At 71.3% G+C, this 54,894-nt stretch carries 57 protein-coding genes and 3 tRNA genes (2 of these 60 only partly in view); 26 read left to right on the top strand and 34 right to left on the bottom strand.

What is annotated here, in order from left to right:
* From ACGFU6_RS20275 to ACGFU6_RS20255, 5 genes are all read right to left on the bottom strand, one after another.
* A protein-coding gene (locus ACGFU6_RS20275) for a MaoC family dehydratase (RefSeq protein ID WP_393612534.1) crosses the window boundary here: on the bottom strand, nt 1–309 show its 5' portion. The gene continues 120 nt to the left of window position 1, outside the view; the window shows 309 of its 429 coding nt (coding positions 1–309); the start codon lies at nt 307–309; the stop codon falls past the left edge of the window.
* Nucleotides 309–761: a MaoC family dehydratase N-terminal domain-containing protein gene (locus ACGFU6_RS20270; protein WP_123524207.1), complete on the bottom strand. Its 453-nt coding sequence runs from the start codon at nt 759–761 to the stop codon at nt 309–311. The genes ACGFU6_RS20275 and ACGFU6_RS20270 overlap by 1 nt, the downstream gene beginning before the upstream one ends.
* Nucleotides 762–871: 110 nt before the next feature.
* Nucleotides 872–1,036, bottom strand: a complete 165-nt coding sequence (gene rpmG, locus ACGFU6_RS20265) for a 50S ribosomal protein L33 (protein ID WP_003956487.1) — start codon at nt 1,034–1,036, stop codon at nt 872–874.
* 89 nt (nt 1,037–1,125) lie between these two features.
* Nucleotides 1,126–1,198 (bottom strand) — tRNA-Met (locus ACGFU6_RS20260).
* Between the two features lie 45 nt (nt 1,199–1,243).
* Nucleotides 1,244–1,316, bottom strand: a tRNA-Thr gene (locus ACGFU6_RS20255).
* Between the two features lie 403 nt (nt 1,317–1,719).
* Between ACGFU6_RS20255 and ACGFU6_RS20250 the strand changes: the two genes are divergently transcribed.
* Both ACGFU6_RS20250 and ACGFU6_RS20245 read left to right on the top strand, forming a co-directional pair.
* Nucleotides 1,720–2,997 carry an amidohydrolase family protein gene (locus ACGFU6_RS20250; RefSeq protein ID WP_393612532.1) on the top strand — a complete coding sequence of 426 codons (1,278 nt, stop codon included), beginning with the start codon at nt 1,720–1,722 and terminating at the stop codon, nt 2,995–2,997.
* Nucleotides 2,998–3,033: 36 nt separating this feature from the next.
* Entirely contained in the window at nt 3,034–3,690 is a 657-nt protein-coding gene (locus ACGFU6_RS20245) for an SDR family oxidoreductase (RefSeq protein ID WP_393612530.1), read from the top strand.
* Between the two features lie 56 nt (nt 3,691–3,746).
* On the opposite strand, the gene ACGFU6_RS20240 is transcribed toward ACGFU6_RS20245, so the two are convergent.
* The 4 genes from ACGFU6_RS20240 to ACGFU6_RS20225 form a co-directional block, all read right to left on the bottom strand.
* The gene (locus ACGFU6_RS20240; RefSeq protein WP_393612528.1) at nt 3,747–4,196 is read right to left on the bottom strand and encodes a DUF523 domain-containing protein; all 450 of its coding nucleotides are present in this window, start codon (nt 4,194–4,196) and stop codon (nt 3,747–3,749) included.
* 123 nt (nt 4,197–4,319) lie between these two features.
* Nucleotides 4,320–4,994 (bottom strand): hypothetical protein, encoded by a 675-nt coding sequence (locus ACGFU6_RS20235; RefSeq protein ID WP_393612526.1) that lies wholly within the window; start codon nt 4,992–4,994, stop codon nt 4,320–4,322.
* A 172-nt stretch (nt 4,995–5,166) separates the two neighbouring features.
* Nucleotides 5,167–5,313, bottom strand: a complete 147-nt coding sequence (locus tag ACGFU6_RS20230; RefSeq protein WP_393612524.1) for a hypothetical protein — start codon at nt 5,311–5,313, stop codon at nt 5,167–5,169.
* A 143-nt stretch (nt 5,314–5,456) separates the two neighbouring features.
* Nucleotides 5,457–5,538 (bottom strand) — tRNA-Tyr (locus ACGFU6_RS20225).
* Nucleotides 5,539–5,753: 215 nt separating this feature from the next.
* Here ACGFU6_RS20225 and ACGFU6_RS20220 point away from each other — a divergent pair.
* The 3 genes from ACGFU6_RS20220 (at nt 5,754) to ACGFU6_RS20210 (ending at nt 7,564) form a co-directional block, all read left to right on the top strand.
* On the top strand, nt 5,754–6,242 hold the full coding sequence (locus ACGFU6_RS20220) for a YajQ family cyclic di-GMP-binding protein (RefSeq protein ID WP_123524210.1): 489 nt from the start codon (nt 5,754–5,756) through the stop codon (nt 6,240–6,242).
* A 150-nt stretch (nt 6,243–6,392) separates the two neighbouring features.
* The gene (locus ACGFU6_RS20215) at nt 6,393–6,905 is read left to right on the top strand and encodes a methylated-DNA--[protein]-cysteine S-methyltransferase (RefSeq protein WP_393612522.1); all 513 of its coding nucleotides are present in this window, start codon (nt 6,393–6,395) and stop codon (nt 6,903–6,905) included.
* Nucleotides 6,905–7,564 (top strand): alpha-ketoglutarate-dependent dioxygenase AlkB family protein, encoded by a 660-nt coding sequence (locus ACGFU6_RS20210; RefSeq protein ID WP_393612520.1) that lies wholly within the window; start codon nt 6,905–6,907, stop codon nt 7,562–7,564. Before ACGFU6_RS20215 ends, ACGFU6_RS20210 begins: the two co-directional genes overlap by 1 nt.
* 12 nt (nt 7,565–7,576) lie before the next feature.
* On the opposite strand, the gene ACGFU6_RS20205 is transcribed toward ACGFU6_RS20210, so the two are convergent.
* The 14 genes from ACGFU6_RS20205 to ACGFU6_RS20140 form a co-directional block, all read right to left on the bottom strand.
* Complete coding sequence (locus ACGFU6_RS20205) at nt 7,577–7,852, bottom strand: GlsB/YeaQ/YmgE family stress response membrane protein (RefSeq protein WP_393612518.1); 276 nt, start codon at nt 7,850–7,852, stop codon at nt 7,577–7,579.
* A 151-nt stretch (nt 7,853–8,003) separates the two neighbouring features.
* Nucleotides 8,004–8,396 (bottom strand): YccF domain-containing protein, encoded by a 393-nt coding sequence (locus tag ACGFU6_RS20200; RefSeq protein ID WP_073732710.1) that lies wholly within the window; start codon nt 8,394–8,396, stop codon nt 8,004–8,006.
* Nucleotides 8,393–9,256 carry a zinc metalloprotease HtpX gene (htpX, locus tag ACGFU6_RS20195; RefSeq protein WP_393612516.1) on the bottom strand — a complete coding sequence of 288 codons (864 nt, stop codon included), beginning with the start codon at nt 9,254–9,256 and terminating at the stop codon, nt 8,393–8,395. The genes ACGFU6_RS20200 and htpX overlap by 4 nt, the downstream gene beginning before the upstream one ends.
* Nucleotides 9,257–9,451: 195 nt before the next feature.
* On the bottom strand, nt 9,452–9,916 hold the full coding sequence (gene mscL, locus ACGFU6_RS20190; protein ID WP_393612514.1) for a large conductance mechanosensitive channel protein MscL: 465 nt from the start codon (nt 9,914–9,916) through the stop codon (nt 9,452–9,454).
* A gap of 101 nt (nt 9,917–10,017) precedes the next feature.
* Complete coding sequence (locus ACGFU6_RS20185; RefSeq protein ID WP_393612512.1) at nt 10,018–11,595, bottom strand: NADH-quinone oxidoreductase subunit N; 1,578 nt, start codon at nt 11,593–11,595, stop codon at nt 10,018–10,020.
* Nucleotides 11,592–13,142, bottom strand: a complete 1,551-nt coding sequence (locus ACGFU6_RS20180; RefSeq protein ID WP_393612654.1) for a NuoM family protein — start codon at nt 13,140–13,142, stop codon at nt 11,592–11,594. The genes ACGFU6_RS20185 and ACGFU6_RS20180 overlap by 4 nt, the downstream gene beginning before the upstream one ends.
* Before the next feature lie 27 nt (nt 13,143–13,169).
* Nucleotides 13,170–15,170 carry an NADH-quinone oxidoreductase subunit L gene (locus tag ACGFU6_RS20175; protein ID WP_393612510.1) on the bottom strand — a complete coding sequence of 667 codons (2,001 nt, stop codon included), beginning with the start codon at nt 15,168–15,170 and terminating at the stop codon, nt 13,170–13,172.
* Complete coding sequence (gene nuoK / locus ACGFU6_RS20170) at nt 15,167–15,592, bottom strand: NADH-quinone oxidoreductase subunit NuoK (protein ID WP_393612508.1); 426 nt, start codon at nt 15,590–15,592, stop codon at nt 15,167–15,169. The genes ACGFU6_RS20175 and nuoK overlap by 4 nt, the downstream gene beginning before the upstream one ends.
* Nucleotides 15,592–16,191, bottom strand: coding sequence for an NADH-quinone oxidoreductase subunit J (locus ACGFU6_RS20165; RefSeq protein ID WP_393612653.1), 600 nt, complete (start codon nt 16,189–16,191; stop codon nt 15,592–15,594). The genes nuoK and ACGFU6_RS20165 overlap by 1 nt, the downstream gene beginning before the upstream one ends.
* Nucleotides 16,191–16,823, bottom strand: a complete 633-nt coding sequence (locus ACGFU6_RS20160) for a NuoI/complex I 23 kDa subunit family protein (RefSeq protein ID WP_393612506.1) — start codon at nt 16,821–16,823, stop codon at nt 16,191–16,193. The genes ACGFU6_RS20165 and ACGFU6_RS20160 overlap by 1 nt, the downstream gene beginning before the upstream one ends.
* Entirely contained in the window at nt 16,823–17,791 is a 969-nt protein-coding gene (locus ACGFU6_RS20155; RefSeq protein WP_393612504.1) for an NADH-quinone oxidoreductase subunit H, read from the bottom strand. Before ACGFU6_RS20155 ends, ACGFU6_RS20160 begins: the two co-directional genes overlap by 1 nt.
* Complete coding sequence (locus ACGFU6_RS20150) at nt 17,788–19,056, bottom strand: NADH-quinone oxidoreductase subunit C (protein WP_393612502.1); 1,269 nt, start codon at nt 19,054–19,056, stop codon at nt 17,788–17,790. Before ACGFU6_RS20150 ends, ACGFU6_RS20155 begins: the two co-directional genes overlap by 4 nt.
* Nucleotides 19,053–19,757, bottom strand: a complete 705-nt coding sequence (locus ACGFU6_RS20145) for an NADH-quinone oxidoreductase subunit B (RefSeq protein WP_393612500.1) — start codon at nt 19,755–19,757, stop codon at nt 19,053–19,055. Before ACGFU6_RS20145 ends, ACGFU6_RS20150 begins: the two co-directional genes overlap by 4 nt.
* Nucleotides 19,748–20,158 carry an NADH-quinone oxidoreductase subunit A gene (locus ACGFU6_RS20140; RefSeq protein ID WP_393612499.1) on the bottom strand — a complete coding sequence of 137 codons (411 nt, stop codon included), beginning with the start codon at nt 20,156–20,158 and terminating at the stop codon, nt 19,748–19,750. The genes ACGFU6_RS20145 and ACGFU6_RS20140 overlap by 10 nt, the downstream gene beginning before the upstream one ends.
* A 169-nt stretch (nt 20,159–20,327) precedes the next feature.
* Here ACGFU6_RS20140 and ACGFU6_RS20135 point away from each other — a divergent pair, with 169 nt between their 5' ends.
* From ACGFU6_RS20135 to ACGFU6_RS20110, 6 genes are all read left to right on the top strand, one after another.
* On the top strand, nt 20,328–21,539 hold the full coding sequence (locus tag ACGFU6_RS20135; protein ID WP_393612497.1) for a sensor histidine kinase: 1,212 nt from the start codon (nt 20,328–20,330) through the stop codon (nt 21,537–21,539).
* Nucleotides 21,540–21,786: 247 nt separating this feature from the next.
* The gene (locus tag ACGFU6_RS20130; RefSeq protein WP_393612495.1) at nt 21,787–23,175 is read left to right on the top strand and encodes a sensor histidine kinase; all 1,389 of its coding nucleotides are present in this window, start codon (nt 21,787–21,789) and stop codon (nt 23,173–23,175) included.
* Between the two features lie 176 nt (nt 23,176–23,351).
* On the top strand, nt 23,352–24,011 hold the full coding sequence (locus tag ACGFU6_RS20125; RefSeq protein WP_123527611.1) for a response regulator transcription factor: 660 nt from the start codon (nt 23,352–23,354) through the stop codon (nt 24,009–24,011).
* A 243-nt stretch (nt 24,012–24,254) separates the two neighbouring features.
* Nucleotides 24,255–26,207 carry a 2-oxoacid:acceptor oxidoreductase subunit alpha gene (locus tag ACGFU6_RS20120; RefSeq protein WP_393612493.1) on the top strand — a complete coding sequence of 651 codons (1,953 nt, stop codon included), beginning with the start codon at nt 24,255–24,257 and terminating at the stop codon, nt 26,205–26,207.
* Between the two features lie 109 nt (nt 26,208–26,316).
* Complete coding sequence (locus tag ACGFU6_RS20115; RefSeq protein ID WP_393612651.1) at nt 26,317–27,318, top strand: 2-oxoacid:ferredoxin oxidoreductase subunit beta; 1,002 nt, start codon at nt 26,317–26,319, stop codon at nt 27,316–27,318.
* A gap of 156 nt (nt 27,319–27,474) precedes the next feature.
* A complete protein-coding gene (locus ACGFU6_RS20110; protein WP_393612491.1) occupies nt 27,475–29,430 on the top strand; it encodes an APC family permease in 1,956 nt (651 codons plus the stop codon).
* A gap of 16 nt (nt 29,431–29,446) precedes the next feature.
* Here the strand turns inward: ACGFU6_RS20110 and ACGFU6_RS20105 are convergent, their stop codons facing one another.
* Nucleotides 29,447–29,872 (bottom strand): winged helix-turn-helix transcriptional regulator, encoded by a 426-nt coding sequence (locus ACGFU6_RS20105; protein ID WP_393612489.1) that lies wholly within the window; start codon nt 29,870–29,872, stop codon nt 29,447–29,449.
* 108 nt (nt 29,873–29,980) lie between these two features.
* On the opposite strand from ACGFU6_RS20105, the gene ACGFU6_RS20100 reads away from it, so the two are divergent.
* The 6 genes from ACGFU6_RS20100 to ACGFU6_RS20075 all read left to right on the top strand — a co-directional run bounded on the left by ACGFU6_RS20100 (nt 29,981) and on the right by ACGFU6_RS20075 (nt 36,299).
* The gene (locus ACGFU6_RS20100; protein WP_393612487.1) at nt 29,981–30,841 is read left to right on the top strand and encodes an SDR family oxidoreductase; all 861 of its coding nucleotides are present in this window, start codon (nt 29,981–29,983) and stop codon (nt 30,839–30,841) included.
* A 136-nt stretch (nt 30,842–30,977) separates the two neighbouring features.
* Nucleotides 30,978–31,964, top strand: coding sequence for an EamA family transporter RarD (gene rarD / locus ACGFU6_RS20095; protein ID WP_393612485.1), 987 nt, complete (start codon nt 30,978–30,980; stop codon nt 31,962–31,964).
* A 106-nt stretch (nt 31,965–32,070) separates the two neighbouring features.
* Nucleotides 32,071–33,621: an FAD-dependent monooxygenase gene (locus ACGFU6_RS20090; RefSeq protein WP_393612483.1), complete on the top strand. Its 1,551-nt coding sequence runs from the start codon at nt 32,071–32,073 to the stop codon at nt 33,619–33,621.
* Between the two features lie 58 nt (nt 33,622–33,679).
* A complete protein-coding gene (locus ACGFU6_RS20085; protein WP_393612481.1) occupies nt 33,680–35,128 on the top strand; it encodes a hypothetical protein in 1,449 nt (482 codons plus the stop codon).
* Nucleotides 35,125–35,784 (top strand): class F sortase, encoded by a 660-nt coding sequence (locus tag ACGFU6_RS20080; RefSeq protein ID WP_393612479.1) that lies wholly within the window; start codon nt 35,125–35,127, stop codon nt 35,782–35,784. Before ACGFU6_RS20085 ends, ACGFU6_RS20080 begins: the two co-directional genes overlap by 4 nt.
* A gap of 65 nt (nt 35,785–35,849) precedes the next feature.
* On the top strand, nt 35,850–36,299 hold the full coding sequence (locus ACGFU6_RS20075; RefSeq protein WP_393612478.1) for a VOC family protein: 450 nt from the start codon (nt 35,850–35,852) through the stop codon (nt 36,297–36,299).
* Nucleotides 36,300–36,317: 18 nt separating this feature from the next.
* Here ACGFU6_RS20075 and ACGFU6_RS20070 read toward each other — a convergent pair whose 3' ends face one another.
* Both ACGFU6_RS20070 and ACGFU6_RS20065 read right to left on the bottom strand, forming a co-directional pair.
* Complete coding sequence (locus tag ACGFU6_RS20070) at nt 36,318–36,854, bottom strand: GNAT family N-acetyltransferase (RefSeq protein WP_393612476.1); 537 nt, start codon at nt 36,852–36,854, stop codon at nt 36,318–36,320.
* An 84-nt stretch (nt 36,855–36,938) separates the two neighbouring features.
* The gene (locus tag ACGFU6_RS20065; RefSeq protein WP_393612474.1) at nt 36,939–37,544 is read right to left on the bottom strand and encodes a TetR/AcrR family transcriptional regulator; all 606 of its coding nucleotides are present in this window, start codon (nt 37,542–37,544) and stop codon (nt 36,939–36,941) included.
* Between the two features lie 144 nt (nt 37,545–37,688).
* Between ACGFU6_RS20065 and ACGFU6_RS20060 the strand changes: the two genes are divergently transcribed.
* Together ACGFU6_RS20060 and ACGFU6_RS20055 are read left to right on the top strand one after the other, a co-directional pair.
* Nucleotides 37,689–38,114, top strand: a complete 426-nt coding sequence (locus tag ACGFU6_RS20060; protein ID WP_393612472.1) for a RidA family protein — start codon at nt 37,689–37,691, stop codon at nt 38,112–38,114.
* Between the two features lie 172 nt (nt 38,115–38,286).
* Nucleotides 38,287–39,486 (top strand): serine hydrolase domain-containing protein, encoded by a 1,200-nt coding sequence (locus tag ACGFU6_RS20055; protein ID WP_393612470.1) that lies wholly within the window; start codon nt 38,287–38,289, stop codon nt 39,484–39,486.
* 167 nt (nt 39,487–39,653) lie between these two features.
* Here the strand turns inward: ACGFU6_RS20055 and ACGFU6_RS20050 are convergent, their stop codons facing one another.
* Entirely contained in the window at nt 39,654–39,989 is a 336-nt protein-coding gene (locus ACGFU6_RS20050) for a hypothetical protein (RefSeq protein ID WP_393612469.1), read from the bottom strand.
* Here ACGFU6_RS20050 and ACGFU6_RS20045 point away from each other — a divergent pair.
* A complete protein-coding gene (locus tag ACGFU6_RS20045; RefSeq protein WP_393612467.1) occupies nt 39,971–40,777 on the top strand; it encodes an HAD family hydrolase in 807 nt (268 codons plus the stop codon). The two genes, ACGFU6_RS20050 and ACGFU6_RS20045, sit on opposite strands and share 19 nt — an antisense overlap.
* Before the next feature lie 30 nt (nt 40,778–40,807).
* Here the strand turns inward: ACGFU6_RS20045 and ACGFU6_RS20040 are convergent, their stop codons facing one another.
* Complete coding sequence (locus ACGFU6_RS20040) at nt 40,808–41,953, bottom strand: FAD-dependent oxidoreductase (RefSeq protein ID WP_393612465.1); 1,146 nt, start codon at nt 41,951–41,953, stop codon at nt 40,808–40,810.
* A gap of 175 nt (nt 41,954–42,128) precedes the next feature.
* On the opposite strand from ACGFU6_RS20040, the gene ACGFU6_RS20035 reads away from it, so the two are divergent.
* Together ACGFU6_RS20035 and ACGFU6_RS20030 are read left to right on the top strand one after the other, a co-directional pair.
* Nucleotides 42,129–42,731 carry a TetR/AcrR family transcriptional regulator gene (locus tag ACGFU6_RS20035; RefSeq protein WP_393612463.1) on the top strand — a complete coding sequence of 201 codons (603 nt, stop codon included), beginning with the start codon at nt 42,129–42,131 and terminating at the stop codon, nt 42,729–42,731.
* Nucleotides 42,731–43,192 (top strand): flavodoxin family protein, encoded by a 462-nt coding sequence (locus ACGFU6_RS20030; RefSeq protein WP_393612462.1) that lies wholly within the window; start codon nt 42,731–42,733, stop codon nt 43,190–43,192. Before ACGFU6_RS20035 ends, ACGFU6_RS20030 begins: the two co-directional genes overlap by 1 nt.
* 41 nt (nt 43,193–43,233) lie before the next feature.
* Here the strand turns inward: ACGFU6_RS20030 and ACGFU6_RS20025 are convergent, their stop codons facing one another.
* The 5 genes from ACGFU6_RS20025 to ACGFU6_RS20005 all read right to left on the bottom strand — a co-directional run bounded on the left by ACGFU6_RS20025 (nt 43,234) and on the right by ACGFU6_RS20005 (nt 48,553).
* Nucleotides 43,234–43,824, bottom strand: coding sequence for a TetR/AcrR family transcriptional regulator (locus ACGFU6_RS20025; RefSeq protein WP_393612460.1), 591 nt, complete (start codon nt 43,822–43,824; stop codon nt 43,234–43,236).
* Between the two features lie 197 nt (nt 43,825–44,021).
* The gene (locus tag ACGFU6_RS20020; RefSeq protein WP_393612458.1) at nt 44,022–44,912 is read right to left on the bottom strand and encodes an ABC transporter permease; all 891 of its coding nucleotides are present in this window, start codon (nt 44,910–44,912) and stop codon (nt 44,022–44,024) included.
* Entirely contained in the window at nt 44,899–45,876 is a 978-nt protein-coding gene (locus tag ACGFU6_RS20015) for an ATP-binding cassette domain-containing protein (RefSeq protein ID WP_393612456.1), read from the bottom strand. The genes ACGFU6_RS20020 and ACGFU6_RS20015 overlap by 14 nt, the downstream gene beginning before the upstream one ends.
* A gap of 161 nt (nt 45,877–46,037) precedes the next feature.
* Nucleotides 46,038–47,291, bottom strand: coding sequence for an outer membrane lipoprotein carrier protein LolA (locus ACGFU6_RS20010; protein ID WP_393612454.1), 1,254 nt, complete (start codon nt 47,289–47,291; stop codon nt 46,038–46,040).
* Between the two features lie 251 nt (nt 47,292–47,542).
* Complete coding sequence (locus tag ACGFU6_RS20005; RefSeq protein WP_393612452.1) at nt 47,543–48,553, bottom strand: polyprenyl synthetase family protein; 1,011 nt, start codon at nt 48,551–48,553, stop codon at nt 47,543–47,545.
* Between the two features lie 156 nt (nt 48,554–48,709).
* Here ACGFU6_RS20005 and ACGFU6_RS20000 point away from each other — a divergent pair, with 156 nt between their 5' ends.
* The 4 genes from ACGFU6_RS20000 to ACGFU6_RS19985 all read left to right on the top strand — a co-directional run bounded on the left by ACGFU6_RS20000 (nt 48,710) and on the right by ACGFU6_RS19985 (nt 54,245).
* Complete coding sequence (locus ACGFU6_RS20000) at nt 48,710–50,209, top strand: peptide MFS transporter (RefSeq protein WP_393612451.1); 1,500 nt, start codon at nt 48,710–48,712, stop codon at nt 50,207–50,209.
* A 9-nt stretch (nt 50,210–50,218) separates the two neighbouring features.
* Nucleotides 50,219–52,213: a CocE/NonD family hydrolase gene (locus tag ACGFU6_RS19995; protein ID WP_393612449.1), complete on the top strand. Its 1,995-nt coding sequence runs from the start codon at nt 50,219–50,221 to the stop codon at nt 52,211–52,213.
* Nucleotides 52,214–52,374: 161 nt separating this feature from the next.
* Nucleotides 52,375–53,604: a fumarylacetoacetase gene (gene fahA, locus ACGFU6_RS19990; RefSeq protein ID WP_393612448.1), complete on the top strand. Its 1,230-nt coding sequence runs from the start codon at nt 52,375–52,377 to the stop codon at nt 53,602–53,604.
* The gene (locus ACGFU6_RS19985) at nt 53,601–54,245 is read left to right on the top strand and encodes a GPP34 family phosphoprotein (protein WP_393612446.1); all 645 of its coding nucleotides are present in this window, start codon (nt 53,601–53,603) and stop codon (nt 54,243–54,245) included. Before fahA ends, ACGFU6_RS19985 begins: the two co-directional genes overlap by 4 nt.
* 112 nt (nt 54,246–54,357) lie before the next feature.
* On the opposite strand, the gene recQ is transcribed toward ACGFU6_RS19985, so the two are convergent.
* Nucleotides 54,358–54,894: the end of a DNA helicase RecQ gene (recQ, locus tag ACGFU6_RS19980; RefSeq protein ID WP_393612444.1), read on the bottom strand. It continues 1,554 nt past the right edge of the window; 537 of the gene's 2,091 nt are visible here — the last part of the coding sequence; its start codon lies off the right edge, out of view; it ends in the stop codon at nt 54,358–54,360.

Genomic DNA, 54,894 nt, shown 5'->3' with positions numbered 1-54,894 from the left:
GATCAGCGCGCCCTTGTCGTCGTTGGGCACGGGGACCGGCTTGGTGAACCGGACTCCGTACTCGACGACCGCACCGGGGTCGCCGGTCCAGTCCGTGACCACCCGGATCGCCTCGGCCATGGTGAACATGCCGTGGGCGATCACGTCCGGCAGTCCGACCTCGCGGGCGAACTTCTCGTTCCAGTGGATCGGATTGAAGTCCCCGGAGGCTCCCGCGTACTGCACCAGCGTCGCCCGGGTGACCGGGAAAGACTGCGCCGGCAGCTCCGTGCCGACCTCGACCGAGCCGTAGCTCACCTTCGCAGCCATCACGCCTCCTCGGCGGCGCGCGCCACCAGCTTCGTCCACGCGGTAACGACAAGCTCCCCGGACTCGTCGTGGACCTCGCCACGGACGTCCAGGATGTCGTTGCCCGCCATGGACTTGACCGTCTCGATGGTCGACGTGACCGTCAGCCGGTCCCCGGCCCGCACCGGGCGGACGTACACGAACCGCTGGTCGCCATGGACGACCCGGCTGTAGTCCAGGCCCAGCTGCGGGTCCTGCACGACCTGCCCCGCGGCCTTGAAGGTGATCGAGAACACGAACGTGGGCGGCGCGATCACATCAATGTGACCGAGCGTCCTGGCCGCATCGGGATCCAGGTAGGCGGGATTCGAGTCGCCCACCGCCTCGGCGAACTCCCGGATCTTCTCCCGGCCGACCTCGTAAGGCGTGGTGGGCGGATAGGTCCGCCCCACGAAGGACTGATCGAGCGCCATGGGCTCGCAACCTCCTGATGAAAGACGAATGGGCCGAAGTCTCGAAGTACATCCTCGTACAACGACACGAGGCCGCCCCCAACGGGGACGGCCTCGTGTACGAGCCTGATTCAGCGCGTTTCGCGGTGCGCAGTGTGCGAGTTGCAGCGCGGGCAATGCTTCTTCATCTCAAGACGGTCCGGGTTGTTACGCCGGTTCTTCTTGGTGATGTAGTTCCGCTCCTTGCACTCCACGCAGGCCAGCGTGATCTTCGGGCGGACGTCGGTGGCAGCCACGTGAGTGCTCCTTGGACGGACGGTGGACGGATGAACGCAAAAAAAGAGTAGCCGATCGGAGGACCGACCCCACAATCGGCTACTGTTAGTAGCGGTGACCGGACTTGAACCGGTGACACAGCGATTATGAGCCGCTTGCTCTACCGACTGAGCTACACCGCTTTGATGATGAGTCTCCCCGCCGAAGCGGGGTTTCCCGATCACCAGAGCCCCAATGCGGAATCGAACCGCAGACCTTCTCCTTACCATGGAGACGCTCTACCGACTGAGCTATTGGGGCGAGCGATGAAGACATTACACGCTCGGTCGCCGATCGCCCAAATCCGTTTCGAAGCCCCGTCCCGAGCCCTTGACCGGCGCCGCCCGGAACCCTTGATCAGCCGCTCATCCGGCGCTTGATCAGCGGTTCGTCCGCAACTTGACCGGCTGGTCGTCCGGCCCTTCGTCAGCGGTTGCTCCGGCACTCGAGCTGCGGTCCGTCCGGCACTTCATCAGCAGTTCGTCCGGCACGTGCGGGGCGACTCGGCGGCCACCGGTCCCTTCCCGCCCCACACGTGCACACCCGTCCCACGCGCCCCTGCAGACCACACCGGTACGACTATTCAGCTCCTCCTCGAACCCGGTACGGCACACCTCTAGGCTCGACTCACTCTGCGTGACCATGCCCCCTTCCCTGGAGCGCGATGCCCGACAGCCGGCCGCGGCCGCCAGACGACCACGCCGCCGACGCGGCCAACGGCCGGGAGAGCGCCGCTCTGACACTCTGCGGCGCCCGTCTCACCGACGGCCGCATCGTGGACGTACGGCTCGGCGGGAGCCGGATCGAGGCCGTCGGGACCGCCGGCAGCCTCACCGCGCCCGGCGCGCGCATCGATCTGCGCGGCCATCTCCTGCTGCCCGCGCCCGCCGAGCCGCACGCCCACAGCGACACCGCGCTCACCGCCGACGGCGCCGGGACCGGCACCCCCGGACCGGCCTCGCAGCTCCCCGAGGACGTCCAGCGGCGCGCCACCGAGGCCGCGTTGCTGCAACTCGGACACGGCGCGACCGCGCTGCGCTCACACGTAAGGATCGGCGATGTGCAGGGCCTCGCCGCCCTCGAAGCCGTCCTCCAGGCACGCCGCTCGCTGCGCGGACTGGCCGATCTGACCGCGGTCGCGGTCCCCCGGCTGCTCACCGGCGTCGCGGGCGCCGACGGACTGGCCATGCTCCGCGACGCGGTGAAGATGGGGGCCGGCGCGGTCGGCGGCCGACCCGACCTGGATCCGGACCCGACGGGGTACGCGGAAGCCGTCCTGGAGATCGCCGCCGAGCACGGCTGCCCCGTCGATCTGCACACGGACAGTGACAACCCGGCCCGGCTGGCCCGGCTCGCGACCATGGCCGGCGGACTGCGCCAGGGAGTGGCCATCGGCCCCTGCGCGGGCCTCTCCCGGCTCACCGGGGAGGCGGCGGGCCGCGCCGCCGACCAGCTCGCCGCGTCCGGTGTGACGGTGATCTGCCTGCCCCAGGGCGGCTGCTGCGGGGCGGAGCGCCGGGGCACCGCCCCCGTTCAGCTGCTGCGCGCGGCCGGGGTGCGGGTCGCGGCGGGCAGCGGGGCGCTGCGGGACCTCGCCAACCCGGTGGGACGCGGCGACCCGCTGGAGGCCGCCTACCTGCTGGCCTCGCAGAGCGGACTGCGGGCGGAGCACGCCTACGAGACGGTGTCCGCCGAGGCCAGGCGTGCGATGGGGCTGCCCGACGTCCGGATCGAGGCGGGCTTCCCGGCCGAGCTGCTCGCCGTGCGCGGCGAACACCTCACCGGAGTGCTCTCACTGGCGTACAGCCGGATCGTGGTGCACCGGGGCCGCGTGGTGGCCCGCACCAGCGCGGTACGCGAGTACTGCGACTCCGAGACGGGCGGCGGTGCCGGACTCCCCCGCCAGGGACGGCCGGATTCCGGTCCCGGCGGCGGGGCTTGACCGCCCTGCGGCGCGCTCCGGCGTACGGTCGTGACCATGCGCATTGTCATCGCAGGTGGACATGGTCAGATCGCGCTGCGGCTTGAGCGGCTGCTCGCTGCACGCGGGGACGAGGCAGTGGGGATCATCCGTGATCCCGCACAGCGTGACGATCTCCGGGAGGCCGGTGCCGAACCGGTGGTCCTGGATCTCGAATCGGCCACCGTGGAGGAGACCGCGGAGGTGCTGCGCGGGGCCGACGCGGTGGTCTTCGCGGCCGGTGCGGGCCCCAACAGCGGCACGGACCGCAAGGACACCGTGGACCGCGGGGCGGCGGTGCTCTTCGCGGACGCGGCGGAACGGGCGGGGGTACGGCGCTACGTCGTCGTCTCGTCCATGGGCGCCGACGCGGACCACCCCGGCGACGAGGTGTTCGACGCGTACCTGCGGGCCAAGGGCGCGGCGGACGCCTACGTGCGCTCCAGGACGGCGCTCGACTGGACCATCCTGCGCCCCGGCATGCTGACCAACGACGCGGGCACCGGCCTGGTGCTGCTCGCCGCTTCGACGGGCCGCGGCCCGGTCCCGCGCGACGACGTGGCGGCCGCGCTCATGGAGCTGCTGGACACCCCGGCGGCGGCGGGCCTGACGCTGGAGCTCATCTCGGGCAACGTGCCGGTGATGGTCGCGGTGAAGGACATCGCGGGCAACTGACGCGGCGGCAACGGTCCGGGGGCGGCGGGACCGCCGCCCCCGGTCAGCGATCCGTCTCAACCACCCGGTGCCGGGCGCACGGTGATGCCGTGCCGCTCCAGCAGGGCCGCCGTGACCCCGTCGCCCTCGCGCAGCCCGCCGGTGAACGTACCGTCATAAACCCTGCCCCGCCCGCACGAAGGGCTGCGGGCCATCAGCAGCGCCTCGGTGCACCCGGCCCCGCGCGCCGCCTCCAGGGCCCGCCACACGCCGTCCACGAACGCCTCGGTCACATCCCGCCCGGTGTCGTCCACGACGCGCGCACGGCCCTCCAGCACGTCGTGCCCGTCGCCGCCGACGATCTCGGCGGGACGCCGGGGCGTGGGCAGCCCGGCGACGACCTCAGGGCAGCAGGACACGGCCCGGCGGTCACCGATGGCGGCGGCAAGCCCGGAGGAGGCCTTGCCCCGGCCGTCGAAGCGGCAGCGCACACCCAGGAGGCAGGCACTGACCAGTACGGATTCCATGGTTACGCCCTTCGCGACGAGATGACGGGACGACGAGAGCACCCTTCCCAGGATGAGGGGCCTGTTGTGTGGCGGCACCGTGGTCGGGCCTGGGCAGCCTGAGCCGGAGTGTGACCATGCACCTCAGCCGACGGCCGGCTCACGCAGCGCAGCAGGGAACACCACTCGACCGACCCCGGTGTCGATGACTGCCGAGTGCTTCGGTTCCCCCTTCTCCGAAAGGTCTTCCCAAGCTGCGCGGACCAGTCGGCTCAGACCCGGCAGGGACTGCGAATGAACCGCACCGCGCGAACGGCTGCGCGCGAGGTCCCGTGGCCGCCAGTCGCCCGCAGTACGCCGACGGCTGTTGAGCGGCGGGGCCGTCCTGACCTGCAGCATGTGTTCCAAGGCGAGTCCACAGACACCGGTCCCCAGTTCAGCGGCTACAGCCTGTTCGTCCTCAGGAGCCTCGGAGAGCAGCAGAGGCCAGCGGATCACCACCACCCTCTCCCAGAGCTCGGGCGGCACGGTGTTGGCCAGATGATGGCTCTCACCCACTGGCAGATCCCTGAGGCGGCGTTCAGCAGCCTGCGTCTGCCCCACGTAGCAGAGCCCCGCACCGGAGGCGAAGACTCCATAGAGCACCGGCCCATTCACGGTGGGCCCATCACCGTTCGTCCCTGTCAGAAGGGCTCCGACCTGGTGCGCGAACCTGTACCGCCGCTCCTGCCAACGGGCAAGTAGCGAGGCGTCGGCGAGCAGAGTTGTCAGCGACGTTGTCCAACTGCGGTATGCGTCTTCGTACGACTGGTCGTTCACGGACACCAGTCTGAGGTACTCGCTACCGGCCGCCCCACCCGGTCGGCAACCCGTGCAACGCTGGACCGTCACGCTGCCCAGACCTCACCGCTGGCCAGGGCCCCTGGTGCTTCGCGCAACCAGAGGTGCCAACCACGGCAGGGTTTTGGCACTAGGCAAGGGAACGTGCCGTTCAGGCGCTCTGTTGCACGGAGTCGCGGTACGCGGACCAGGTGTCGGCGAGGCCGACAGGAGTGGTGCGACTCAACACAAGTGTCTGCAGAGCAGCCTCCGTCTCCGTGAGCGCCGTCAGGAACTTCACGTAGGCAGTGCGCCGCATCTCCTCAAGCCGAGAGGCTCGGTCCCGCCTGGCTCGCACAGCTTCGACCACCAGCGTTGAGCCGACGCCGAGCGCCGCGCCGCTCACGAGAAAACCCCTCCCGACCAGCTGAAACAGCAGGTCGGAAGGGGTTTCACTTCCAGTGGCGGCGCCAGGGTTCGAACCTGGGTAGGCTGAGCCGGCAGATTTACAGTCTGCTCCCTTTGGCCACTCGGGCACACCGCCAAGGGATGTTGCCGTGGGGCCCGCCTCTCGGCGGCGCTCTGTGGCAACGACGTAAACGATACCTGATGCCCAGGGGTGCTACGCCACTGGATTGATCAGCAGCCCGCGCGGGCCCGGGTAGCTAGGCTTTGGTGGGCGGCGTGGTGCCAGTGGGCCCCGCGGCCGCCCCGTAGACATTCCGTTTCCAGCACCCCAGATACAAGGAGCCACACGTCATGGCCGACTCCAGTTTCGACATCGTCTCGAAGGTCGAGCGGCAGGAGGTCGACAACGCCCTCAACCAGGCCGCCAAGGAGATCTCGCAGCGTTACGACTTCAAGGGCACCGGCGCCTCGATCTCCTGGTCGGGCGAGAAGATCCTTATGGAGGCGAGCGGCGAGGAGCGGGTCAAGGCGATCCTCGACATCTTCCAGTCCAAGCTGATCAAGCGCGGCATCTCGCTGAAGTCGCTGGACGTGGGCGAGCCGCAGCTGTCCGGCAAGGAGTACAAGCTCTTCGCCACCATCGAGGAGGGCATCTCCCAGGAGAACGCCAAGAAGGTCGCGAAGGTCATTCGCGACGAGGGCCCCAAGGGCGTCAAGGCGCAGGTCCAGGGGGACGAGCTGCGGGTCAGCTCGAAGAGCCGGGACGACCTGCAGGCCGTCCAGGCGCTGATCAAGGGCCAGGACTTCGACTTCGACGTGCAGTTCGCCAACTACCGCTAGTACGAGACGGTCCGGGCGCGGGGCGGAGTGTGTGGTTCCGCGCCCGGACGTCATGTCCGAATACCGCCGGTGGCGGCGGTTCGGGCGACGCAGACTGGTCCGTGGCAGCCGATGATCCCGCTGCCCGCCGGACGAGACGAGGGACGAGTCATGACCATGTACGCGACGGTCGACAGCCCACTGGGCGAACTGCTGCTGGTCGGCGAGAAGGCCGCGGGGCCGGCCGGCGACGAGGTCACGCTCGTCTCGCTCTCCCTTCCGGGCCAGAAGGGCGCGGCGGTCGTCCAGGACGGCTGGATCCGTGAGCCCGGGGCGTTCGAGGCGATCGCCGGGCAGCTGCGGGAGTACTTCGAGGGGCGGCGGACCCGCTTCGACATCGCTCTCGCCGGCGGCCGGGGCACCGAGTTCCAGCGCCGGGTGTGGGCCGCACTCGACGGGGTCCCCTACGGGGAGACCATGTCGTACGGGCAGATCGCCGAGCGGGTCGGCGCGTCCGGGGCGGGGGTGCGTGCTGTGGGCACGGCGATCGGGCGCAATCCCCTGCTGGTCGTACGGCCGTGTCACCGGGTGATCGGTGCCGACGGGGCGCTGCGCGGCTACGCGGGCGGCCTGGAGCGCAAGGAGCGGCTTCTGGGGCTTGAGGGCGCCCTGGCGGTGCGCTGATGGCCGGGCTCTTCCCCCGGCCGCCGACGGAGGTCGCGCCGGGCGCGGTGCACGTACCCGACTGGCTGTCCGAGGAACGTCAGCGGGAGCTGGTGACGGCCTGCCGGGAGTGGGCGCGCGGGCCGGTGCCGCTGCGGCACACGGCGCTGCCGGGCGGCGGGGTGATGTCCGTACGGACCGTGTGCCTGGGGTGGCACTGGCAGCCGTACCGGTACACGCGTACGGCGGACGACGTGAACGGCGCTCCCGTCGCCCCGTTTCCCGACTGGCTCGGGGAGTTGGGGCGGGCCGCGCTGGTGGCGGCGTACGGCTCGCAGAGCCCGGTACGGACGTACGCGCCGGACACCGCGCTGATCAACTTCTATGACGACGCGGCACGGATGGGCATGCACCAGGACAAGGAGGAGCGCTCCGGTGCGCCTGTGGTGTCGCTGAGCATCGGTGACAGCTGCGTCTTCCGCTTCGGGAACACCGAGAGCCGGGGAAGGCCCTACACCGATGTGGAGTTGGCCTCGGGCGATCTGTTCGTCTTCGGCGGGCCCTCGCGGTTCGCGTTCCACGGAGTGCCGAGGATCCGTCCGGGGACAGCCGGTCCCGCGACAGGGATGAGCGGTGGGCGGCTCAATCTGACCCTTCGCGAGACCGGGTTGGGCGTCTGAGGCCGGACGGGTTCAGCGGCGTTCGCGGGAGTTCCCGAACAGCAGCCGGTAGGCGATCAGCAGGACCAGTGAACCGCCGATGGCCGAGATCCAGGTCGCAGCGTCGAAGAAGTCGTCCTTGGAGATCGGCCGGTCCAGGAAGCGCGCGGATATCCAGCCGCCCACGAAGGCGCCGACGATCCCTATGAGCGTGGTGCCCACGAGGCCGCCGGGGTCGCGTCCCGGCAGCAGGATCTTGGCGATGACGCCTGCGACAAGCCCAAGAATGATCCAGCCAATAATCGTCATGCGTGCGAACCTACCCCTCACTCGGTCTTGGAATCCAAGACGCCCGTGAGGGGCGGGTGGTTGCGGGATACGCGCTGTGAGCTGGCTGTACGTCTCGCAGCACCGCTCGCCGGCGGTGGTTCGTCAGCGGTGGTTCGTCAGCGGTGGTTCGTCACCAGCCGGCGAACTGCTCGTCGGTGCTGACGATCTCCTTGCCGAAGGGCATCAGCGACACCGGGATCAGCTTGAAGTTGGCGATGCCCAGGGGGATGCCGATGATCGTGATGCACAGGGCGATACCGGTGGTGATGTGCCCGAGCGCCAGCCACCACCCGGCGAGGACCAGCCACAGCACGTTGCCGACGCAGGAGGGCGCGCCCGCGTCCCGGCGGTCGACGACGCGGTGGCCGAAGGGCCACAGGGCGTAGACGCCGATGCGGAAGGCCGCGAGGCCGAACGGGATACCGATGATCGTGATGCACAGCAGGAGTCCCGCGAGCAGGTAGCCCAGGAACATCCAGAAGCCGCACAGGACCAGCCAAATGACGTTCAGAATTGTCTTCACGGGCGATGACCTGCCATCTGCTCGAGTCGGGCGATGCGCTCCGCCATCGGCGGGTGGGTCGAGAACATCCTGGACATGCCCCGGCCGGGACGGAACGGGTTGGCGATCATCATGTGGCTCGCTGTCTCGATCCGCGGTTCGGGGGGCAGCGGAAGCTGCTTGGTTCCGGCATCCAGCTTACGCAGGGCGTCGGCGAGGGCCAACGGATCACCGGTCAGCTGGGCGCCCGAGGCGTCCGCCTCGTACTCACGGGAGCGGCTGACGGCCAGTTGGATGACGGAGGCGGCGAGCGGGCCCAGGATCATGATCAGCAGCATGCCGAGGATGCCGGGGCCCTCGTCGTCGTTGGAGCGGCCGACCGGGATGAGCCAGGCGAAGTTGACCAGGAACATGACGACGGAGGCGAGGGCCCCGGCGACGGACGAGATCAGGATGTCTCGGTTGTAGACATGGCTGAGCTCATGGCCGAGGACGCCGCGCAGCTCCCGCTCGTCCAGGATCTGGAGGATGCCCTCGGTGCAGCAGACCGCGGCGTTGCGCGGGTTGCGGCCGGTCGCGAAGGCGTTGGGGGCCTGTGTCGGGGAGATGTAGAGCCGCGGCATGGGCTGCCGGGCGGCCGTGGAGAGCTCGCGGACCATGCGGTACAGCTGGGGCGCCTCGAACTCGCTCACCGGGCGGGCGCGCATGGCGCGCAGCGCCAGCTTGTCGCTGTTCCAGTACGCGTAGGCGTTGGTGCCGACGGCTACCAGGAGCGCGACGATCAGGCCCGTACGTCCGAAGAAGCTGCCGATGAGAATGATGAGTGCGGACAGGCCCCCGAGGAGTACGGCGGTTCTCAGCCCGTTGTGCCGGCGGTGCACGGTACGCCCTCCAAATGGTGCAGCAGGGGAACCCTTGCTTGGTGGTGCTCCACTCCCCAGTGGAGCCTCCCGTACTGGTCAACGCCAGGCGAGGAGAGCTAGTTCCCTTGTGCTCACTGCCGCGGGGCCCGGCTCGCTCCGGGTGTTCGCTCCGGGGCGGGCCGTAGGCCGTACGGGTGGAGAGGTGCCGCGGGGTCAGCGCTGGACGGGGAGTTTGGCGAGCGCCAGGGCCTCGGGGTCGGGCTCGACCTCGCTGGTGCAGTGGGCGCAGCGGGAGGCGACGGCGGGGATCGCCGTGTAGCAGCGCGGGCAGTCGCGCAGGGCGGCCTTGATGTCGACCTCCTCCTGGTCCTTCTTGGCGGTGAAGCGGTCCTGGACCTTGGCCATGGGCATGACGACGCAGAAGTAGAGGACCGCGGCGGTGATGAGGAAGGCGATCGCGGCGGCGACGAAGAGGCCGTAGGGAAAGGTCACACCGTCGAACTTGAACTCGGCCTTGCTGAAGTCACCGGTGCCTCGGGTGATGAGGCCGATCAGCGGCACGATGAACGCGTTGCTGAACCCGGTGACGACCGCGGTGAACGCGGCTCCGACGGCGAGACCGATCGCCATGGAGATGACGTTTCCGCGCAGGATGAATTCCTTGAACCCGTTCAGCACTGCCTGTGGCTCCTCGGTTGTGATGTGCAGTTCGTATGCGCCGTGCGCGGGCATGACCCTGCCCTGCGCGGACCGCTCCGGGCAAACCGATCTTGCCGGCGTCAGAACAGGTTGACGTCGGCGAACCTGAGGACCGCCTGGGGTGCGCCGGAGAGGGCGATGCCGGCGACGGCGGTGATGACGATCGCGGCGGTGAGCGGTGCCGGGGCGCGGTGCCGGATGACGGGCCGCTGCTCCGTACCGTCCTGCGCGCCCTCCCGGGCTTCGTCCTCGGCGGGGCCGCGGAACAGGGCGGCGGTCCACTGGAGGTAGTAGTACAGCGCGATCACGACGTTGACGGCCATGACGACGGCGAGCCAGCCGAGTCCGGCGTCGACGGCCGAGGAGAAGACGGTGACCTTGGCGAAGAGGCCGATGATGCCCGGCGGCAGTCCGGCCAGGCAGAGCAGGAAGAAGCCCAGGGCGAGGGCCGCCAGGGGGCGGGTGGCGTAGAGGTTGCGGTAGTCGGCCAGACGGTTGCCGGGGCTGGTGCGGGCGACCAGGGCGGCGACGGCGAAGGCGCCGAGGTTCACGACGGCGTACATCAGGGCGTACGCGACGGTGGAGCCGATCTGCCGGTCGCCGGCGTACGCGGCCGCGGCGATCGGCACCAGGAGGTAGCCGGCCTGGGCGACGGACGACCAGGCCAGGAGGCGTACGGCGCTGCGGGCGCGGGTTGCGCTCTGGCGCAGGGCCGCGACGTTGCCGACGGTCATGGTGAGCGCGGCGAGGACGGCGAGGGCGGGGCCCCAGACGTCCGCGTAGGAGGGGAACGCGACCACGGTGACGAGGATCAGGCCGGAGAAGCCGACGGCCTTGCCGACGACCGAGAGGTAGGCGGCGATCGGCAGCGGGGCGCCGACATAGGTGTCGGGGACCCAGAAGTGGAAGGGTGCGGCGGCTGTCTTGAAGGCGAAGCCGACGAGGGTGAGGGCGACGCCCGCCTCGGCGAGGGTGGAGAGCTGCCCGGGTACGTCGTCGAGGCGGGCGGCGATCTCCGTGAGGTGGAGGGTGCCGGTCGCCGCGTAGACGAAGCTGACGCCGAGGAGCATCACGGCGGTCGCGACGACGGAGGACAGGAAGAACTTCAGCGCGGCTTCGGAGGAGCGCCGGTCGCCGCGCTTGATGCCCACGAGGGCGAATGCGGGCAGCGAGGCGACTTCGAGGGCGACGACGAGGGTGGCGAGGTCGCGGGCGGCGGGCAGCAGCGCGGCACCGGCGGCGGAGGACAGCAGCAGGAACCAGAACTCGCCGGCCGGCAGCTTGCGGGTGTCCCCGATCGACAGCAGCGCGGTCAGCAGGGCGCCGCCGAGCACCAGGAGCTGGATGACCAGGGTGAAGTGGTCGGCGGTGTAGCTGCAGGCGTGGGTGCCGGTGCTGAGGCAGAAGGTGGAACGGTCGCCGTCGCGCAGCGGGAGGAGGAGCAGGAGGGCGGCCACGAGCCCGGCGACGGCCCCGTAGCCGAGGAGCGGCTTGCGCTCCTTGGGTACGAAGAGGTCGGCGACCAGGACGACGAGGGCGACGGCGGCGACGGTGACCGGGGGCGCGATGGCGAGCCAGTCGACGGACTGGACGAGGCTGGTGGTGCCCTCGGCCGCGGTGTGGACCAGGCCGGTGGTGCTCTCGGCCGCTGTGGTCACGACTTGCCTCCTGCGAGGAGCTTCTGCACGGCCGGGTCGGTGAGGCCGAGGAGGACGGCGGGCCACAGCCCGGCCAGGACGGTGAGGGCAGCGAGGGGGGTCCAGGCGGCGAACTCGTGGTGCTGGATGTCGGGGATCCGGTGCGGTTCCTCGCGCTTGGCGCCCATGCAGACGCGGCGTACCAGGATGAGCATGTACGCGGCGGTGAGCAGGGTGCCGAACGCGGCGACCGACATGAAGGTCAGGAAGGCGGGGCGGCTCAGGCCGTCGGCCGGGTCGAAGGCGCCGAACAGCGTGAGCATCTCGCCCCAGAACCCGGCGAGGCCGGGCAGGCCCAGGGAGGCGATCGCGGTGAACGCGAGGAGGCCGCCGAGGCGGGGCGCGCTGCCGTAGAGCGCGGCGCCGGTGGCGCCGGAGAGGGTGTCTAGGTCGGCGGTGCCGTAGCGGTCCTTGACCGCGCCGGCCAGGAAGAACAGCAGGCCGGTGATGAGCCCGTGGGCGATGTTGGCGAAGAGCGCGCCGTTGACGCCGGTGGGGGTCATGCTCGCGATGCCGAGGAGTACGAAGCCCATGTGGCCGACGGAGGAGTACGCGATCAGGCGCTTCAGGTCGCCCTTGGCGCCGGGCCGGGCCAGGGCCAGGCAGGCGAGCGAGCCGTAGATGATGCCGGCGACCGCGAAGGCGGCGAGGTAGGGCGCGAAGGTGTGCATGCCGTCGGGGGCGATCGGGAGCAGGATCCGGACGAATCCGTACGTGCCCATCTTCAGCAGGACGCCCGCCAGGAGGACCGAGCCGACGGTCGGGGCGGCGGTGTGGGCATCCGGGAGCCAGCTGTGCAGCGGCCACATCGGGGTCTTGACGGCGAGTCCGATGCCGATCGCGAGAACGGCGATGACCTGCACGGACGAGGTGAGGCCTCGGCCGTTGTCAGTGGCGAGTGCCACCATGTCGAAGGTGCCGCTCTTCAGTCCGATGAGGAGCAGCCCCAGCAGCATGACGACCGAGCCGAGCAGTGTGTAGAGGATGAACTTCCAGGCGGCCGCCTGCCTCTGCGCGCCGCCCCAGCGGGCGATGAGGAAGTACATCGGGATGAGCACCATCTCGAATGCCAGGAAGAACAGCAGCAGATCGAGGACGGCGAAGGTCGCGAGGGTGCCGGACTCCAGGACCAGGATCAGGGCGACGAAGGCCTTCGGGGAGGGGCCTGCGGGCAGCTTGAAGTAGCTGTGGAGCGCGCAGAGGAAGGTCAGCAGCGCGGTCAGTACGAGAAGGGGGAGCGAGATGCCGTCGATGCCGAGATGGATGCGGACGTCGAGCGCCGGGATCCAGCTGATGTCGGTGGTGGCCTGCATCTTCGACGGGTGGTCGTGGTCGAAGCCCAGGGCGAGCACGATCGCGGCGATGAGGATCACGCCGGTCACGGTCACGCCGTGGCGGAGTACCGCCTGGTCGGGGTTGCGGCCCTTGAGTCCGGGCGGGGCCGGGAGCAGGGCCGCGACGGCTCCGAGGAGCGGGGCGACGACGATGAACGCCAGAAGGAACTGCATCACGGATGCGCTGATATCGATCACGGCTCACGACCCGGCGTTGACGTTGGCGAAGACGACGGCGGCGACCGCCAGGACCAGGGAACCGGCGAGCAGCGCGCTGAGGTAGGTCTGCACGTTGCCGGTCTGGGCACGGCGGACGGCGGTGCCGAGCCAGCGTGCGCCGGTGGCGGAGCCGCGTACGTAGGTGTCGACGACCTCGCGGTCCAGGAAGCGGACGAGGCTCGCCGCCGCCTGGACGGGGCGGACGAACAGTGCCGCGTAGACGGCGTCCAGGTGGAAGCCGGCGGCCGCGTGGCGGTGGAGCGGGCCGAGCAGCAGCCGGCCGGGGTCGGCCGGGTCGGGGGCGTCACCGGTGTCCCCGTAGGCGGCGGTGCGGCTCTCCATGGCCTCGACCTCGATGAGGGCGGGTTCGGCGTCGGGGTGGGCCACGACGGAGCCCATGGGGGTGCGGGCGGCGAGCGCCGTGGTGTGGCGCCAGGCCCCGTAGGTGACGAGGCCGCCGACGAGGCCGACGCCGGTGGACAGGACGGCGGTGGTCAGCGACGGGGTGAGGCTGTGGCCGTCGAACCAGTCGGTGATCACGCCGACGGTCAGGCCGAACGCCATGGTGGGGACGGCCAGGACCCACAGGACCGAGGTCATGGCGACGGGCTGCCTGCCGTGGTCGGGGGCCTCGGCGCCCCGGCCGCGGAAGGCAAGGAGCCAGAGGCGGGTGGCGTACGCCGCGGTGAGCACGGCGGCCAGGAGTCCGGCGACGAGGACGGTCCAGCCGGCGGCGGCCGGGGCGACGTGGCGGTCGCCGAGGGCGGTGTGCTCGGCGGCGACGAGGACGGCTTCCTTGGAGAAGAAGCCGGCGAACGGCGGGACGGCGGCCAGCGCGAGGAGTGCGACGGTCATCGTCCAGTACGCGTCGGGGATGCGCTTGGCCAGGCCGCCCATGCGGGACATGGCGGCCAGTGAGTTGGTGCCCGCGGCGTGGATGACGACGCCCGCGGCGAGGAAGAGGACGGCCTTGAACGCGCCGTGCGAGAGGAGGTGGAAGACGGCGGCACCCCGGTCGCCGACGGCCAGGGCGCCGGACATGTAGCCGAGCTGCCCGATCGTGGAGTAGGCGAGGACGCGTTTGATGTCGTCCTGGGCGAGTGCGGCGAGTCCGGAGCCGATCATCGTGACGGCGGCCATCACGGCGAGGACGACGAGCGCCGCGCCCGAGGCGGCGAAGACGGGGAGCAGCCGGGCCACGAAGTAGATACCGGCGGCGACCATCGTCGCGGCGTGGATCAGCGCGGAAACAGGGGTGGGACCGGCCATCGCGTCGGGCAGCCAGGTGTGCAGCGGGAACTGCGCGGACTTGCCCGCGACACCGGCCAGCAGCAGCAGGGCGATCACGGTGGGGTGGTCGAGGCCGCCGTGGGCGACGGAACCCAGGATGCCGGTGATGCGGAAGGTGCCCGTGTCGGCGGCGAGGGCGAACAGGCCGATGAGGAAGGGGACGTCACCGAGCTTGGTGACCAGGAACGCCTTGAGGGAGGCCGCGCGGGCCTCGGGAGTCTCCCAGTAGTGGCCGACCAGGAAGTACGAGCAGATGCCCATGACCTCCCAGCCGACCAGGAGCACCATCAGGTCGCCGGAGTAGACGACGAGCAGCATCGCGGCGGTGAAGAGGGAGACGAGGGCCGTGTACGAGGGGTAGCGGGGGTCGTCGCGCAGGTACGCCGTCGAGTAGATCTGCACGCAGCTCGCGACCAGGGCGACCAGCACGGCGACGAGGACCGCGAAGCCGTCGAGGTGCAGCGCCAGGTCGATCGGGACCGAGCCGGTGGGGGTGAGCTGGGTCGCGGCGTCGATGGCCCGGCCGCCGCCCTGGCGGGCCGCGACGACGGCGGCGATGACGAGGGTGGCGAGGGAGGGCAGTACGGCGAGGGGGCGGACGAAGCCGGGGGCCGTGCGCCCGAGGAGGAGGCCGGCCGCGGCTCCCAGGAACGGGAGGAGGGGGACGAGGACGGCGAGGGTCGTGGTGGTCACGGGGTGGCCTCTGCCTTCTTTGCCTTCCCTGCCGGAGCAGTGGCCTGGTCTTCGGGGACTTCGGTGTCCCTGTCGTCGGTGTCCCTGTCGTCGTCCGGGAGTTCCTCGGCCTCGTCGGTCTCGGCGGTGTCGCGGAGGCGGTCGACGTCGGAGCTGCCTCGGTTGCGGTACACGGCGAGGACGATGGCCAGGCCGATGCCGATCTCCGCCGCCGCGATGGCGATGGTGAACAGGGTGAGGGCCTGGCCGGAGTGCAGGGCGTCGCGCAGCCATACGTCGAACGCGACCAGGTTGAGGTTGACCGCGTTGAGCATCAGCTCGACGGACATCAGGACCAGGATCGCGTTGCGGCGCGCGAGAACCCCGTAGAGGCCGGTACAGAAGAGGAGGACGGCGAGCACGGCGGGATAGGCGAGGTGCATCAGCTGTTGTCCTCTCGGCTCTTGGCTTCCTGGGCCTTGCGGGACAGGACGACCGCGCCGACGAGCGCTGCGAGCAGGAGGACGGAGAGCGCTTCGAAGGGCAGTACCCAGTGCCGGAACAGAAAGGCGCCGGTCGCCTCGGTGGACCCCTGGGCCGGTCCGTCCAGCTCGATCCAGGTGGTGCGGAAGGCGTCGACGACGACCCATACGAGGGTGCCGGCGGCGGCGACCGCCACCGCGAGGGCGGCCCAGCGGTTCTCCGAATCGGCGTCCGGGGAGCGGCCGATGGGGGCCCTGGTGAGCATCAGGCCGAACAGCAGGAGGACGACGACGGAACCGACGTAGATCAGTACCTGCACCCAGGCGATGAACTCGGCCGTGAGCAGCAGGTATTCGACGGCGAGCCCGCCGAGCGCCACGATCAGCCAGAGGGCGGCGTGTACCAGTTGTCTGGTCGTGACGGTGACGAGGGCCGCGCCGAGGGTGGCGATCCCGACCAGGACGAAGGCGATCTCGATGCCTGCCGGGGAGAGGAAGCCGGGATGGCTCCCGGCGGCGAGGACGTGGGCGGGGCCGTCGGCGAGGACGTTGGCGGTGATCACGCCTGGCCCTCCTGGTCCGTCGGGGTGGGGTCCGTCGGGGTGGGATCCGTCGGGGTGGGATCCGTCGGGGTGGGCGGGGCGGCCTCGGCGGCGGCCTCCTGCTCACGCTTGGTCCGGAGCTTGTCCGCCGTCTTGCGGGCGGCGGCGATCTCCTTCGGCTCCTCGGCCGCCGGATCGAGCGCCGGCGGCTCCGGCACGGTCCACATCCACTCGCGGAGCTTGTCGCGCTCGTGGGTGAGTTCGAGGATGTCCGTCTCCGCGTACTCGAACTCCGGCGACCAGAACAGCGCGTCGAACGGGCACACCTCGATGCAGATACCGCAGTACATGCAGAGCGAGAAGTCGATGGCGAAGCGGTCCAGCACGTTGCGGCTGCGCTCGCGCCCACCCGGGGCGGCGGCGGGCACCGTCTCCTTGTGGGAGTCGATGTAGATGCACCAGTCCGGACACTCACGGGCGCAGAGCATGCAGACCGTGCAGTTCTCCTCGAACAGCGCGATGACGCCTCGGGAGCGGGGCGGCAGTTCGGGCTGCGTGTCCGGGTACTGGGCGGTGACGGTCTTCTTGGTCATCGTCCGCAGGGTGACGGCGAGACCCTTGGCCAGGCCTGCGCCGGGGATCGGGGGCACTAGTTGATCGCCACCTTCACGATGCCGGTGAGCGCGATCTGCGCGAGAGCGAGCGGGATGAGCGTGGTCCAGGCGAGCTTCTGCAGCTGGTCCTCGCGGAGGCGGGGATAGCTCACGCGCAACCAGATGACGACGAAGGCGAGGACGGCGACCTTCAGGAGGGTCCAGACCCAGCCCAGTCCGTCGGCGCCCAGTGGGCCGTGCCAGCCGCCCAGGAAGAGGACGGTGGTCAGCGCGCACAGCACGACGATGCCCGCGTACTCGGCGAGCAGGAACAGGGCGAACCGGAGGCCGGTGTACTCGGTGTACGCGCCGAAGATGATCTCCGAGTCCGCGATCGGCATGTCGAAGGGCGGGCGCTGGAGTTCGGCGAGCCCTGCCACGAAGAAGACCAGGGCCCCGATGATCTGCCACGGCAGCCACCACCACTCGAAGGCGTCGAGGATGCCGGGGAGCGAGACCGTGCCGGCCGCCATCGCCACCGAGGCGGCGGCGAGCAGCATCGGCAGCTCGTACGCGAGCAGCTGGGCGGCGGTGCGGATCCCGCCGAGCAGCGAGAACTTGTTGGCCGATGCCCAGCCCGCCATGAGCGAGCCGAGCACGCCGATGCCCATCACCGCGAGCACGAAGAAGATGCCCGCGTCGACCACCTGGCCGACCGCGCCCTCGCCGGGGCCGATCGGGATGGCCACGAGCACGAGGAGGTACGGGAGCAGCGCGACGGCGGGGGCCAGCTGGAAGACGCGGCGGTCGGCCTCGGCCGGGACGATGTCTTCCTTCTGTACGAACTTCACGCCGTCCGCGACGAGCTGGGCCCAGCCGTGGAAGCCGCCGGCGTACATGGGGCCCAGGCGGCCCTGCATGTGGGCCATCACCTTGTGTTCGGCCTGGCCGACGACGAGGGGGACGACCATGAACACCGCGAACACGATGACGAGGCGGAGGGCGACGTCCAGTACGTCGTTCACTCGGTTTCGCCTCCGGCTGGAGTGTCGGGGGTATCAGGAGTATCGGGGGTATCAGCTGTATCGGATGTCTTGGCTGTGTCCGCCGCGTCCGCTGTGTTTGGTGCGTCCGCTGCGTTTGGTGCCTCTGCTGCGTCTGCTGCGTCTGCTGCCTTGGGGGGTTGTTCGGTGGGGGTGCCGCTGCGCGGGGGCTCTCCCCTGCCCGTCCCTTCCCGAACCGGGGGCTCTGCCCCCGGGGCCCCGCTCCTCAAACGCCGGAGGGGCTGGGACTGTGCCGAATCAGCGGCATCGGCAGCGGCCCCGGCATCAGCCGCAGCCCCGGCATCAGCCGGAGCCCCGGCATCCCGGTCCGATGCGTCGTCGAAGGCCGGGCGGGCGTTGTGCCACGGTGCGTCCGTCGCCGGAGCAGGGGCAGGCGCCGGTGCGTCCGTGTTCGGAGCAGGCGCGGGCGCCGGAGCAGACGCATCTGGACCCGGGGCGGGCGCAGGCTCCGTACCCGTACCCGTACCCGGAGCCGGTGTGGTCCGGGGCGCCGGGGCCGGGCTCGCCCCGGTGTCGGGGGCTCCCGGCCGCTGGCCCACCGAGCCGTCGCTCGCGCCGCGGGTGCGGCGGGCCGGGCGGTCGCCCGCCGGCCTCGCCGCGCGGGCGGGGCGGGCGGGGGCAGGCGGGAGCTGGCCCTTCAGCGGGCCCCATTCGTTCGGGTCGGGGACGCCGGGCGGCAGCATCGTGCGGCGCTTCGGGCCGCCGTGCTCCGACTCGCCCGGCTCCTTCGCTCCCGGCCAGGCCTTCGCCACGCGGGCCGCCAGGACGAAGTCCTTGCGCAGCGGGTGGCCCTCGAAGCCCTCGGGCAGCAGCAGGGGGACCAGGTGCGGGTGGCCGTCGAAGCCGATGCCGAACATCTCGTGGGTCTCGCGCTCGTGCCAGGCGGCGCCCGCGTAGACGCCGATCGCGCTGGGCAGCACGGCGGCCTCGTGCGGAACGGTCGTGCGGACCAGCAGCCGGCGGACCGCGGGGCCGGGGCCGGCACGGTCGGGCAGCGCGACGAGGTGGGCGCAGACCAGGAAGCCCGTGCCCGGTTCGTCGACGGCGCTCAGCCAGTCGAAGTAGGTGCAGCCGAGGCGGTCGCGCGCCGTTTCGAGCGCGGCGATCCAGGATGCGGGCGGCACGTCGACGGTCAGCAGTTCGTACGACTGCTCCGCCGTGGCGTCCTCGCCGAAGATCTCGGCGACGGCGTCCGGCAGCCGGTCGTAGCTCTCGGCGGCGGTCACTTCCCCTCCTCCTTCGGGGAGTCGGGGGCGGAACCGGTCACGGACGGCGCGGCGACCAGTCCGCTGCGCAGCGCGGCGGTGGACGGACGGGCCGCGTCGCCCGTTCCGTAGCGCTCGCTGAGTGACTCGCGGGCGATCTTCTCCTGGAGCTTGAGGATCCCCTGGAGCAGGGCCTCCGGCCGGGGCGGGCAGCCGGGGACGTAGACGTCCACCGGGATGATCTGGTCGACCCCCTTCGTCACCGAGTACGAATCCCAGTACGGGCCGCCGCAGTTGGAGCAGGCGCCGAAGGAGATGACGTACTTGGGCTCGGGCATCTGCTCGTACAGGCGCTTCACCGCCGGGGCCATCTTGTCCGTCACCGTGCCGGAGACGATCATGAGGTCGGCCTGGCGGGGGCCGGGCGCGAACGGGATCACGCCGAGCCGGATGAAGTCGTGGCGCGCCATGGAAGCGGCGATGAACTCGATCGCGCAGCAGGCGAGTCCGAAGTTGAAGACCCAGAGGCTGTAGCGGCGTCCCCAGTTGAGGACCACCTTCATCGGCTCGGGCGCGAGCCGGGACAGCACCCCGAGCCGCTTCGGCTCGGGAAGGAACGTGGGTACGGGTTCGGGCCCGGGTACGGGCACGGGACCCGACTCCGGTCCCGACTGCGGCTGGGGCTGCGGCTGACCGGCTGACGACGGGCTCGTCACGTCCATTCGAGGACGCCCTTCTTCCATGCGTAGAGCAGTCCCACGGCCAGGAAACCGAGGAAGATGAACATTTCCACCAGCGTCGTCGCGCCGTATCCGGGCGCGGCGAAGACGGTTGCCCAGGGGAACAGGAAGATCGAGTCGACGGCGAAGATCACGTACAGGAAGCCGTACACGTAATAACGGACCTGGGTGTGGGCCCAGCCCTCCCCCACGGGGTCCACGCCGCACTCGTACGTGAGGAGTTTCTCCGGCGTCGGGACCACCGGGCGCATCAGCCGGCCGGCTCCGAAGGCGACGGCGACGAACAGCACCCCGACCACGGCGAGCAGCCCGACGACCGAGTAGCTGTGGAAGTACTCCGACGCGAGAACGGCCGGTCCCGACAGGTCCGCAACGTCCGTCACGTCCGCCCCCTCGCTCCCTCAAACCTGTTCGACGATCTGTACGCACGGGAGTCTAGGCCCTGTAAAGGAACAGTAAGCAGTCGCGTCGGGCAACGGGTGGGGTTATCCCCACTTCACGCCACCCACGAGCCCCATGGCGTCCGGATGCCCCACCCGGCAGGCTGGGTACATGACCATGAGCCCGCAGGTACCCGGCAACGACCGGCCGCCGCCCGTCCGCATCGCCTTCGACACGTACACGTGGAAGGAGATCGCACATCTCCTCGCCAACCTTCCGATGGCGATCCTCGGGTTCGTCTACTCGGTGCTCATGATCGGCATCGGCGTCGGGCTCGCGGTCACGGTGATCGGTCTGCCCCTGCTGGCCGTCGGGCTCCAGGGTTCGCGGCTGATCGGCCGGGTCGAGCGCGGCCGGGCCCGGGGGCTGCTCGGGGTGCGGATCGACGAGCCGAGTCCGATGGCCCGGGTCCGCCGCGAGGAGGGGTTCTTCGCCTGGCTGTGGTCGAGCCTGAAGGATCCGGTGGGCTGGCGCGCGGTGCTGTACTCCTTCATCCGGCTGCCGTGGGGCGTGCTCACCTTCGCGGTGACGCTCGTGAGCCTCTTCGTCCTGTGGCCGGTACTCCCCTATACGGCGCGGTTCATGGCCAACGCCGACCGGGGCATGGTGCGCGGGCTGCTGTCGCCCTCCGACGAGCTGGAACGCCGCATCGCGGAGCTGGAGTCGGACCGGGGTGTGGTCGTCGACACCGCCGCCGCCGACCTGCGCCGCATCGAACGCGACCTCCACGACGGTGCCCAGGCCCGCCTCGTCGCCCTCGCGATGGGGCTCGGTCTCGCGAAGGAGAAGCTGACCGACGATCCGGAGGCCGCGGCCAAGATGGTCGACGAGGCGCACGGCGAGGTCAAGGTCGCTCTCCAGGAACTCCGTGATCTCGCCCGTGGCATCCACCCCGCCGTCCTCACCGACCGCGGTCTGGACGCCGCGCTCTCCGCCATCGCCTCCCGCTGCACCGTCCCCGTCACGGTGGGGGTGGATCTGCCGGGCCGGCCCGCGCAGGCCATCGAGGGCATCGCGTACTTCACCGTCTCCGAACTGCTCCAGAACGTCAGCAAGCACAGTGGGGCGCGCACGGCCTCCGTCGACGTGTGGCGGACGGCGGACCGGCTGCTGATCCAGGTCACCGACGACGGACGCGGCGGCGCCTCGATGGACGGCGGTACGGGGATGTCGGGGCTGGCCGAGCGACTGGGCGCCGTCGACGGGCTGTTCGTCCTGGACTCGCCGCCCGGCGGCCCGACCACCGTCACGGCGGAGCTGCCCTGGCGCGACCGGGAGAACGAGCATGCCGCCACCACCCGCGGCCGCCTGGAGAAGGCGTAAGCCACAGGACCGCAGCACCGCAGCACCACAGGACGGCAAAGCCGCACGACCGCATCACCGCACCACCGGCCCGGACACCTCCCATGGTGGGGAAAACCCCCGGCCGAAGAGGGAGACCGGCCTCATGGTGCGCCGTCGCCCGCCACAGCACCCTTGAAGAAGTACGGCACACGCGGACGGCGTGGGCGTAGCAACGGCAGCCCGGCACCACCACGATGAGCAGACGCGGAAGAAACGGATGGACGCCATGGCCATGGCATACGGACCGGACACACGGGACCAGCAGCGCTCGGGCACCGGCACCGGCTCCGGCACCGGTCCGGGCGCCGGGACCGGGGGCGAGCGTCCCGAGCGGAAGCACATGGTCCCCGCCGTACTGCGTGCCCCCGTCGAGGGCCGGACCTGGCGCGAGACCACGTATCTGCTGCTCAGCATGCCCCTCAGCATCGTGTTCTTCTGCCTCGCGATCACCATGACGATGCTGGGTGCCGGCCTGCTCATCACCTTCCTGGGCGTTCCGGTGCTGGCCGCCGCACTGGCCATGTGCCGCGGGTTCGGCGCGCTGGAGCGGGCCAGGGCACGGGGGCTGCTGCGGCTCGACGTGGCGTCGCCCGCACCGGTGCGGGGGCGGACCGGCGGGCTGATGTCGTGGGTCGGGGCGGTCCTGAAGAGCGGGGTGTCCTGGCGGCACCTGCTCTACTCCCTGCTGCACCTGCCGTGGGCGGTCTTCGGCTTCGTCGTCACGACGGTCCTGTGGTCCTGGGGCCTGGCGGCCTTCACCTACCCGGCGTGGCACTGGATCTTCCCGGCGTACACGGGCGTCGAGGGAGTCCAGCTGTACGGGGACGACGGCCACCAGATCTATCTGGACTCCCCCGCCGAGCTGGCCCTGACCAGCGCCGTCGGGCTGCTGTTCGTCCTGCTCACCCCGTGGATCGTGCGCGCCCTGACCTCGGTGGACCGGCTGATGGTGACCGGGCTGCTGAGCCCGTCCCGGCTGGCGACGCGGGTCACAGAGCTGGAGTCGGACCGGGGTGTGGTCGTCGACACCGCCGCCGCCGACCTGCGCCGCATCGAACGCGACCTCCACGACGGTGCCCAGGCCCGCCTCGTCGCCCTCGCCATGGATCTGGGGCTGGCCAAGGAGAAGCTGACGGCCGATCCGGAGGCCGCGGCCAAGATGGTCGACGAGGCGCACGGCGAGGTCAAGGTCGCCCTCCAGGAACTCCGCGACCTGGCCCGTGGCATCCACCCCGCCGTCCTCACCGACCGCGGTCTGGACGCCGCGCTCTCCGCCATCGCCTCCCGCTGCACCGTCCCCGTCACGGTCGAGGTCGACCTGACGTCCCGGCCGGCGCAGGCCATCGAGGGCATCGCGTACTTCACCGTCTCCGAACTGCTCCAGAACGTCAGCAAGCACGCCCACGCCACCCGCGCCTCCATCGACGTGTGGCGGACGGCGGACCGTCTGATGCTCCAGGTCACCGACGACGGACGCGGCGGCGCCGGCCTGACGTCGGGCAGCGGCCTGGCCGGTCTGACGGAGCGGCTGGACGCGGTGGACGGCATCCTGGTCGTCGAGTCCCCGGTGGGCGGCCCGACCAAGATCACGGCCGAACTCCCCTGGCGCGGCTGACCACCACCCCGCCGAGCCTCCTCCACCCCGGCGAGCCCGGCTTCACGGGCTTCCCCGGCGACGCAACCCTTCGAACGCTCGCGGCGTCACCGCCGATACTGGGATGCTGGATGCTGATCGGCATACGGGCGGGAACAGCTAGCGGTGGGGGAACAGACGTCGTGGTGGAGGACAGGGTGCGCGTAGTCATCGCCGAGGATTCGGTACTGCTCCGGGAGGGACTCACCCGGCTGCTGACCGATCTCGGCCATGACGTCGTGGCGGGGGTCGGGGACGCCGAGGCGCTGATCAAGACAGTGAGCGACCTCGCCGCCCAGGACGCGCTGCCCGACGTGGTGGTCGCGGACGTGCGGATGCCGCCGACCCACACGGACGAGGGCGTGCGGGCCGCGGTGCGGCTCCGAAAGGAGTACCCGGGCATTGGGGTACTGGTCCTTTCGCAGTACGTCGAGGAGCAGTACGCCACCGAGTTGCTGGCCGGATCCAGCCGCGGCGTGGGGTACCTGCTGAAGGACCGGGTCGCCGAGGTCCGGGAGTTCGTGGACGCGGTGGTCCGGGTGGCGCAGGGCGGTACGGCGCTGGACCCCGAGGTGGTGGCGCAGCTGCTGGGCCGGAGCCGTAAGCAGGACGTACTGGCCGGGCTGACGCCCCGTGAGCGCGAGGTCCTGGGCCTGATGGCGGAGGGGCGGACCAACTCCGCGGTGGCAAAACAGCTGGTCGTGAGCGATGGCGCGGTGGAGAAGCACGTCAGCAACATCTTCCAGAAGCTGGGGCTGTCCCCCAGTGACGGCGACCACCGGCGGGTGCTGGCCGTGCTGACTTATCTGAACTCCTGACGCCTCGGAACAGCTGCCGGCCGGGGCGTCCGCGACTCGCTCCACCGCCCCCTTCCAGTGAGGGTCCAACGAGGATCAGGGTGGCTGATGAATCATGGCGGGACGGCGTCCGACAGGCGTCTCAAAATGCCGTCCAACTTATGATCGGCCAGAGGAAGGCGACCCTTACAGACGTAGGGTGGGGCCTGGGACCGCCGGCGGGCCGGAAGGTTCCGAGCCACCGCGCCGAGGGAGGTCCAGTAAGTGACCAGCCAGGTCAGTAGCCCAGCCGAGCAGGCCGATGAGGCCAGTGACGCGCTCGTAGGGGGACAGCGTGCCCCCCAGTCCGCACCGGACATCGGTGACAAGGAGATCCGCCGTCTGGACCGGGTGATCATCCGTTTCGCGGGTGACTCCGGTGACGGTATGCAGCTCACGGGTGACCGGTTCACCTCGGAGACCGCTTCCTTCGGGAACGACCTCTCCACCCTGCCGAACTTCCCCGCCGAGATCCGCGCCCCCGCAGGCACCCTGCCCGGCGTCTCCTCGTTCCAGCTCCACTTCGCCGACCACGACATCCTCACCCCCGGCGACGCACCCAACGTCCTCGTCGCGATGAACCCGGCCGCACTCAAAGCCAACATCGCCGACGTCCCACGCGGCGCCGAAATCATCGTCAACACCGACGAGTTCACCAAACGCCCGATGGCCAAGGTCGGATACGCCACCAATCCCCTGGAGGACGGCTCGCTGGAGGCGTACAACGTCCACCCGGTGCCGCTGACCACCCTCACCATCGAGGCGCTGAAGGACTTCGGACTCCCCCGCAAGGAAGCCGAACGCTCCAAGAACATGTTCGCCCTCGGACTCCTCTCCTGGATGTACCACCGCCCGACCGAGGGGACCGAGACCTTCCTGCGGGCCAAGTTCGCCAAGAAGCCCCAGATCGCCGAAGCGAACGTGGCCGCCTTCCGGGCCGGCTGGAACTTCGGGGAGACCACCGAGGACTTCGCGGTCAGCTACGAGGTCGCCCCCGCCACCCAGGCCTTCCCCACCGGCACCTACCGCAACATCTCAGGAAACCTCGCCCTGTCCTACGGCCTGATCGCCGCCGGCCGGCAGGCGGACCTGCCCATCTACCTGGGCTCGTACCCCATCACGCCGGCCTCCGACATCCTGCACGAGCTCTCCAAGCACAAGAACTTCGGCGTGCGCACCTTCCAGGCCGAGGACGAGATCGCGGGCATCGGCGCCGCACTCGGCGCCGCGTTCGGCGGTGCGCTCGGGGTCACGACGACCTCCGGCCCCGGAGTGGCACTCAAGTCCGAGACGATCGGCCTGGCCGTGTCCCTCGAACTCCCCCTCCTCATCATCGACATCCAGCGCGGCGGCCCCTCCACCGGACTGCCCACCAAGACCGAGCAGGCCGACCTGCTCCAGGCCATGTACGGACGCAACGGCGAGGCCCCCGTCCCGATCGTCGCCCCGAAAACCCCCGCGGACTGCTTCGACGCCGCACTGGACGCCGCCCGGATCGCCCTGACCTACCGCACCCCGGTCTTCCTGCTCTCCGACGGCTACCTCGCCAACGGCTCCGAACCCTGGCGCATCCCCGAAACGGACAGCCTCCCCGACCTGCGCGTCCAGTTCGCCCACGCACCCAACCACGAACTGGCCGACGGCACCGAAGTGTTCTGGCCCTACAAACGCGACCCACAGACCCTGGCCCGCCCCTGGGCCGTCCCCGGCACCCCCGGCCTCGAACACCGCATCGGCGGCATCGAGAAACAGGACGGCACCGGCAACATCTCCTACGACCCCGCCAACCACGACTTCATGGTCCGCACCCGCCAAGCCAAGATCGACGGCATCGAAGTCCCCGACCTCGACGTCGACGACCCCGCAGGCGCGAAGACCCTGGTGCTCGGCTGGGGCTCCACGTACGGGCCCATCACCGCCGCCGTCCGTAGGCTGCGCGCCGCCGGACAGCCCATCGCCCAGGCACACCTGCGCCACATCAACCCGTTCCCCCGGAACCTCGGCGAGGTGCTGAAGCGTTACGACAAGGTGGTCGTCCCGGAGATGAACCTCGGGCAGCTGGCCACTCTCATCCGGGCCAAGTACCTGGTGGACGCGCACAGTTACAACCAGGTCAACGGCATGCCGTTCAAGGCCGAGCAGCTCGCGACGGCCCTCAAGGAGGCCATCGATGCCTGAGACCAACGAGCTTCTGCAGCCCAAGACCGCGACCCGGACCGGGGGCGAGACCGGGAGCGAGACAAACGAACTCCTTCAGCTGGTGCCGAAGTCCGAGGCCAAGCAGTCCATGAAGGACTTCAAGTCCGACCAGGAAGTGCGCTGGTGCCCCGGCTGCGGCGACTACGCCGTCCTCGCCGCCGTACAGGGCTTCATGCCCGAACTCGGACTGGCAAAAGAGAACATCGTCTTCGTCTCCGGCATCGGCTGCTCCTCCCGCTTCCCGTACTACATGAACACCTACGGGATGCACTCCATCCACGGCCGCGCCCCCTCCATCGCCACCGGACTCGCCACCTCCCGCCGCGACCTGTCCGTCTGGGTCGTCACCGGCGACGGCGACGCACTCTCCATCGGCGGCAACCACCTCATCCACGCCCTCCGCCGCAACGTCAACCTCAAAATCCTCCTCTTCAACAACCGCATCTACGGCCTCACCAAAGGCCAGTACTCCCCCACCTCCGAAGTCGGAAAGATCACCAAGTCCACACCCATGGGCTCACTCGACGCCCCCTTCAACCCGCTGTCGCTGGCCATCGGCGCCGAGGCATCCTTCGTCGCCCGCACCGTCGACTCCGACCGCAAACACCTCACCAGCGTCCTGCGCGCCGCCGCCGACCACCCCGGCACCGCACTCGTCGAGATCTACCAGAACTGCAACATCTTCAACGACGGCGCCTTCGAGGTCCTCAAGGACCGCGAACAAGCCCAGGAAGCCGTCATCCGGCTGGAGCACGGACAGCCGATCGTCTTCGGCACCGACAACACCAAGGGCGTCGTACGCGACACCCTCACCGGCGACCTGACCGTGGTCGCCGTCACCGAGGACAACAAGTCACAGATCCTCGTCCACGACGCACACGCCACCAGCCCCACCACCGCCTTCGCACTCACCCGACTCGCAGACACCGACACCCTCCACCACACCCCCATCGGGGTGCTCCGCAGCGTCGAACGGCCGGTCTACGACACGCTGATGTCGGAGCAGCTGGACACCGCCGTGGAGCGGAACGGCAAGGGCGACCTGGGCGCGCTGCTCGCGGGGACGGACAACTGGACCGTGATCGGCTAGCAGGCACCGCCGGCCGCACCGCCGGCAGTACGACGCGGCCCCCGGAGGAACGGTCTCATCCTCCGGGGGCCGCGTCGCGTCGCCGAACGGGCTGACTTTCCGGGTGCCCGGCGATTGCGGACCGGGCCCCGGCCGGTGCCCGCGCACCATGTGGCCATGACCCTGGACCGTCCGGCGTACCGCATCAAACGGCGACTGCTCGGCAGGCCGCTGACCACGGAACACATCAGCGAGGAGAAGCTGAACAACCGGACGGCGCTCGGGGTGCTCGCCTCCGACTGCATCAGCTCGTCCGCGTACGGCTCCGAGGAGATGCTCCGGGTCCTGGTGCCGGTAGTCGGCGCCGCCGCCTTCACCCTGCTCATGCCGGTGACGTTCGCGATCCTGCTGGTACTGCTGCTGCTGACGCTCTGTTACAGCGATGTGGTGACGATCTACACCCGGGCGGGCGGCTCGTACGTCGTCGCCCGGGAGAACTTCGGGCCGAACGTCGCGCAGGTCGCCGCCGTGGCGCTGCTCGTCGACTACATCGTCACCGTCGCCGTACAGGTCTCGGCGGGTACCAACGCCCTGATCTCGCTCGCCCATCTGGCGGGCGACGAGTTCACCGGCCTGGACCACCTCCAGCTGCCGGTCTCCGTCGGCGTGATCGTGCTCCTCGCGTACGGGAACCTGCGCGGGGTCCGGGAGGCGGGCCGGCTCTTCGCGCTGCCCGCGTACCTGTTCATGGCCGCCGTCGGGCTGGTCCTCGCCGTCTCCGCGGTGCGCGGGCTGACCGGCGGGCTGCCGCACGCCGACCTGCACGCCGCCGGGGTCGTGCCGCTCGGCACCCCGGGCGACGGCTGGCTCTACGGGGCCTCGCTCTTCATCGTGCTGCGCTCCTTCGCCAACGGCGGCTCGTCCCTCACCGGGCTCGAAGCGATCTCCAACGGGATCTCCGCGTTCCGTGAGCCCCAGGGGCGCAACGCGCGCCGCACCCTCATCACCATGAGCGTGATCCTCGGCGTCCTCGTACTCGGTGTCTCCACGCTGGCGCACTTCACCCACGCCGTCCCGTACACCGACGGCACGCCGACCGTCATCGCGCAGGAGGCCCATCTCGCCTTCGGCGGCGGGATCGTGGGCACCGTCGGGCTGGTCTTCGTGCAGCTGGCGACCGCGCTGGTCCTCTACACGGGTGCCAACACCCCGTTCACCGGTTTCCCGTATCTGGCCAGCTTCGTCGCCGAGGACCGGTTCCTGCCTCGGGTGCTGACCCGGCGCGGGCACCGCCTCGCGTTCTCCAACGGCATCATCGCGCTGACCGTCGTCTCGCTGGCGCTGCTGCTGGTGACCGGCGCCAGCGTGGACAAGCTGGTGGCGCTGTACGCGATCGGCGTGTTCACCGCGTTCACCATGGCGGGGGCCGGGCTCACCGTCTACCACCTGCGGCGCCGGGACCGGTACCGCAGGGCGAAGATCACGCTCAACGCGCTCGCGGCGGTCACCTCGGCCGCCGTCGTGCTGATCTTCGCGGTCACCAAGTTCACCGAGGGCGCGTGGCTGGTCGTGGTGATCTTCCCGCTCGGGGTGTGGACGCTGACCCGGATCAACCGCGAGTACCGGCGCGAGGCCGCCGCGCTCCAGGGCATCCAGGCCCCCGGCGCGGACCGGGCGGTGTACCGGCACCACCTGGTCCTGGTGCTGGTCGAGACGCTGGACCTGGCGACGCTGATGGCCCTGCGGTACGCCCATGAGCTGCGGCCCGACGAGATCCGGGCGGTGCACTTCTCGATCGACGAGGCGTACGCCGGACGGCTGGCCGCCCGCTGGGAGGCGACGTCCGCAACCGCCGTACCGCTGGAGCTGGTGGCGTGCCCGGACCGGCGGCTGCGCCACGCGATGAAGGAGCTCGCGTACCGCAGCACCGAGGACGGCGAGACCTGGCTGACGGTCCTGGTGCCCCGGCGGATGTACCGCAACGCGCTCGGGAAGCTGCTGCACCGGGGCACGGGCGAGAAGATGGGGAAGACGCTGACGCAGCTGCCCCACGTGGTGGTGACGATCCTGCCGTTCGACGTCTCACGGGCGCTGCGGGCGATGGACGAGCGGCACCGGCCGCATGCGGGCTGACCGCCCGGCGCACGGTTCAGCCGGAGCCCCGCTCGCTCGCGTCGTACGCGGCGCGCGCCGCGTCCACCGCGTCGAGCTGCCGCTCCGACCAGCGGGCCAGGCCCCACACCTGCTCGGCGGCCTCCCGGCCCGTCGCGGTGAGCGTGTAGTCCACCCGGGGCGGGATGACGGGCTTGGCGTCCCGGTCCACGAAGCCGTCGCGCTCCAGCGTCCGGAGCGTCTGCGACAGCATCTTCTCGCTGACCCCGCCGACCTCGCGGCGCAGCTCGCTGAAGCGGTACGAGCGCTCCAGCAGGGCGGCGAGCACCAGGACCCCCCAGCGGCTGGTGACGTGTTCGAGCACCACCCGGGAGGGGCACATCGGCTCCCGCACATCCGGCCGCCGCGCCGAGCCGGCCACCTCGCTCCCGCTGCTCACGCCACTCACCGTGCTTACGCTCATGCCAGTACCTTACTTCAAAGTGCGTACTTTCATTTAGTTAGCGCTATACGTAAGGTGAGCAGCAGAACGCACGAACGGAACATGAGCACCTAAAGAGGAGCAAAACCCATGAGCATCGTCGTCACCGGAGCCACCGGAGAGCTCGGCCGCCTCGTCATCGACCAGCTGCTGGCCACCACCCCCGCCGCCGGGATCGCCGCCGTGGTCCGGAACAAGGAGAAGGCCGCCGGTCTCGCCGCCCGGGGCGTCGAACTCCGGATCGCCGACTACGACCGGCCGGAGACCCTGGCCGGCGCCTTCCGAGCCGGTGACCGGGTCCTGCTGATCTCCGGCAGCGAGGTCGGCAGCCGGGTCGCGCAGCACACCTCGGTCATCGACGCGGCCAAGACGGCGGGCGTCGCGCAGCTCGCGTACACCGGCATCCTGGGCGGCCCCGACGCCGACTTCCTGCTGGCCGACGAGCACAAGGTGACCGAGCAGCTGATCCTCGACTCCGGCCTGCCGTACACCTTCCTGCGCAACGGCTGGTACACCGAGAACTACACGGCCAACCTGGCGCCCGTCCTGGCCCACGGCGCCGTCGTGGGCAACGCGGGCGACGGCAGGATCGCCTCCGCCACCCGTGCGGACTACGCCGCCGCGGCCGCCGCCGTACTGACCGGCGAGGGCCACCTGGACCGGGCCTACGAGCTGAGCGGCGACGTCGCCTGGTCGCTCGACGAGTACGCCGCCGAGGTGGCGCGGGCGTCCGGCAAGGAGATCGTCCACAACGACGTACCGGCCGCCGCGCACCGGGAGATCCTGGTCGGCGCCGGCCTGCCGGCCGACTTCGCCGCGATCCTGGTGGACGTGGACGAGGCGGTGCGGCGCGGGCGCCTCGCCGGTACCAGCGGCGACCTGTCCCGGCTGATCGGCCGCCCGACGACCCCGCTCGCACAGACGGTCGCGGCGGCGGTCGCCGCCCAGTAGGACCCCGGCGGGGCGGGCGACAGCGCCCCGGGCCCGGTGTCATGACCGTCTGGCGATACGGCAATGACACCGGGCCCGGTCGGCGCTACCTTCGTCTGGCTGACGAAGCGTCGACGCACATCTGCCGGGAGGGCCCGTGAAGGGGACAAACGAACAGCGGGCCGGACTGCTGGCCGGATTCGCCGCCTACGGGCTGTGGGGCATCGTCCCGCTGTTCTGGCCACTGCTGAAGCCGTCCGGCGCGGTCGAGATCCTCGCCCACCGGATGGTCTGGTCCCTCGGCGTCGTCGGCATCGCACTCCTCGTGCTGCGCCGCTGGGCCTGGATGGGGGAGCTGCTGCGGCAGCCCCGGAAGCTGGCGCTGATAACGGTCGCCGCGGTCGTGATCAGCATCAACTGGGGCCTGTACATCTGGTCCGTGAACCACGGGCACGTCGTCGAGGCCTCGCTCGGCTACTTCATCAACCCGCTGGTCACCATCGCGATGGGTGTCCTGCTCCTGGGCGAACGGCTGCGCCCCGTGCAGTGGGTGGCGGTCGGCACGGGCGTGGCGTCGGTGCTGGTCCTGGCGATCGGCTACGGGCAGCCGCCGTGGATCTCGCTGGTCCTGGCCTTCTCCTTCGCGACGTACGGCCTGATGAAGAAGAAGGTGAACATGGGCGGCCTGGAGTCGCTCGCTGCCGAGACCGCGGTGGTGTTCGTGCCCGCGCTCGGCTATCTGCTGTGGCTGGGCGCACGGGGCGAGTCGACGTTCACCTCCGGGGGCGCCGGTCACGCCGCGCTGCTCGCCTCGACGGGGGTGGTGACCGCGGTGCCGCTGATCCTGTTCGGGGCGGCGGCGATCCGCGTACCCCTCTCGACGCTCGGCCTGCTGCAGTATCTGGCGCCGGTCTTCCAGTTCATCCTGGGAATCGTGTACTTCCACGAGGCGATGCCGCCCGAGCGATGGGCCGGTTTCGGCCTGGTCTGGCTGGCGCTCACGCTGCTGACCTGGGACGCGTTGCGGACGTCGCGGCGCACGAGGATGCAGGCGCTGGCCGCGCGGCAGGCGGCCGCGAAGCACTGCGAGCCATCCGCAGACGGTTCCGCCTCCTCCTCCGCGATGACGACCCCGACACCCTGACCCGCACCGCGTACGGCACACCGCACACCATTAATTACTCGGTTGCTTTTTTAACTCGGTTACGTTTCTATGGGTCCCAACGGACCCGGCGAACCGAGGAGCAGGCATGCCCGAGACCCAGACCACCGTGCTGATCGTGGGAGCCGGGCCGACCGGCCTGACCCTGGCCGTCGACCTGGCCCGGCGGGACATCGGGGTGCGGATCATCGACAAGTCCCCTCGATTCCCGCGCAGTTCCCGCGCCAAGGGCCCCAACCCGCGTTCGCTGGAGGTCCTGGAGGACCTCGGCGTCGTCGAGCGGGTGCTGGCCGCCGGGTCGGCGCCGCTGCCCATGCGCAAGTACCGCTCCGGAGAGGTGATCGCGCAGACCGACCCGTTCGCGGCGGCGCGCCCGGCACCGGACGCCCCCTACGACCGGCCCTGGCTGATCGCCCAGTGGCGGCTGGAGGAGATCCTGCGTGCCCGGCTCGCGGAGTACGGCGTACGGGTCGAGCTCGGCGCCGAACTCGTGGGGCTGGCCCAGGACGACGACTCCGTGACGGCGTCCCTGGCGGGCGGCGGGGAGATCGGAGCCCGGTACGCGGTGGGCTGCGACGGCGGCCACAGCGCGGTGCGCAAGCTGCTCGGCGTCCCGTTCGAGGGCCGCACGGACGAGGCGCAGGCGATGGTCTGCGGCGACGTCGAGGCGCAGGGGCCGGAACGCGGCGTCTGGCACCAGTGGTTCGACGAGGACGGCGGCGTGATGCTCTGCCCGATCCCCGGCACCCGGTCGGGCTGGTGGTTCCAGGCCGCCCCCGAGACCGACGCCGACGGCCGCCACGTACCCCCGTCGCTGGAGAGCTTCCAGCGGCTCTTCGCCAAGCACACCCGGCTGCCCGGCCGCCGGCTCTCACGGGCCACCCTGCTCTCCGCCTACCGGGTCAACGAGCGCCTGGCGGACCGCTACCGGGTGGGCCGGGTGTTCCTGGCCGGCGACGCCGCGCACGTGCACGCCATCGCGGGCGGCCTGGGCATGAACACCGGCATCCAGGACGCGTACAACCTGGGCTGGAAGCTCGCCAGGACCGCCACCGGGCGGGCGGCGCCGGAGCTGCTCGACACGTACCAGGAGGAGCGGCTGCCGATCGCGGCCCGGACCCTGGACATCACGTCGGAGCGGCTGCGGGCCACGCTGGAGGCGATCAAGGAGCCGGGCGGCGGCCTGGACTCGGCGGTCACCCCGCAGACCTACGGCCTGGGCGACGGCTACCGCTGGAGCTCCCTGGCACCCTCGGGCGCCACCGCCCGGCTGCTCGCGGGCGACCGCGCACCGGACGCACCCTGCGCCGACGCGGCCACCGGGACGCCCCGCCGGCTGTTCGAGGCCTTCGCCGGACCGCACTTCACCCTGCTCGGCTTCGGCAGGGGAACGGCCCCGGCCCTGCGCGAGGCGGCCGCCGCGCACGCCGGTGAACTGCGGGCGCACGGAGTGGACGCGGGCGACGCCGGGGGGCTGGCCGACACCGGGGGCCACGCCCGCTCGGCGTACGGAATCGGACCGGACCAGGACGTCCTCGTACTGATCCGCCCGGACAACCACGTGGGGCTGATCGCGCCGGGCGGGGACCACCGGGCCGTGGCCGCGTACCTGAAGGGTGCGGCATTGGAGCGAGCTTGAGCGAGTCACAGGGGCTCGTCCCCCTGCTGACCCGCTGCTTATATTTTCCTCACATCTTATGACCCGACCCCTGCGCCCGTCCGGGACCTCCCGCACGCTCCTGCGCACCGCGACCGCCACCGCCGCCCTGTCCGCCGTGTCCGTCCTCGCCTGCGGAATCGCTCCCACCGCAGTCGCGGACGACACCGTGCGGACCGTCCACCAGGACGGGCTCGGCCCCGGCGGCCCCTGGCTCCGCCTCCAGGAGACGACCCCCGACCGGGAGCCGGGGGTCCAGGAGATCTCCCCGAAGCCCGACCCGGTCCATCTGAACGGCAGCCTGCGCCTGGCCATCGCGGCGGGGCAACAGGCCCAGGTCGCCCACTACTTCAACACGACGTGGACGCCGGAACCGATGCGGCCGCTGCTGGACGCGGGCATTTCCTACTGGGCGTACACGGCGTCCGAGGGCTCCAGCGTCACCAATATCGGCGCCAACCTCCAGCTCCCGGCGTCCTGCGGTGGCTTCACCACCCTGTCGTTCGAACCCGGCAACAACACGGACGCGCTGGGCGCCGCCCTGAAGCCGGACACCTGGCAGAAGTACCGGCTCACCGGCGACTCCGTGATGCGGACCTCGCGGGCCGTCGCGGGCATCCCGGCGGGCGGGGACGCGCCGCTGTCGCACTTCGTCACGGCGTGCGAGGGGGCGTACGGGGTGATCGCCAACATCGGGCGGCTCGGGGACGCGAACGGCACACTGAACACCTACGTCGACAACATCACGGCCAAGGGCACCACCTGGGACTTCGCCGTCGCCGGCCGGGCGTCGGCGGCGCTCACCGTCCCGGAGCGGATCAAGGCGGGCGACGGCCCGCGCCCGGCCGACGTCTCCTACACCGACCCGGCGGACGGCCCCGAGTACCAGGGCATCGGCACCCGCCTGACGCTCAAGGGCCCGGCCGGGCTGACGCCGGAGCAGCTGACCGTCGTGTCCGAGGGCTCGTCGGTCCCGCTGACCCGGGAGCCGGACGGATCGTTCACCGGCGAACTGCGGACCAACCTGCGGGCCGGTGCCACGCTGGAGCCGGGCGGGAAGGCGGGAGCCGCCTTCACCCTGGCCGCCGCCGAGGACGCGCCGGCCGGGCGACTCGACGTGACGACCGAACTGACCGTCACCGTCGACGGCACGGAGGGCCCGGTGCGCACGGGCGTGACGGCCACGGACCACAGCCGGATCACCTCCGCCGGCACCCGGCCCAGCCCTTCGCCGTCCCCCACCCACCCCCACCACCCCAAGCCCAACCCGCCCGGCGGCGGCCACGGCAACGGCCACTGGGGCGGCGGCCACGGCGGCGCACCCCTTCCCAGCGGCCCGGTCGACGCGGGTGACGGCTCCACCGCCCTGACCGGCTCCGGCGCCGACGGCCTCTCCGGTCCCGGCCTGGCGATCGGCGCGGCCGGGCTGCTGGCGGCGGTCGCCGCCTCGGCCGGCGCGCTCCGCGCCGCACGGCGCCGACGCGGTTGAGCTCCCCTACCGCGCGGGAACGGCTGCCCCGAGCACCGTTCCCGCGCCGCACCCTGGCGGCCGGGCTGATCCCGGCCGCCGCGGCGGCGCTCGTCCTGCTGCCGGGCTCCCCCCTCGCGGAGCCCGGCGGCGGGGCCGCGTCCCGCTCCGGCCCCCCGGCCACGGCGGCGGCGCCCCTGCCGGGCGCGCTCCCCGCCGCCCGGCCCGTCCGCATCGACATCCCCGGGCTCCGGGTCAGCGCGCCCCTGGTGGACCTGACCCTGGACGGCCGGGGCAAGCTCGGCGTGCCCGACCCGGCGGACCGCAATCTGGCCGGCTGGTACCGGGACGGGGTGACGCCGGGCTCCCCGGGCAACGCGATCGTGGTGGCCCACGTCGACACCGCGACCGGCCCGGCCGCCTTCGCCGGGCTCGACGCGCTGCCGCCCGGCGCCACCGTGGAGGTCCGCCGCGCGGACCGGCGGATCGCGGCCTTCCGGATCTACGCGGTCCGGGAGTACGAGAAGCGCGACTTCCCCAGCGACCGTGTCTACGGTCCGACGAAGGACGCCCAACTCCGCCTGCTCACCTGCGGCGGAGCCTACGACCGCGATGCGGGGGGCTACCAGTCCAACGTGGTGGCCTTCGCCCGGCTGACGTCGGTCCGGCCGGCCTGACGAATCCGCCACGCCCGAACACCGATTCGACCCCGGAGCGGGTCCGTCCGGACCAGAATGCAGCCATGCCCCTTGACTGGAAGATCGTCATCGACGCCGCAGACCCGCACGCCCAGGCCGGTTTCTGGGCCGCCGCCCTCGGCTACGAGATCGAGGACAACAGCCCCCTGGTGGAACGCCTTCTGGGCCTCGGAGCCGTCCCGGAGGCGATCACGACGACCGCGCACGGCCGGAAGGCCTGGCTCGACCTGGCGGCGGCCCGGCACCCGGACGACCCGCACGAGCCGGAGAGCGGTACCGGCCTCGGGCGCCGCCTGCTGTTCCAGCGGGTCCCCGAGCCCAAGTCGGTGAAGAACCGCCTCCACCTGGACGTGCACGCCGGACCGGACCGCCGCGACGCCGAGGTGGCCCGGCTGGAGGGGCTGGGTGCGAAGGTGCTCCGTGAGGTCGCGGAACCGGGCGGGACGTGGACCGTCATGGCCGACCCGGAGGAGAACGAGTTCTGCGTGCAGTAGGCGCGCGGGGGCCGCGGCTCAGGGCTGCGGCTTCCACTCCTGCGACAGCAGCCCCAGGACGACCTCGTCCGCGAACGCGCCGTACACCCATGCCGAGCGGCGCAGCGTGCCCTCCCGGCTGAATCCGGCCCCGGTCGCGGCCTTGATCATCGCAAGGTTGTCCGAGAGGGTCTCGATCTGCAGCCGCTGGAGGCCCCGCACCGTGAATCCGTAGCCGCACAGCGCGCGCACGACGTCGGCGCCGAGACCGCGGCCCCGGAAGTCCGGCCGCAGCGAGATTCCCAGGTGCGCGGTCCTGTTGTGGCCGTCGATGCCCCACAGCAGCGCCTCACCGGCGAGTTCCCCCGCGGACAGCTCGACCACCGAGAAGCACGCCGCGTCGTCGGAGGGTTCACCGATCGCGTACGGGGAGTGCTCCGATCCCGGCGCGATGGGCCGCCAGGGGCGGGAGTCTGCACGTGAGCGGGTCACCACGTCGTCGTACAGCTCGGACTGGAGGACCTGGACATCGCTCTCGTGGCGGGCGCGAAGCCCGATGCTGCCGCTGCGTATCACCCGGCAGTCCTATCCGACGGGCGGCAGGCAGGCAATCGCATTACGTGGCGGCCGACGCCGGAGAGCACCGGGCGTGGCCCGTGCTCACCCGGGCTGCCCCGCGTCGGGCCGGGGCCGCAGGCCCAGCAGGACGTCCTGGACGAGATCGGCGCTGTGCCTGACCGCTTCGTCGCCGAAGCCCAGGAAGTGCCGGTAGTGGATCGGCGCGTAGAAGAGGTCGACCATCACGTCGGTGGGCACGTCGGAGCGGAGCTGCCCGGCGGCGACGGCGGAATCCAGTCGGGCCCGGCACTCCGCGATGCTGGGCTCCAGGACCGTCTCGCGGAACGCCTTCATCAGCTCGGGGTCGTTCTGGGCCTCACCCAGAACACCCCTGAAGGACTCGCTGATCCTGCCGGTGATCAGCCGCCGGCTCACCGCGGTGATCTGGGCCCTGAGGTCGGCGGCGATGTCGCCGGTGTCGGGGAAGGCGAAGTCGTCGCCGAGCTCCTCGTTCATGGCCTCCAGCACCACCGCGCCCTTGGAGCGCCACCACCGGTAGATCGTCGGCTTGCCGACCCCCGCCTGGGCGGCGATGGCCTCGATGGTCACCTTCGCGAAGCCCTTGCGGCTCACCAGGTCGAACGCCGCGTCGAGGATCGCCCGGCGGGCTCGCTCGCTGCGCCGTTCACGTTTCGGGTCGGGGGTCATGGGCCTCACCCTACCGCTCACGTGACGTTACGTTTCGTTTTGACAAGGCCTCCTGGATGACCTAGCTTCCCGTAACGTTACGAAACGTTTCGTCATGCGGCTGTGCCGGGTCCGGTACCCGGCCCACCGAGACAGGGGAGAGACATGTCCAGCAACGAGAACGCGGCCGGCGCGGCGCGCATCCAGAAGATCGCCACCACGCCCGACTGGTACGAGCCGTACCGGATATCGCAGGCCGTCCGGGCCGGGAACTTCGTGTACGTGTCCGGGCAGGCGGGTTTCGAGGAGGACGGGACGACCGTCGAGGGCGGGTTCCTGGCGCAGGGACGGCAGGCGTTCGGGAACGTCGCACGGGTGCTGGAGGCGGCCGGGCTGACCTTCGCGGACGTGGTCAAGGTCGGCATCTTCGTCCGGGACATGGCGGCGAACCTCCCGCACGTGATCACGCTGCGCGGCGAGTTCCTGGCCGAGCCCTACCCGGCCGACACGCTCATCGAGGTCGTCTCGCTGGCCCGGCCCGACTGGCAGATCGAGGTCGAGGTGATCGCGCTGGACCGCGACGCCGCATGAGTACGAGGACGTGACGGGACGGGGGGCGCGAGCGTACGGGGGTGCCGGGACGGACCGTTCGGGCGCCAAATGAGTGGACTCCTCGGCGCCCGAACGGGAAAGGGCGCCTCCGCCGCGGGCCCGGGTGGTGATGTTCATGCCGTCCACCCCCCTCACGAAGAGGTGCCCCCGCATGCGACGTACCCCCTCCCGCCGTCTGCTCGCCGCAGCGCTGCTCGTGGCGTCCGCGCTGGCCTCGACGGCGGCGTTCCCCGCACCCGCCGTCCAGGCCGCGGGCACCGCCGCGCACCACAGGGCCGACTGGCCGCCGCACGGCCTCGGATCCGCGCTCACCGCCCGGCTGGACAGAACCATCGCGGACGTCCGCGAGCAGGCGGGCATCCCAGGCGTGGTCGTCGGGCTGTGGATGCCGGGCCGGGGCAGCTATGTCCGCGCGACCGGCGTGGCCGACACCGCCACCGGCCGGCCGATGACCGCCGACTCCTTCGTCCGGATCGGCAGCGAGACCAAGACCTTCACCGTCACCGCCCTGCTCAAGCTCGTCGACGAGCACCGGATCGGGCTGGACGACCCCATCTCCCGCTACGTCCACGGCGTGCCCAACGGCCGCCGGATCACCCTGCGCCACCTCGCGGAGATGCGCAGCGGCCTGTTCCCGTACACCTCCGACCCCGGCTTCATCCAGGCCCTGCTGAGCGACCCGCAGCGCTACTTCAGCCCGCGCCAGTCACTCGCGTACGGCTTCAGGCACGCGAACACCTCCGCGCCGGGCAAGCAGTTCCAGTACTCCAACACCAACCTCGTCCTGCTCGGCCTGGTGATCGAGAAGGTCAGCGGCCACAAGCTCGCCGACTTCATCCACCAGCGGGTGCTGCGCCCGGCCCACCTGCACCGCACGCTGTTCCCGAGGGGGGCGGAGTTCCCGAAGCCGCACCCGCACGGCTACACCGACCAGACGCTCAGCGGCGACACCGCGGACGCCACGGACTGGAACCCCAGCTGGGCCTGGGCGGCCGGGGCGATGATCTCGGACCTGCACGATCTGCGCCGCTGGGCGAAGACCGTCGCCACCGGCACCCTGCTCAGCCCCGGGACCCAGGCCCAGCGGCTCAGGACGCTGCCGACGGGCTTCCCCGGTACGAGTTACGGCCTCGGGATCTTCGAGACCAACGGATGGATCGGGCACAACGGATCGATCCCGGGGTACGAGACCGTGACCGTCTACCTGCCCCCGCAGAGGGCCACCCTGGTCATCATGATCAACACGGACAGCCAGCGGAACGGCCAGGAGCCGTCCACGGTTCTCGCCCGCGCGATCACCGGGATCGTCACGCCGGACAACGTCTACGACGGCTCGGTCGTCACGCGCTGAGGACTGTTCCGTAGGTGTACTGATCACGAGCTTCGCCGACACGGAGCGCGTGGTCCGCGGTGTCCGGTGCGTGCAGCCGCAAGGCGGAGGATCACCCTCACAGGAGATCACCCCCGCCGCGGCCGGTGACGACGGCACCCGGACAAGGCGGTTCGCGGCCTGCCGGGTCACCCCACCCCGCCGACCCTGCGGAGCATGTCGAGGAACTGGTCCCGCTCGGCCGCCGAGAGCGGGGCCAGCAGCTCGTCGTTGGCCCGCTCCCCCGCCGTCTGGAGGTCGTTGAGGATGCCGACCACGTCCTTCGGGTCGAGCGAGACCGTCCGGCCCAGCTCGGCCTGGGCCACCGGGGCGAGGTCCGCGACAGCCGCGAGGGCCACGTGATGCCACATCCGCACAAGGCGGTCGTGATGGTTCGATGACCCCTCGGCGCACTCCCCCGGGCAGCGCCGCCGGACGCCGGACGCGGACCGCATACGCTCGCCCCATGCCTCTCCCGCCCGCATACGCCCTCGTCGCCACGGACCTGGACGGCACCCTGCTGCGCCTCGACGACACCGTGAGCCCCCGTACCCGCGCCGCGCTCGGCCTCGCCACCGCCGCCGGGGCCCGCCACCTCGTCGCCACCGGCCGACCGGTGCCCGCCGTAAGGGAGTTGTTCGCCGCGCTGAGGTACCGGGGGCTCGCCGTCTGCGGGCAGGGCACGCAGGTGTACGACGCCGGGGCCGGGCGCATGATCCGCGCGGTCGTCCTGGACCGGGAGGCGGCCGCCGCCGCGCTCGGCAAGATAGAGGCCCAGGTGGGGCAGGTCTTCGCCGCGGTGGACCAGGACGGGGCCGACGGCCGGACCCTGATCGAGCCGGGCTATCTCATGCCGCACCCGGCGCTGACCTCCCACCGGACCTCCCACCGCGACGAGTTGTGGGCCGCCCCCGTCATCAAGGTGCTGATCCGCCACCCGGAGCTCGACGACGACGAACTGGCGGCCGCCGCGCACGCCGCCGTCGGGGATCTGGCCACCGTCACCCTGTCCGGACCGGGCACGGTCGAGCTCCAGCCGTACGGCATCGACAAGGGCGCCGGGATCGCGCTCGCCGCCGAACACCTCGGACTGGACCCGGCCACCGCGATCGCCTTCGGCGACATGCCGAACGACCTGCCGATGTTCCGCAGTTGCGGATACGGGGTGGCGATGGCCAACGCCCATCCGCTCCTGCGGGCCGAGGCGGACGAGGTGACCCTGTCCCATCAGGACGACGGGGTCGCGGTGGTCCTGGAGCGGGTCTTCGGCTGACCGGGCCCCCGTTCACACGCGACCGGGCCCTCAGGACCGGTCCGCGCCCGGCAGTGCCTCATCGGGGCCGGGCACGGCCAGCAGGAATTCGGCGCCGCCCTCGAGTGTCCGCGCCACCCCGGCCGAGCGCGGGAGCATCATCTTCTCGTAGCCGCGCACAGCGTCGTCGACGGTGGCGGAGCGGACGAGCGAGAGGGCGAGTTCACTGGCGTCGAGCATGGCGAGGTTGACGCCGACACCCAACGGCGGCATGAGGTGTGCGGCATCCCCGAGGAGCGTCACACCGGGCGCGGTCTCCCAGGTGTGCGGAACCGGCAGGGCGAGGATCGGCCGGTCGACGTAGGGGCCGTCGTTGTCGGTGATCATCCGGAGCATCCGCGGTGACCAGTCCGCGTACTCACGGAGCAGCCGTGCGCGGATCGCCCCGGTGTCCTCCGGGCGGAGCCCCGCCGCAGCGATCCAGTCGACGGGGACGCGCCGCATGATGTAGACGCGCATGTGACCGCCGCTGTTCCGCTGGGCGAAGAGGCCGCGCTCACCGTCGGCGGCATGGGCGCTGCCCTCCCCCACCAGTTCCGCGAGCTCGGGGTGCGCGGTCTCCATGTCGTCGAACCGCGCCTCCAGGAAGCCGACCCCCGTGTAGTGCGGGGTGGCGGGCGAGACCGCGGCCCGGACGCGGGAGAAGGCGCCGTCCGCACCGATCACGAGATCGGCCTCGACGGCCGTCCCGTCGGTGAACCTCAGCGTGCGCGCCCCGTCGGCCGGCCCGCTCACCGAGTCGAGGGCCCGCCCCCACTGGACCGTGCCCGCGGGGAGCGAGCGCAGCAGGAGGTCGCGCAGTTGTCCGCGGTCGATCTCGGGCCGGGCCGTCTCGTCCTCGTCCGGCACGTGGCGGGCGATCACGTTCCCCGCCGGATCCACCCGGCGCATCTCCTGCCCCTCGAACCTGGCGAGCGCGAAGAACTCCGTGAGCAGGCCGGCCTCACGGAGTGCGATCTGGCCGTTGTCGTCGTGCAGGTCGAGCGAGCCGCCCTGGTTCCGGGAGTTCCGGTCCGGGTCGCGGTCGTACACGGTCACGGCGATGCCGTGCCGCTGGAGGACGCGAGCGCAGGTGAGGCCTCCCGGACCTGCTCCGATGACGGCGATGCGCGCGTCGGCCGGTGTCGGACTGTTCATGGTGGATTCCTTTCGTCGGCGGGGTCCCGGCGGTGGCGCGCCTCGGCGCGGCGGTGCCCGGCGTCGCGCCCCGATGGGCGGCGCCCCTTGCCGACACCAGCAAAGCAGGAACGAGTACAGAACTGCAACCATTACAGTTTCTGCTTCATTCCAGCTATGGCGTACAGTGGGCTCCATGCCAGACACTCCGGCCGTCGGCCGCCGCGAGCGCAAGAAGGCCGCGACCAGGCAGGCCATCGCCGATGCCGCCCTGGAGCTCTTCCTGGAGCACGGATACGAGAGGGTGAGCGTCCGTGACGTCGCCGAGAAGGCCGACGTGTCGACGACGACCCTGTTCGCCCACTTCCCGGGCAAGGAGGCACTGGTCTTCGACCGCGAGGCGGAAGTCGAGGCCTCGCTGACCGCCGCCGTCCGCCAACGGCCCCCGGGGCAGGACGTGGTCGAGGCGCTCCGCGCTCACGCGCTGACGTCCTGGGTGCGGATGGCGTCCGATCCGCGCCGGGACCGGTTCACCGCACTGGTGGACGGGACGCCCGCGCTGCGCGAGTACTGGGAACGCATGTGGATGCGGCACGCGGCCGCTCTCGGCGCCGTGATCGCGGAGGAACTCGGCCGGGAAGCCGATGATCTCGCGTGCTCGGCACTCGCGCGGTTCGTCCTGGAAGTCCCGGCCCTGGCCACCGCCGGGCACGATCCGCGCGCTGCCGTGGATACGGTGTTCGATCTGCTGATCCACGGCTGGCGGGCTTCGCAGCTCAGTTCCGAGGGGAGTACGTGATGGGTAAGGCCCTGATCATCTGCACGTCGGTGTCACACGGAAACACGCGCAGGGTCGCCGAGGTGATGGGCGAGGCACTGGGGGCGCGCGTAGTGGCCCCGGAAGAGGCCGACGGCCTGGACGGCCACGACCTCGTCGGCTTCGGCTCGGGAATCTTCTCGCAGAGGTTCCACCCGCTGCTGCGCGAGTTCGTCGCCTCGCTCCCGCCGCAGCGGGGGCGGGCGTTCGTGTTCGCGACAAGCGGGCTGCCCGCGCCCCGACTCGGCCCGATGGTGCGGCTGTTGGAGGGCAAGGGCTTCGAGGTGCCCGACACCTTCTCCTGCCGCGGCTTCGACACCTGGGCACCGTTCAAGGTCGTCGGCGGGATCCGCAAGGGGCGGCCGGACACCAGGGATCTCGCGGCGGCACGCTCCTTCGCCGAGGGGCTGGCACGCGGCACCCAGGGCCCCTCGGCCGGATAGGCCCTGCCCGGCACGCCCTCCGGCGCGGCCCGCCGCCCGCGTCAGCCCACCGCCGCCCCCAGCGACCTCAGCACGTGGTCGACCAGGGACGCCACCGCCTCCAGGTCCTGCATCGGCTTGCGCAGTACGTGGCGGTAGTAGACCGGGCCGTACAGCATCTCCACCGCCAGCCGCAGATCGGCGCCCGGGGGGATCTGGCCCTGCGCCTGCGCGCCGCGCAGCCGGTTGACGACCTCTTCGAAACGGGGTTCGATCAGCTGAGTGCGTACGGTTTCGGCCAATTCGTCGTCGTGGTGGACCTCGGAGAGTATGCCGGCGTACGCCGGGCCGAAGGGCGGTAGGGAGAGCACGGCGACCGCGCCGTTCACATGGGTGCGCAGGTCTGCGGCGATGTCATCGGTCTCGACGGGCGGGTTGGCCTGGACCAGGGCCTCCGTGAACGCCTCCAGCAGCACCGCGCTCTTCGACGGCCACCAGCGGTAGATCGTCTTCTTGCTGACACCCGCCCGTGCCGCGATGGCCTCGACGGTGACGCGGCCGTAGCCCTTCTCCGTGCACAGGTCGAGGGCCGCTTCCAGGGTCGCCCTGCGTGAGCTCTCGCTGCGGCGCAGTGACCTCGGCGATGTGATCATTCGGTGAGCATAGGGCTGTTTGAGCCAATCCTTGTTGACAGTCCGTCGTCAGAAGTCGAACAATACTCAAGCGGAAACGGAACGTACCGTGTCGGCTCGTTCTCGTCCTTCGCACCGTTCGTGCCGTTCGTGCCGCGACGAGCCGATCGGGGGACGGCTCGCCCGGCCGACGGTACGGGTGAGGTTCCCGTTCACGGTCAGGCCGTGATGTCCTTCGCCGTGAAACGCGCCCAGGCCGCCGAGCCGAACACCACCGCGTACAGCGCCTGCAGCTCCAGGTTCTTCACCAGGTCGTCCCAGTACACCGGGGCGCGCAGCAGGTCCGCGAAGGACAGCCAGTAGTGCGTGAAGAGGTACGGGTGGATCCCGTGCAGCTGCGGAATGGTGTCCAGGATCTGCACCGTGATCAGGATCCCGACCGTCGCCGCCATGGCCGCGATGCCGCTGTTGGTGAGGGTCGAGACGAACAGTCCGAGCGCCGCGAAGCCGATCAGTGACGCCGCGACCGCCACCGCGATGACCGCCGCTCTCAACACGCCCTCGCCGAAGCCGATCCGGGTGCCGGAGATCGTCGTGACGTCCCCGACGGGGAACAGCAGCGCCCCCACGGCCAGCGCGGACGCCGCCACCACCAGGGTGGCGAGCAGGCAGAAGGCCAGCGTGGTGGCGTACTTGGCGAGCAGCAGCCTGGTCCGGCCGGCCGGTGCGACCAGCAGATAGCGCAGCGTTCCCGCGTTGGCCTCGCCCGCGACGGAGTCGCCCGCGATGACGCCGACCGCCATCGGGAGGAAGACCGGGAGCGTGGCGGCGAGGGAGGCGAAGACCAGGAAGAGGCCGTTGTTGGTCACCTGGGAGAGGAACGCGGGCCCGGCCCCGCTCTCGCCGGGACCGGCCGGTGAGCCGTTCGACGTCTCGATCCGCACCGCGATCCCGATCAGTACGGGCACGGCGGCCAGCACCCCGAGCAGGGCCAGGGTGCGCCGGCGGCACAGCGTGGTGGTCAGTTCGGAGCGCAGGATGCCCAGCGTCCACAGCGGGTTGCGCGGGAGCGGGGCGGCCTCCTCGTGTGCCTGTTCAGCCTGCGACATCGAATCCCTCTCCGGTGAGCGCGACGAAGGCGTCCTCCAGGGAGGCCCGTTCGACGCCGAAGGACCGCACCCGGACGCCGGATCGCACCAGGGCGGCGTTCAGGTCGGACAGTTCGACGGAGCCCGGTGGCGCGTCGCCCCGTACCCGGTCACCGTCGAGGACCAGACCGGTGACCCCGTGTTCCTTCAGGACGCGGGCGGCGTCGGCCGGGTCCGGGGTGGTGACGGCGAGCCGGCCCCGGGTGCCCGCCGCGAGTTCGGCGACCGGGCCCTGGGTGAGCAGCCGGCCGCGTGCCATGACCGCCGCGTGGGTGCAGACCTGCTCGATCTCGTCCAGCAGGTGGGAGGAGAGGAAGACCGTGGTGCCCTCGGCGGCCAGCTCCCGGACCAGGGTGCGGATCTCCCGCATGCCCTGCGGGTCCAGGCCGTTGGTCGGCTCGTCCAGCACGAGCAGCCGGCGGGGCCGGAGCAGGGCGGCGGCCAGGCCGAGGCGCTGCTTCATGCCCAGCGAGTACGCCCGCGCCTTCTTGCCGCCCGCCGCGGCGAGCCCGACCCGCTCCAGCGCGTCGCCGACGCGGGCGCCGCTGGTGCGGGGGTCCGCGGTCGGGTCGGCGCGGTCGTAGCGCACCAGGTTGTCCCGGCCGCTCAGGAACCCGTACAGGGCGGGCCCCTCGATCAGCGCCCCGACGTGCGGGAGCACCGTGCGGGCGGCGGCCGGCATGGGGCGGCCCAGGACGCTCGCGGTGCCGGAGGTCGGGTCGATCAGCCCCATCAGCATCCGGATGGTGGTGGTCTTCCCGGAGCCGTTGGGGCCGAGGAAGCCGAAGACGCTGCCGCCGGGGACGGTGAGGTCGAGCCCGTCGACGGCGAGCTGGCCACCCCGGTACCGCTTGGTCAGGCCCCGGGTCTCGATCACGGGCCCGGGCGGGGGCACGGGCGTGGGCACGGCTGCGGCCCCTGTCATGTCTGCTTCCCCGGTGTCATCCCTGCCCCCAGGTGTCATCCCTGCTCCCCACGGTTCGCGCGGACAGTGGTCGCGGATCGCGTCCGCCCCGCCGTACGGAGCGTACGGCGGGGCGGATGCGTCGTGCGTCATGCGTTCTGCGGGTGGCGGGCCGCCGGATGTCAGCCGGCGTTGTCCGCCGCCTTCACCAGCGCGTCCTTCGTGACCGCGCCGACGTACACCCGGCCGTCATCGGTCATCAGCGCGTTGACCAGGCGGGTCTTGAAGACCGTGCCCGAGCCGAACTTGCCGGTGACCTTGTCGCCCACCGAGTCGAGGAGCTGCTGCGCCTCGGCCGGTACGTCGCCCGATGCCTTCGAGGGCTTGCCGGCCGCGCCGGGGGTCTTGATCTCGGCGATCGCGCTCCAGCCCTTGCCGGTCACCGTCACGCCCTCACCCTTGGCGTTCAGTCCTTCGAGCGCCCCCAGGCCGCCCTCGGCCTTGTGCGCCTTTGCCGCCTTCTCGCGGTTGCCGGCGCTGTCCGCCTCGGTGACCTCGGCACCCTTGGGCGGGGTGAAGGAGAACGAGGACGCGGCGGGCTTGGCAAAGTCGACGGAGGTGAACCCCGCGTCGATCGCCGCCTTGCCGCCGCTGCTGGGCTGGAGGGTGAACTTGAGCGGTACCCCGGTCTTCGCGTCCACCGCGACGGTGATCGACCCGATCGTGGAGCCGCTCTGCTCGGGCTTGAGGACCAGCCGGTAGGCGTCGCGGCCCGCGACCTGCGCGGTGCCCCCGACCGTCACGGACGTGGTGCCGTCGGCCGCCTTGAGCGCCTGTTCGGCGAAGGCCTTCGGCGTGGTCGGTACGCCGTCGGGCGCCGGGTGCTCGCCGCGCTCGGCGTGCTTCCCGGCCTTCTCCTTCGCGTGGTAGACGGCGTTCGACTCGCTGTCGTACGCCCAGACCTGGTCGCCGTTGTGGATGATGCTGTACTCGGACGCGTTGTCCAGGACGGACACCCGCTGCTTGTCGGGACCGTCGGCGGCCACCCGGAGGGTGTGTGTGCCGGACGCCAGCTCGGTCAGCTTCGCCTGCGGGTCGGCGCTCGCACCGCCCTTGCCCCCCGCGCCGTCCGGCACGAAGGAGCCGGCCAGGCCGCCCAGGGACGGGATGCCGAGGTCGGTGCTGATCTTCACCGTGCCGGACAGCTGCTCCGTGTCCGAGGCGGCGATCTTCTCGATGAGTTCCTGCGCGGTGATCTCCGGCAGATCGGGGTCGCCGGAGCTCGCGAGCGCCGGGACCAGCCCGATCGTCGCGGCCGCCACGCCCGCCACCGCTACCGGGACGATGTAGCGCACCGCCTTCCGGCGGCCCGCGACGGCTCGCGCGGTGCCGTGCGGGGCCGTGCCGTTGCTGTCTGCGCTGTCGTTCGGTGCCATGTGTGCCCTACCTCCGTGGTCGGCGGCTTCCGTCGGGATGCACTCGTCCACTCCGTGCCGCCATTCTCACCCGTTTTGGTCAGGAGTGGTTGTTCTCCATCTGACCAAATCGGGGAGCCCGAAGCGTCAGCCCGGGGGAGCAACTCCCCATACCTCTTCGGTATGACACCGGGCGCCGTAACTCCGCCTACCCGTAGGGGTTTGCGAGCAGACCGGGGCCGGCCGGGAGTGCGCCCCGGCCCCGTGGGGGCTCAGCCCGCGCGGTGCACCACGGCGTCGCACATCTCTTCCAGGGCGGACTTGGCGTAACAGCCGGGCAGCGTCGCCAGCGTGGCCCGCGCCTCCTCGGCGTACCGGACGGTGTCGCGGCGGGCCTGTTCGAGCGCCGGGTGGGCGCGCAGCCGGCGCAGCGCCTCGGCCAGCCGGCCGTCCTCGGTCAGGTCGCCGTCCAGCAGCGCGACGAGCTCCAGGTCGTCCGGCTTCCCGTCGGCCTCGGCCTGCGCCCTCAGACGGAGTACGGGCAGCGTCGGGATGCCTTCGAGGAGGTCAGTGCCGGGGGTCTTGCCGGACTCGTGGGAGTCGGAGGCGATGTCCAGGACGTCGTCGGCGAGCTGGAAGGCGACACCGAGCCGTTCGCCGTACTGGGTGAGTGTGTCGGTCGTCGCGTCGTCGGCACCGGCCATCATCGCGCCGAAGCGGCAGGCCACGGCGATCAGCGAACCGGTCTTGCCCCGCATCACGTCGAGGTAGTGCTCGATCGGGTCACGCCCGTCGCGCGGTCCTGCGGTCTCCAGGATCTGGCCGGTGACCAGGCGCTCGAACGCCTCCGCCTGGATGCGCACGGCCTCCGGGCCCAGGTCGGCCAGGATGTGCGACGCGCGCGCGAAGAGGAAGTCGCCGGTCAGCACGGCCACCGAGTTGCCCCAGCGGGAATTGGCGCTGTCCACGCCCCGGCGCACGTCGGCCTCGTCCATCACGTCGTCGTGGTACAGCGTCGCGAGGTGCGTCAGCTCGACGACCACGGCGGCGGGCACCACGCCCGGGGCGTCCGCGTCTCCGAACTGGGCCGACAGCATCGCGAGCAGCGGCCGGAACCGCTTGCCCCCCGCGTGCACCAGGTGCTGCGCGGCCTCTGTGATGAAGGGCACCTCGCTCTTGGTCGCATCGAGGAGTCCCGACTCGACAGCAGCCAAACCGGCCTGGACACCGGCCTCAAGAGCCTGGTCCCGCACGCTCAGTCCGAACGGCCCGACGACGGTCACGAGGGGATCTCCTGTCTGCTGACGATCACACGGAATGTCGATGTGTCGCTGCCATCACTCAAGTCAGCGTATCCGGTCCCCTTTGGATCACCGTGGGCGCCTTCCCGCCACCGCCGGTATGTTCGGGATCAGCTCATACGATCAGGAGTAGTCCCTTTGTCCCACACCGCTCACGACACCGATCCGACCCAGCCACCGCCGGGCGACGACCACGCCTTCTTCGGCCAGCCACGGGGTCTGATGACCCTGTCCGGCCTGGAGGTCTGGGAGCGGTTCTCGTTCCTCGGCATGCAGGCCATCCTCGTCCTGTACTTCGCCGACACGGTCGCCAACGGCGGCCTGGGCATGGAGCCCGGCACCGCCGCCTCCGTCTCGGCCGCGTACGGCACCCTGGTCTACCTGGTCTCCGTCGCGGGCGGCTGGCTGGCCGACCGCATCCTCGGCTCCTACCGGGCCGTCCTGTACGGCGGCATCCTCATCGCCTGCGGCCACTACTCCATGGCGGTGCCGACCGCGACCATGACCTGGGTCGGGCTCGGCCTGATCAGCGCCGGTACCGGGCTGCTCAAGCCGAACGTGGCCACCATGGTCGGCAAGCTCTACCGGACCGACGACGAGCGCCGCGACGCCGGCTTCGCCCTCTACTACATGGGCATCAACATCGGTGCGTTCCTCGGCCCGCTGATCACCGGCTGGCTGGGTGACCACGCGAGCTGGCACTGGGGCTTCTCGGCCGCCGCCTTCGGTATGACGCTCGGCCTGATCCAGTACGTACTGGGCCGGCGTCACCTGGCCGGGCGTAAGCACTCCGCCGAGTTCCCGCTGGCTCCGGAGGCCAAGCGCGGCATCGTGTGGCGGATCGTCCTCGGCGTCGTCGTGGTCGCGGCGGCCGCCACCGTGCTGGCCCTGGTGGGCTGGCTGACCATGGACCGCTTCGTCGACGTACTGACGGTCATCTCGGTGATCGCGCCGGTCGTCTACTTCGTGGTGATGTTCCGCAGCCCGCGGGTCACCCCGGAGGAGCGCGGCAGGCTGCGCCCGTACGTGGTGCTGTTCCTGGCCTCCGTCGTCTTCAACTTCATCCTCTTCCAGGCGTACTCGACGATGATGCTGCTGGCGTCGACCAACGCCCGCACGGAGATCTTCGGCTTCCACTTCCCGGCCAGCTGGTACGCCTCGGCGCTCGGCGCGTTCGAGGTCGCGCTCGCCCCGGTGGTCGCGGCCGTCTGGGCGAGGATGGGGCCGCGCCAGCCGCACGCGTCCAACAAGATCGCGATGGGCGTGATCCTCGGCGGTCTTTCGTTCCTGCTGATGGTCCTGCCGACCTCCGGGCACGCCGACGACAGCTACAAGATGGCCGCCTGGTGGATCGTCGGCTCCTACCTGCTGCTCGGACTCGGCGACATCCTGCTGGAGACCTCCGGCATGTCCGCCACCACCAAGCTCGCCCCCAAGGCGTTCGCCAGCCAGACGATGGCGCTCTGGTTCCTCTCACTGGCCCTCGCCAACGGAATCCAGGCACAGATCGTGAAGCTGTACGGCGAGGTCTCCAACCCCGCCTACTTCGGTGTCAATGGCGCTATCGCGGTGGTGGCCGGTGTGGCCGTCGTCGCCGCCGCCCCCTGGCTCAAGCGCACCATGCACCCCGTCCACTGAGGTACCCCCATGCGCATCCGCACCGAATTCCCGTACGAGACGACCCACGAGGACATCCGTATCCCGCTGCCGGACGGCACCCGGCTCTACGCCCGGATCTGGCGGCCGGTCACCGACGAACCGGTGCCCGCCCTCCTCGAGTACCTCCCCTACCGGCTGAGCGACTGGACCGCGCCGCGCGACGCGCAGCGCCACCCCTGGTACGCGGGCCACGGCTACGCCTCGGTGCGCGTCGACGTACGCGGCCACGGCAACAGCGAGGGGCTGCCGGGCGACGAGTACGACGCGACCGAGCTCGCGGACGGCGTCGCCGTCATCCACTGGCTCGCCCAGCAGGAGTGGTGCTCGGGGCGCGTCGGCATGTTCGGCATCTCCTGGGGCGGCTTCAACTCCCTCCAGATCGCCGCGCTCGCCCCCGAGCCGCTCAAGGCGATCGTCACCGTGTGCTCGGCGGACGACCGCTACGACAACGACGTCCACTACATGGGCGGCTCGGTCCTCGCCGTGGACATGCACGCCTGGGCCGCGACGATGCTCGCCTTCGTCTGCCGCCCGCCCGACCCGGCCCAGGTCGGCGACGCGTGGAAGGACATGTGGCTGGAGCGGCTCGAAGCCGTCGACCCCTTCATCCACACCTGGCTGGACCACCAGACGCGCGACGACTACTGGAAGCACGGCAGCGTCTGCGAGGACTACTCCGCCATCCAGGCGAACGTCCTGGCGGTCGGCGGCTGGCACGACCCGTACCGCGACACCGTGCTCCGGCTCGTCGAGCACCTGGACCCGGGACAGGTCCGTGGCCTGATCGGGCCGTGGTCGCACCAGTACCCCGACCGCGGTCTGCCGCCGGGGCCCGGCATCGGCTTCCTCCAGGAGACACTGCGCTGGTGGGACCAGCACCTCAAGGACAAGGACACCGGCGTGATGTCGGAGCCGCTGCTGAGGTCCTGGATCAGCGAGTCGCACCGGCCCGCCACGGTGTACGAGACCCTGCCCGGCCGCTGGGTCGGGGACACCAGCTGGCCCTCGGAGAACGTCTCGCCGGTCGCGTACGCCCTCAAGGGCGGCCCGCAGACCGTCGACTCACCGCAGCAGACCGGGGTGGACGCGGGCCGGTTCTTCCCGTTCGGCAACGACGCCGACCTGCCGCCCGACCAGCGCGACGAGGACGCCAAATCGGTGTCCTTCGAGTTCCCCGTCGAGGACGCGCCCATCGAGATTCTGGGCCGCCCGCGCGTACGGCTGCGCATCCGGATGGACGTGCCGCGCGGCCAGGCCATCGCCCGGCTGTGCGACGTCGCCCCCGACGGCTCCTCTACGCTCGTCACCCGCGGCGTCCTCAACCTCGCCGCCCGGCACGGCCGGGACCGCGCGGACGACTGGCCCGCCGGGGCCACCGAGGACGTGACGTTCGAACTGAACGGCATCGGCCACACCTTCCCGCCCGGCCACCGCATCAGGGTCGCGATCTCCTCCTCGTACTGGCCCTGGATCTGGCCCCAGGCCGGTTCGGCGGGCTTCACGCTCGACGCCGGGGGCAGCTTCGTCGAACTGCCGGTGCGCCGGCACACCGAGGACCCCGCGATCCACTTCGAGGAGCCCGAGCAGTCGGAGCCGCTCGGCGTCGTCTACCCCGCCACCCTCGACGAGCAGCGCCCCGAGCGACTGGTGATCCGCGACGTCGCCAAGGGCGAGTGGCGGATGGAGGTGGACCCGCGCTACGGCGGCACCCGGGTCTACCCCGACGGCCTCGAGTTCACCGAGGACGCGGTCGAGACGTACACGATCCAGGAGCGCGACCCGCTCTCCGCGCACACCCGCTCCGACTGGACGGTCCGGCTGCACCGGCCGGAGACGGCCTGGGACGCGCAGATCGACACGCGCTCCGAGATCAGCGCCGACGCGACCCACTTCATCACCTCCAACGAAGTGGTCTGCAAGGACGGCGGCGAGGTCGTCTTCCACCGGACCTGGGAGAAGCGCATCCCGCGTACCGCCGGCTGACAGCCTGCGAGCCGTGCCGCTGTATCCCCGTGCGTTCCCCCGGACGCGCAGGGATACAGCGGCATTTTCCGGGCATTGGGGGATCGTTGGGACTCTGCCGCCGGGTGGCGCCGCCGACGTAACGTGTCCCTCAAGCGACCTGGAAAGCGAGGCAGCAACAGATGCCCGAGCAGAGCAGCCCGCTCGAACTGGCCGAGGGCGATCCCTTCGGTCCGCACAACCTTCCGTACGGAGTGTTCTCCGCCCCCGACCGGCCCGGCGAGCGACGGGTCGGCGTGCGCATCGGCGGCCATGTGCTGGACGCCGGCGCGGCCGCACTGGCCCTCGGCTCGCCCTACGCGCAACTGCTGGCCCAGCCCGACCTGATGCCGCTGCTCGCGGCCGGCCGGACCGCCTGGAGCGATGTGCGCCGCGCGCTGACCGCCTGGGTGACGGTCCCGGCCCACCGCCCGGACATAGAGCCGCTGCTGCACCCGGTGGACTCCGTGACGCTCCACCTGCCCTACCGGGTGGCGGACTACGTCGACTTCTACGCCAGCGAGCACCACGCCACCAACGTCGGCCGGATCTTCCGCCCGGACGGCGACGCGCTCACCCCCAACTGGAAGCACCTGCCCATCGGTTACCACGGCAGGGCGGGCACGGTCGTGGTCTCCGGGACGGATGTGGCGCGCCCCTCGGGCCAGCGCAAGGCCCCCGCCGACCCGGCACCGGTCTTCGGCCCGTCCGTGAAGCTGGACATCGAGGCCGAGGTCGGCTTCGTCGTCGGCACCTCCTCGGAGCAGGGCCGTCCCGTCGCGCTCGCCGACTTCCGCGAGCACGTCTTCGGCCTGTCGCTGCTCAACGACTGGTCGGCGCGCGACATCCAGGCCTGGGAGTACGTGCCGCTCGGCCCCTTCCTCGGCAAGTCGTTCGCCACCTCGGTATCGGCCTGGGTGACCCCGCTGGAGGCCCTGGACGCCGCCCGCACCGCCCCGCCCGAGCGCGACTTCCCGCTGCTGCCCTACCTCGACGACGCGGACGAGGAGGAGCCCGGCGGCTTCGACCTCCGCCTCTCCGTCGCCATCAACGGCCAGGTCGTCGCGGAGCCGCCGTTCTCCACGATGTACTGGACGGCGGCCCAGCAGCTGGCCCAGATGACGGTGAACGGCGCCTCGCTGCGCACCGGCGATCTGTACGGCTCCGGCACCATCAGCGGCGCCGAGCCCGCCCAGCGCGGCTCCCTGCTCGAGCTCACCTGGAACGGCCGCGATCCGCTGGAACTCCCCGAGGGCAAGCGGACGTTCCTGGAGGACGGGGACACGGTGACGATCACGGCCTGGGCACCGGGTCCTGACGGCACCCGGGTCGGCCTCGGCGAAGTGACCGGACGGATCGTGACCGCGCCATGATCCCCACGCCCCGCCCGACGCTGCCCGAGGAACTGCTGCTGCTCGCGCTGGACCCGCTGCGCGGCAAGCCGTACTGCCGCAACCGCTTCCTCGAGTACGCGATGGCCGGGGCGGCCCTGGCGGAGCTGGAGCTCCAGGGCCGGATCACCGGGGAGCGCGGACAGATCCAGGTGGTCAACCCGCTGGAGCCGCCCGACCCGCTGCTGGCCGCACTGATGCGGAGCCGGCCTGCGCCGAGCAAGGGCGGACTGCTGTCCGGGGCATCGGCCAAGGGCTGGGTGCGGCACGCGGGGCGGCAGGTCGAGGGCATGCATCTGGACGCCCTCGTGCAGCGTGGCATCCTGCGCCGGGAGACCCACCGCTTCCTCGGCCTGCTCCCCTACCACCGCCATCCGGTGGCGGCGAAGGACCTGGCCGCGCAGGCCCGGCAGCAGTTCGCCGCCGCCGAACAGGCCGGCTTCCCCGACCACCGCAGCCGGGCGCTCGCCGCCCTCGTTTCGGCGGCCGGCCTCAGCCGCTTCGTCGCCACCGGCCGCGGCAGCCGCGGCGCGATGCGCCACCTGGTCCGCGAGCAGTGGCCGGCCCACGCGGTGCACCGCAACGTCCGCCAGGACAGGTCCAACCAGTCGGGCGGCGGGTAGGGCTCTCGCCCCGGCGCACGGCCCGCGAGGAAGCACGGGCCCGCCCCGGCGCGCGGTCACCGGTCACCGGTCACCGCCGCGAGCGGCGTTCACACGCTCGGGGGAGCCTCACTCAGTCGAACTCCGGCGGCTCCTCGTCCCAGCCGAACTCCGGGTCGGGGTCCTGAGCCACGGGCCGGGACGCGGCGGTGGCGGGCACGGGCGCCGGGGACGCGGCCTGGATCGGCAGCGGAGGCGCTTCCGGAGACGCTGCCGGGGCCGGAGACGCTGCCGGGGCCGGGGCCTCCGCAGGGACCGGGGCCTCCGCAGGTGCCTCGCCGAACGACGCGAGGACCTCCAGCACCCCGTCCCCGTACGTCGCCAGCTTCTTCTCGCCCAGGCCGCTGATGCCGCCCAGCTCGGCGGTGGAGGACGGGCGCAGCGTCGCGATCTCGCGGAGCGTCGCGTCGTGGAAGATCACGTAGGCCGGGAGGCCCAGCTCCTTCGCCTGGGCTCCGCGCCAGGCGCGCAGGGCCTCGAAGACCGGCACGGCCTGCTCCGGCAGCTCGGCGGCCGCCGCCGTGGACTTCGCCTTCCGGTCGCCCTTCGAGGAGCGCGACGCGGGCTTCGGGGCCTCCTTGCGCAGCAGCACCTCGCGCTCCCGGCCGAG

It is taken from the genome of Streptomyces sp. NPDC048462, from assembly GCF_043200175.1.
Classification (GTDB): domain Bacteria; phylum Actinomycetota; class Actinomycetes; order Streptomycetales; family Streptomycetaceae; genus Streptomyces.
This window is presented reverse-complemented; position numbering and strand designations above follow the sequence as displayed.

Coding starts and splice junctions, on each gene's coding strand:
- ACGFU6_RS20110 (WP_393612491.1), top strand. CDS start 27,475: ATGACCCTGGACCGTCCGGCGTACCGCATCAAACGGCGACTGCTCGGC.
- ACGFU6_RS20015 (WP_393612456.1), bottom strand. CDS start 45,876: ATGACAGGGGCCGCAGCCGTGCCCACGCCCGTGCCCCCGCCCGGGCCC.
- ACGFU6_RS20050 (WP_393612469.1), bottom strand. CDS start 39,989: ATGCGGGCGGGAGAGGCATGGGGCGAGCGTATGCGGTCCGCGTCCGGC.
- ACGFU6_RS20130 (WP_393612495.1), top strand. CDS start 21,787: ATGGCCATGGCATACGGACCGGACACACGGGACCAGCAGCGCTCGGGC.
- ACGFU6_RS20270 (WP_123524207.1), bottom strand. CDS start 761: ATGGCGCTCGATCAGTCCTTCGTGGGGCGGACCTATCCGCCCACCACG.
- ACGFU6_RS20045 (WP_393612467.1), top strand. CDS start 39,971: ATGCCTCTCCCGCCCGCATACGCCCTCGTCGCCACGGACCTGGACGGC.
- ACGFU6_RS20135 (WP_393612497.1), top strand. CDS start 20,328: ATGACCATGAGCCCGCAGGTACCCGGCAACGACCGGCCGCCGCCCGTC.
- ACGFU6_RS20100 (WP_393612487.1), top strand. CDS start 29,981: ATGAGCATCGTCGTCACCGGAGCCACCGGAGAGCTCGGCCGCCTCGTC.
- ACGFU6_RS20180 (WP_393612654.1), bottom strand. CDS start 13,142: ATGCAGTTCCTTCTGGCGTTCATCGTCGTCGCCCCGCTCCTCGGAGCC.
- ACGFU6_RS19985 (WP_393612446.1), top strand. CDS start 53,601: ATGATCCCCACGCCCCGCCCGACGCTGCCCGAGGAACTGCTGCTGCTC.
- ACGFU6_RS19995 (WP_393612449.1), top strand. CDS start 50,219: ATGCGCATCCGCACCGAATTCCCGTACGAGACGACCCACGAGGACATC.
- ACGFU6_RS20085 (WP_393612481.1), top strand. CDS start 33,680: ATGACCCGACCCCTGCGCCCGTCCGGGACCTCCCGCACGCTCCTGCGC.
- ACGFU6_RS20220 (WP_123524210.1), top strand. CDS start 5,754: ATGGCCGACTCCAGTTTCGACATCGTCTCGAAGGTCGAGCGGCAGGAG.
- ACGFU6_RS20035 (WP_393612463.1), top strand. CDS start 42,129: ATGCCAGACACTCCGGCCGTCGGCCGCCGCGAGCGCAAGAAGGCCGCG.
- ACGFU6_RS20090 (WP_393612483.1), top strand. CDS start 32,071: ATGCCCGAGACCCAGACCACCGTGCTGATCGTGGGAGCCGGGCCGACC.
- ACGFU6_RS20010 (WP_393612454.1), bottom strand. CDS start 47,291: ATGGCACCGAACGACAGCGCAGACAGCAACGGCACGGCCCCGCACGGC.
- ACGFU6_RS20230 (WP_393612524.1), bottom strand. CDS start 5,313: ATGCGGCGCACTGCCTACGTGAAGTTCCTGACGGCGCTCACGGAGACG.
- ACGFU6_RS20115 (WP_393612651.1), top strand. CDS start 26,317: ATGAAGGACTTCAAGTCCGACCAGGAAGTGCGCTGGTGCCCCGGCTGC.
- ACGFU6_RS20055 (WP_393612470.1), top strand. CDS start 38,287: ATGCGACGTACCCCCTCCCGCCGTCTGCTCGCCGCAGCGCTGCTCGTG.
- ACGFU6_RS20040 (WP_393612465.1), bottom strand. CDS start 41,953: ATGAACAGTCCGACACCGGCCGACGCGCGCATCGCCGTCATCGGAGCA.
- ACGFU6_RS20215 (WP_393612522.1), top strand. CDS start 6,393: ATGACCATGTACGCGACGGTCGACAGCCCACTGGGCGAACTGCTGCTG.
- ACGFU6_RS20210 (WP_393612520.1), top strand. CDS start 6,905: ATGGCCGGGCTCTTCCCCCGGCCGCCGACGGAGGTCGCGCCGGGCGCG.
- ACGFU6_RS20145 (WP_393612500.1), bottom strand. CDS start 19,757: ATGGACGTGACGAGCCCGTCGTCAGCCGGTCAGCCGCAGCCCCAGCCG.
- nuoK (WP_393612508.1), bottom strand. CDS start 15,592: ATGCACCTCGCCTATCCCGCCGTGCTCGCCGTCCTCCTCTTCTGTACC.
- ACGFU6_RS20030 (WP_393612462.1), top strand. CDS start 42,731: ATGGGTAAGGCCCTGATCATCTGCACGTCGGTGTCACACGGAAACACG.
- ACGFU6_RS20105 (WP_393612489.1), bottom strand. CDS start 29,872: ATGAGCGTAAGCACGGTGAGTGGCGTGAGCAGCGGGAGCGAGGTGGCC.
- ACGFU6_RS20205 (WP_393612518.1), bottom strand. CDS start 7,852: ATGACGATTATTGGCTGGATCATTCTTGGGCTTGTCGCAGGCGTCATC.
- ACGFU6_RS20245 (WP_393612530.1), top strand. CDS start 3,034: ATGCGCATTGTCATCGCAGGTGGACATGGTCAGATCGCGCTGCGGCTT.
- ACGFU6_RS20075 (WP_393612478.1), top strand. CDS start 35,850: ATGCCCCTTGACTGGAAGATCGTCATCGACGCCGCAGACCCGCACGCC.
- ACGFU6_RS20020 (WP_393612458.1), bottom strand. CDS start 44,912: ATGTCGCAGGCTGAACAGGCACACGAGGAGGCCGCCCCGCTCCCGCGC.
- ACGFU6_RS20065 (WP_393612474.1), bottom strand. CDS start 37,544: ATGACCCCCGACCCGAAACGTGAACGGCGCAGCGAGCGAGCCCGCCGG.
- ACGFU6_RS20250 (WP_393612532.1), top strand. CDS start 1,720: ATGCCCGACAGCCGGCCGCGGCCGCCAGACGACCACGCCGCCGACGCG.
- fahA (WP_393612448.1), top strand. CDS start 52,375: ATGCCCGAGCAGAGCAGCCCGCTCGAACTGGCCGAGGGCGATCCCTTC.
- ACGFU6_RS20240 (WP_393612528.1), bottom strand. CDS start 4,196: ATGGAATCCGTACTGGTCAGTGCCTGCCTCCTGGGTGTGCGCTGCCGC.
- ACGFU6_RS20060 (WP_393612472.1), top strand. CDS start 37,689: ATGTCCAGCAACGAGAACGCGGCCGGCGCGGCGCGCATCCAGAAGATC.
- ACGFU6_RS20025 (WP_393612460.1), bottom strand. CDS start 43,824: ATGATCACATCGCCGAGGTCACTGCGCCGCAGCGAGAGCTCACGCAGG.